36 protein-coding genes and 1 riboswitch are annotated in these 50,469 nt (G+C 66.8%); of the genes, 19 read left to right on the top strand and 17 right to left on the bottom strand.

The window, feature by feature from the left end; translation table 11 throughout:
- Positions 1 to 225, top strand: a 225-nt coding sequence (locus tag E1261_RS09415) for a response regulator transcription factor (RefSeq protein WP_132404862.1), incomplete at its 5' end; no start/stop codon positions are given.
- A gap of 24 nt (positions 226 to 249) precedes the next feature.
- Here the strand turns inward: E1261_RS09415 and E1261_RS09410 are convergent.
- Both E1261_RS09410 and E1261_RS09405 read right to left on the bottom strand, forming a co-directional pair.
- Positions 250 to 1,884 (bottom strand): alpha/beta hydrolase, encoded by a 1,635-nt coding sequence (locus E1261_RS09410; protein ID WP_202874530.1) that lies wholly within the window; start codon positions 1,882 to 1,884, stop codon positions 250 to 252.
- Between the two features lie 121 nt (positions 1,885 to 2,005).
- A complete protein-coding gene (locus E1261_RS09405; RefSeq protein WP_132404860.1) occupies positions 2,006 to 2,974 on the bottom strand; it encodes an amidohydrolase family protein in 969 nt (322 codons plus the stop codon).
- Between the two features lie 104 nt (positions 2,975 to 3,078).
- Here E1261_RS09405 and E1261_RS09400 point away from each other — a divergent pair, with 104 nt between their 5' ends.
- Together E1261_RS09400 and E1261_RS09395 are read left to right on the top strand one after the other, a co-directional pair.
- Positions 3,079 to 3,936: a helix-turn-helix domain-containing protein gene (locus tag E1261_RS09400; RefSeq protein ID WP_132404858.1), complete on the top strand. Its 858-nt coding sequence runs from the start codon at positions 3,079 to 3,081 to the stop codon at positions 3,934 to 3,936.
- The gene (locus tag E1261_RS09395) at positions 3,936 to 4,328 is read left to right on the top strand and encodes a nuclear transport factor 2 family protein (RefSeq protein ID WP_132404856.1); all 393 of its coding nucleotides are present in this window, start codon (positions 3,936 to 3,938) and stop codon (positions 4,326 to 4,328) included. The genes E1261_RS09400 and E1261_RS09395 overlap by 1 nt, the downstream gene beginning before the upstream one ends.
- A 54-nt stretch (positions 4,329 to 4,382) precedes the next feature.
- Here the strand turns inward: E1261_RS09395 and E1261_RS45195 are convergent, their stop codons facing one another.
- The gene (locus E1261_RS45195) at positions 4,383 to 4,568 is read right to left on the bottom strand and encodes a hypothetical protein (protein WP_165952435.1); all 186 of its coding nucleotides are present in this window, start codon (positions 4,566 to 4,568) and stop codon (positions 4,383 to 4,385) included.
- A gap of 45 nt (positions 4,569 to 4,613) precedes the next feature.
- Here E1261_RS45195 and E1261_RS09385 point away from each other — a divergent pair, with 45 nt between their 5' ends.
- Genes E1261_RS09385 through E1261_RS09375 form a run of 3 tightly spaced genes read left to right on the top strand, consistent with a single transcriptional unit; the run spans position 4,614 to position 7,552 of the window.
- Complete coding sequence (locus E1261_RS09385) at positions 4,614 to 5,483, top strand: helix-turn-helix transcriptional regulator (protein ID WP_132404854.1); 870 nt, start codon at positions 4,614 to 4,616, stop codon at positions 5,481 to 5,483.
- 5 nt (positions 5,484 to 5,488) lie between these two features.
- The gene (locus tag E1261_RS09380; protein ID WP_165952434.1) at positions 5,489 to 6,574 is read left to right on the top strand and encodes a low temperature requirement protein A; all 1,086 of its coding nucleotides are present in this window, start codon (positions 5,489 to 5,491) and stop codon (positions 6,572 to 6,574) included.
- A gap of 9 nt (positions 6,575 to 6,583) precedes the next feature.
- The gene (locus E1261_RS09375) at positions 6,584 to 7,552 is read left to right on the top strand and encodes an aldo/keto reductase (RefSeq protein WP_132404850.1); all 969 of its coding nucleotides are present in this window, start codon (positions 6,584 to 6,586) and stop codon (positions 7,550 to 7,552) included.
- Between the two features lies 1 nt (position 7,553).
- Here E1261_RS09375 and E1261_RS09370 read toward each other — a convergent pair whose 3' ends face one another.
- The 4 genes from E1261_RS09370 to E1261_RS09355 form a co-directional block, all read right to left on the bottom strand.
- Entirely contained in the window at positions 7,554 to 9,122 is a 1,569-nt protein-coding gene (locus tag E1261_RS09370) for an OmpL47-type beta-barrel domain-containing protein (protein ID WP_165952433.1), read from the bottom strand.
- Positions 9,122 to 13,078, bottom strand: coding sequence for a ThuA domain-containing protein (locus tag E1261_RS09365; protein WP_132404848.1), 3,957 nt, complete (start codon positions 13,076 to 13,078; stop codon positions 9,122 to 9,124). The genes E1261_RS09370 and E1261_RS09365 overlap by 1 nt, the downstream gene beginning before the upstream one ends.
- Positions 13,079 to 13,087: 9 nt before the next feature.
- Positions 13,088 to 14,086 carry a multicopper oxidase domain-containing protein gene (locus E1261_RS09360; RefSeq protein WP_132404846.1) on the bottom strand — a complete coding sequence of 333 codons (999 nt, stop codon included), beginning with the start codon at positions 14,084 to 14,086 and terminating at the stop codon, positions 13,088 to 13,090.
- 346 nt (positions 14,087 to 14,432) lie between these two features.
- Positions 14,433 to 15,302 carry a metallophosphoesterase family protein gene (locus tag E1261_RS09355; protein ID WP_132404844.1) on the bottom strand — a complete coding sequence of 290 codons (870 nt, stop codon included), beginning with the start codon at positions 15,300 to 15,302 and terminating at the stop codon, positions 14,433 to 14,435.
- Between the two features lie 23 nt (positions 15,303 to 15,325).
- A riboswitch (ZMP/ZTP riboswitch) is annotated at positions 15,326 to 15,404 on the bottom strand.
- Positions 15,405 to 15,483: 79 nt separating this feature from the next.
- Between E1261_RS09355 and E1261_RS09350 the strand changes: the two genes are divergently transcribed.
- Positions 15,484 to 16,131, top strand: a complete 648-nt coding sequence (locus E1261_RS09350; RefSeq protein WP_132404842.1) for a helix-turn-helix transcriptional regulator — start codon at positions 15,484 to 15,486, stop codon at positions 16,129 to 16,131.
- Between the two features lie 17 nt (positions 16,132 to 16,148).
- On the opposite strand, the gene E1261_RS09345 is transcribed toward E1261_RS09350, so the two are convergent.
- The 4 genes from E1261_RS09345 to E1261_RS09330 are packed head-to-tail and all read right to left on the bottom strand — an operon-like array spanning position 16,149 to position 24,490.
- Positions 16,149 to 16,967, bottom strand: a complete 819-nt coding sequence (locus E1261_RS09345; protein WP_202874528.1) for an FHA domain-containing protein — start codon at positions 16,965 to 16,967, stop codon at positions 16,149 to 16,151.
- The gene (locus E1261_RS09340; protein WP_132404840.1) at positions 16,967 to 18,766 is read right to left on the bottom strand and encodes a serine/threonine-protein kinase; all 1,800 of its coding nucleotides are present in this window, start codon (positions 18,764 to 18,766) and stop codon (positions 16,967 to 16,969) included. The genes E1261_RS09345 and E1261_RS09340 overlap by 1 nt, the downstream gene beginning before the upstream one ends.
- Before the next feature lie 57 nt (positions 18,767 to 18,823).
- A complete protein-coding gene (locus E1261_RS09335) occupies positions 18,824 to 21,016 on the bottom strand; it encodes a right-handed parallel beta-helix repeat-containing protein (protein WP_132404838.1) in 2,193 nt (730 codons plus the stop codon).
- Between the two features lie 18 nt (positions 21,017 to 21,034).
- The gene (locus E1261_RS09330) at positions 21,035 to 24,490 is read right to left on the bottom strand and encodes a discoidin domain-containing protein (protein WP_165952432.1); all 3,456 of its coding nucleotides are present in this window, start codon (positions 24,488 to 24,490) and stop codon (positions 21,035 to 21,037) included.
- Positions 24,491 to 24,639: 149 nt separating this feature from the next.
- Between E1261_RS09330 and E1261_RS09325 the strand changes: the two genes are divergently transcribed.
- The 4 genes from E1261_RS09325 (at position 24,640) to E1261_RS09310 (ending at position 36,355) form a co-directional block, all read left to right on the top strand.
- Positions 24,640 to 30,801: an RHS repeat domain-containing protein gene (locus tag E1261_RS09325; RefSeq protein ID WP_132404834.1), complete on the top strand. Its 6,162-nt coding sequence runs from the start codon at positions 24,640 to 24,642 to the stop codon at positions 30,799 to 30,801.
- The gene (locus E1261_RS09320; RefSeq protein WP_420813982.1) at positions 30,777 to 31,199 is read left to right on the top strand and encodes an SCO4402 family protein; all 423 of its coding nucleotides are present in this window, start codon (positions 30,777 to 30,779) and stop codon (positions 31,197 to 31,199) included. The genes E1261_RS09325 and E1261_RS09320 overlap by 25 nt, the downstream gene beginning before the upstream one ends.
- 110 nt (positions 31,200 to 31,309) lie before the next feature.
- Positions 31,310 to 32,314 (top strand): ArsR/SmtB family transcription factor, encoded by a 1,005-nt coding sequence (locus tag E1261_RS09315; RefSeq protein ID WP_132404830.1) that lies wholly within the window; start codon positions 31,310 to 31,312, stop codon positions 32,312 to 32,314.
- Positions 32,315 to 32,815: 501 nt separating this feature from the next.
- Complete coding sequence (locus E1261_RS09310; protein ID WP_132404828.1) at positions 32,816 to 36,355, top strand: S8 family serine peptidase; 3,540 nt, start codon at positions 32,816 to 32,818, stop codon at positions 36,353 to 36,355.
- A gap of 42 nt (positions 36,356 to 36,397) precedes the next feature.
- Here the strand turns inward: E1261_RS09310 and E1261_RS09305 are convergent, their stop codons facing one another.
- A complete protein-coding gene (locus E1261_RS09305) occupies positions 36,398 to 36,637 on the bottom strand; it encodes a hypothetical protein (RefSeq protein WP_132404826.1) in 240 nt (79 codons plus the stop codon).
- Between the two features lie 27 nt (positions 36,638 to 36,664).
- Positions 36,665 to 37,330 (bottom strand): DUF4097 family beta strand repeat-containing protein, encoded by a 666-nt coding sequence (locus E1261_RS09300; protein ID WP_132404824.1) that lies wholly within the window; start codon positions 37,328 to 37,330, stop codon positions 36,665 to 36,667.
- A gap of 269 nt (positions 37,331 to 37,599) precedes the next feature.
- On the opposite strand from E1261_RS09300, the gene E1261_RS09295 reads away from it, so the two are divergent.
- Complete coding sequence (locus E1261_RS09295; protein WP_202874526.1) at positions 37,600 to 38,295, top strand: HNH endonuclease family protein; 696 nt, start codon at positions 37,600 to 37,602, stop codon at positions 38,293 to 38,295.
- A gap of 7 nt (positions 38,296 to 38,302) precedes the next feature.
- Here E1261_RS09295 and E1261_RS09290 read toward each other — a convergent pair whose 3' ends face one another.
- Together E1261_RS09290 and E1261_RS09285 are read right to left on the bottom strand one after the other, a co-directional pair.
- Positions 38,303 to 39,127: a hypothetical protein gene (locus tag E1261_RS09290; protein ID WP_132404822.1), complete on the bottom strand. Its 825-nt coding sequence runs from the start codon at positions 39,125 to 39,127 to the stop codon at positions 38,303 to 38,305.
- Entirely contained in the window at positions 39,124 to 39,735 is a 612-nt protein-coding gene (locus E1261_RS09285; protein WP_132404820.1) for a hypothetical protein, read from the bottom strand. The genes E1261_RS09290 and E1261_RS09285 overlap by 4 nt, the downstream gene beginning before the upstream one ends.
- A 191-nt stretch (positions 39,736 to 39,926) precedes the next feature.
- Here E1261_RS09285 and E1261_RS09280 point away from each other — a divergent pair, with 191 nt between their 5' ends.
- Together E1261_RS09280 and E1261_RS09275 are read left to right on the top strand one after the other, a co-directional pair.
- On the top strand, positions 39,927 to 40,739 hold the full coding sequence (locus tag E1261_RS09280) for an alpha/beta fold hydrolase (RefSeq protein WP_338033919.1): 813 nt from the start codon (positions 39,927 to 39,929) through the stop codon (positions 40,737 to 40,739).
- A 79-nt stretch (positions 40,740 to 40,818) separates the two neighbouring features.
- Positions 40,819 to 42,984 carry a discoidin domain-containing protein gene (locus E1261_RS09275; RefSeq protein WP_132404816.1) on the top strand — a complete coding sequence of 722 codons (2,166 nt, stop codon included), beginning with the start codon at positions 40,819 to 40,821 and terminating at the stop codon, positions 42,982 to 42,984.
- On the opposite strand, the gene E1261_RS09270 is transcribed toward E1261_RS09275, so the two are convergent.
- The gene (locus E1261_RS09270; RefSeq protein WP_132404814.1) at positions 42,956 to 43,873 is read right to left on the bottom strand and encodes a helix-turn-helix domain-containing protein; all 918 of its coding nucleotides are present in this window, start codon (positions 43,871 to 43,873) and stop codon (positions 42,956 to 42,958) included. The two genes, E1261_RS09275 and E1261_RS09270, sit on opposite strands and share 29 nt — an antisense overlap.
- 64 nt (positions 43,874 to 43,937) lie before the next feature.
- On the opposite strand from E1261_RS09270, the gene E1261_RS09265 reads away from it, so the two are divergent.
- Genes E1261_RS09265 through E1261_RS09250 form a run of 4 tightly spaced genes read left to right on the top strand, consistent with a single transcriptional unit; the run spans position 43,938 to position 48,285 of the window.
- Entirely contained in the window at positions 43,938 to 45,266 is a 1,329-nt protein-coding gene (locus tag E1261_RS09265; RefSeq protein ID WP_202874524.1) for a glycoside hydrolase family 36 protein, read from the top strand.
- Positions 45,259 to 46,170, top strand: a complete 912-nt coding sequence (locus E1261_RS09260) for a carbohydrate ABC transporter permease (RefSeq protein WP_238176089.1) — start codon at positions 45,259 to 45,261, stop codon at positions 46,168 to 46,170. The genes E1261_RS09265 and E1261_RS09260 overlap by 8 nt, the downstream gene beginning before the upstream one ends.
- Before the next feature lie 10 nt (positions 46,171 to 46,180).
- Positions 46,181 to 46,993, top strand: a complete 813-nt coding sequence (locus E1261_RS09255; protein ID WP_132404810.1) for a carbohydrate ABC transporter permease — start codon at positions 46,181 to 46,183, stop codon at positions 46,991 to 46,993.
- A 14-nt stretch (positions 46,994 to 47,007) separates the two neighbouring features.
- Positions 47,008 to 48,285, top strand: coding sequence for an ABC transporter substrate-binding protein (locus tag E1261_RS09250; RefSeq protein ID WP_132404808.1), 1,278 nt, complete (start codon positions 47,008 to 47,010; stop codon positions 48,283 to 48,285).
- A 38-nt stretch (positions 48,286 to 48,323) separates the two neighbouring features.
- On the opposite strand, the gene E1261_RS09245 is transcribed toward E1261_RS09250, so the two are convergent.
- Positions 48,324 to 49,520: an RNA-guided endonuclease InsQ/TnpB family protein gene (locus tag E1261_RS09245; protein ID WP_132404806.1), complete on the bottom strand. Its 1,197-nt coding sequence runs from the start codon at positions 49,518 to 49,520 to the stop codon at positions 48,324 to 48,326.
- 101 nt (positions 49,521 to 49,621) lie between these two features.
- On the opposite strand from E1261_RS09245, the gene E1261_RS09240 reads away from it, so the two are divergent.
- The coding region (locus tag E1261_RS09240; protein WP_132404804.1) for a phytanoyl-CoA dioxygenase family protein at positions 49,622 to 50,469 on the top strand (848 nt) is incomplete at its 3' end.

Genomic DNA, 50,469 nt, shown 5'->3' with positions numbered 1-50,469 from the left:
GCCCTCCACCGCGACCTGACCGCCCTGACTCCCCGCGAACTGGAAGTCCTCACCCTGATGGGCCACGGCCGCTCCAACGCCGAGATCGCGGCCCACCTCACCCTCAGCGAAGCAACAGTCAAGACCCACGCCGCCCGCATCTTCGCCAAACTGACCCTCCGAGACCGAGCCCAAGCAGTGGTCCTCGCCTACGAAACCGGCCTCATCACCCCAGGCGACCACTGAGGCGAGAGCCGTTTCATGTCCGTGTTACGGCGTCGGCAGGGGGGTGCCTGGGCACGTACGGTCCGCGGGCACCACGCCACCGACGAGGTAGTCCTCGACGACGTTGTTGGCGCAGGTGTTGTCGCTGGCGTAGATGCCGTGGTTTCCGTCGTTGGTGATGGTCACCATCCTGGATCCCTTGAACGCCTTGTGTGCGTTGCGGGCGCCTTCGATCGGGGTCGCGGGGTCGCGCTCCGACTGAACCATCAGCACCGGGGGCACGCCCTCGCCGTTGAGTTCCTGTTGTTCGGCTGGTCGGTTGTTCCAGAAGATGCAGGGCAGCGCCACCCAGCTCCAGCCGACCTTCGGGTACCGCGTGCCCTGCGTTGTCGAGCTCTCGATCTGCGACTGGCGGTCACCGGTGATCGGTCCGTCGTTGCACGAGTAGTGCCAGAAGCTGGCGTCGTACGCGTCGTCGTAGGCCGCCGTCGGGTAGTCGCCTGCCACCAGCGGACGCGGACCTCTTGGGCCGCCGTCGCGCTTCGCCACGACCTTCTCGGCAGTCGTGCGCGCGGCGGCCTTCTCCCCAGCTGTGGACCGTTGGTCAACGAGGATCTTGACAGCCGCCATGTAGTCCGCCGTGTCGGCGAAGTAGCCCTTCCAGTACAGCCCGCCGTCGATGTCCCAGTCATACTGACTTGGGCCCAGCGGCAGTCCATCGAGTACGACCGGCTCTTCGGCAAGGGCGGCACGAACTTTTTCGTAGGTCAGCCGTGCCGCTTCCGCAGTCCTGCCGTAGCCGTACTGGGTGTGGTACTTGGCCAACCACGGCAGGAAGTCCGTACGCCACCGCCGCTCGAATCCCAGCGGCTGCTGGTCCCACGACTCGTGGAGGCTCAGCGTGAGGTCGCCGACCGAGTCGAGCACGACCTTGTCGACGTGCTCGGGGAACCGCTGCGCGAAGTGCGCGCCGAGCCACGTGCCCGCCGAGAACCCCAGCCAGTCGATCTTGTCGCGGTGCAGGAGCACCCGCAGCAGGTTCAGGTCGTGAGTGGTCTGGAACTGGTTGACCAGCGGCCCGAAGTCACCGGAGAGCTGGTGACAGTCGTCGACGGTGCCCTCGACGTGATCGAGGATGGCGTCAAGGTTTCCCGCACTCCGGTCGCGCATGTCGAACTGGAATTCCGTACCGATGCCGCCAGCGCAGGTGACGTTGTCGCTCCCGCCGGTACCGCGCACGTCGAACCCGATGACCTCATGGTGCTCGCGCACCCGGTCGCGGTGGTACACCTTGGCGGCATAGGTCCGCCCGGGCGCGCCAGGGCCGCCGGGGTTGATCAGCAGGCTGTCCGTTGTCGCACCGGTCGACGGCAGCCTGCTCACGGCGATGGTGATGTCCAGCCGCGCGTCGGGGGTGCCCCAGTCGAGCGGCGTTCGGTAACTCGCGCACTCCAGCTCGTCGACGCCGTCGCGTGACGACGGAGGCAACTCGCCTTCGGCACACAGATGCCAGTCAAGGACCTGGGACGTATAACGAGCAGGAATATACGGCTCGGCGGCGCCTTCCTGGGTCTGCCCGCTTGCCGGGCCTGCGGTCGCGACGGCGGCCACCGTGACCGCCGCGAGCGTCGGGACCACCGCCCAACGCATCTTGCTGTGCAAAACCAATCGACGCAGCATGGTGCTGTCCTCTCTGCAAGTTTCGCCGAAAGGCTAAGGTGCCCCACCGGTACGGCGCTGCCCGTACTCCACCCGTACTCCCCCGCACCCGGTCCAAGCTGGACATAGGCTGGACTGGCGGCTAGTGCAAGGGCTGGTGGGCGAGGCCGGGGAACAGGCGCCGGGCGTTGGTGGTTGTCAGCGACCGCCAGGTGGCTCCTTCGGTCGGCGGGTCAGCGGCGTCGATGGCTGCGATGTGTGTGCCGGCGACCGGGAGTGGCGTCCAGCAGTAGTCGCTGCCGAACAGCAGACGATCCGGCGGGACGAGTTGCTGGAGCGCCGGCAGTTGGCGTGGCATGGCCGGGCCCGCGAGGTCGTAGTACAGGCGACGCAGTTGCTCCAGCGCGTTGGGTCCGGCTGACTGTGAGCCCAGGAACTGCGTCATGAACTCGTTGATGCGGTCGGCCAGAACGGGTAACGCACCACCGCAGTGCGGAACGATCACTGTCAGGTTCGGGTGGCGCGCGATCACCCCGGACATGAGCAGGTCGGTCACGGTCCGCGCGGTGTCGAAGATGTACTCGACCATGGGGCGCGGACGCCCGAGTGCCGACTGTTCCCAGCACACCGGTGAGGTGGGGTGCAGGAAGACGACGGCCCGGCGCCGGTCCAGTTCCGCGAAGACCGGCTCGAAGCTGCTGTCGCCCAGATACTTGCCGAGGGCATTGGTCATCAGTACGACGCCGTCCGCGCCGAGGTGATCGATGCCATAGGCAATCTCTTCGAGCGAGCCGTCGACGTCGGGCAGTGGGACCGACGCGAAGAACCCGAAGCGGCCCGGGTACTCAGCGGCCAGGCCGGCGGCGTCCTCGTTGACCTGCCGGGCGAGACGGCGGGCGGCGGCGTCATCGCCGAAGTGCACGCCGGGGGACGACATCGACAGCAATGCGGTGTCGATACCATGGCGATCCATCAACTCCAGGTGCGCCTCGGCTGACCAGACCGGCCATTGATCCATCCCATCGGGATGCACATGACCGGCGGCGGTCGCTTCGCGGATGTACGACGGCGTGACGAAGTGCGCGTGTACGTCGACGAACGGTGCTGTCATGGTGTCGGCTCCTTCCGAGCTTCATCTTTGGGTGCTTGGCCGGAGCGGAACAGGGAGAGAACTCTCCCTCTCACCAGAGACGCTACAGCTGTCATCGTGAAGCCATGTCGAACCTCCGTGAGCTGGGAGAGTTCCTCAAGGCTCGCCGGGCCGAGCTCACTCCCAGGGACGTCGGCCTGCCCGAGACCCGGCAGCGACGCCGGGTGCCCGGATTGCGCCGCGAGGAGGTAGCCCTGCTCGGGGCTATCAGCACCACGCACTACACCCGTCTCGAACAAGGCCGCGTAGCGGTGACGGGCCCGGTTCTCGGTACGCTCGCCCAGGTACTACGGCTGACCGTTGCCCAGCGCAACCAGCTGTTCGAACTCGCCGGCAACGAGGTGTTCCAACGCCGCTATCGGCGTGCCCGTCAGATCGTGCAGCCACACCTGCAACGTCTGCTGAACGAGCTGCCCGCGATCCCGGCCTTCGTGCTCGGCCGCCGTACCGACATCCTGGCGTGGAACGCGATGGCCGCAGCCCTGGTGACGGACTTCGGGTCGATCCCGCCCAAGCACCGAAGCTACGTCAGGCTGCTGTTCACCGACCCCGCGATGCGCACGCTCTACCCCGACTGGGAGAACGTCGCCCGAAGAGCGGTTGCCCAACTGCGAACCGAGGCAGCCGGCACCCCGGGTGATCCGCGGATGAGCACCCTGGTCGGTGAGCTGTCCACACGGGACGAGCAGTTCAGAACCTGGTGGGGCACAGACGCCGTACCGGGTCGCGGTGTTGGAGCCAAGAACCTGAACCACCCGCTGGTCGGCGCCCTCACGCTCGAGTGGGACACCCTCACCAGCGCGGCCGATCCCGAACAACACCTGATCGTCTGGACCGCCGAACCCGGCAGCCCTTCCGACGACTCACTCCGCGTCCTCGCGTCCTGGACAGCAGGCGCGTTCACCCCTGAAGGAGATCCCTGATGTCCGAATCACCGAACACCGTCCTCGTCCGCCGGCTGTACGACTCCGGCATGGCCCCTGAGGTCACTGCCGAGGTCATCGCACCCGATCTGGTCTGGGACATCACCCCCGGCTTCCCGTACAGCGGGATCTACCACGGCTGGGAGAGCGTCAGCCGCGACTTCTTCGGCAACCTCATTCCGGCCTTCGCCTCCTTCGCCGGCCACGGCGAACGGTTCTTCGCCACCGACGACGACCATGTCGTTGTCCTCGGCCACTATCACGCCGTCGGCAAGAACGGGGCCGAGGCCGACGCCCGCTTCATCCACCTGTGGACGATCCGCGACGGCAAGCTCACCCACCTACGCCAGGCCGCCGACAGCCACGTAGTACGCGAAGTCCTGAACGGCTGAGACCACCTCACTGAGCAAGGAGCACTCCATGCCAAGTGGCTGCTGCAGGACCGCCTAGTGGCCGATCTGGGCGCGGATTACCAGGAATTCGCGCCGTTCACAGCGCACGTCGAGGTGGATCGCACTCTGCTCACCGGCCAGAATCCAGGCTCGGCCGTCCCACTGGCCCGGGAACTGCTCACGGCTCTTGGCTGACGCCGCGCCGTGTCCTTGCTGCGGGCAAGCACGTGCCAGGGACAAAACTCTCCCTATGACAACCCCGGCCGGTAATGCGACGCTGAAGGTATGAACCGCGATCTCCACCGCACCGATCTCGGCGCGTTCCTCAAGGCGCGCCGAGCTGAGCTCGATCCGGCCGCTGTCGGGTTGCCCGCCACGGGTCCGCGGCGGGTCGCGGGCCTGCGGCGGGAGGAGGTCGCCGTACTGGCTGCCATCAGCACCGACTACTACTCCCGCCTCGAGCAGGGGCGGATCCAGGCGTCGCCGCCGGTGCTGGAGTCGCTGGCCCGGGTGCTGCGGTTGGACGACGATCAGCGGAGCTATATGTACGAGCTCGCGGCGAAGGACGACTACCGCCCGGTACGGCGTCGCCCGCGCCCGAAGGTTCAGCCGCAGCTGCAGCGGATGCTCGACGGGATGGTGCTGACCCCCGCCTTCGTGATCGGCCCGCGCACCGAGATCGTTGCGTGGAACGCCTTGGGCGCGGCCATGATCACCGACTTCGGGAAGATCCCCGAGCAGCAGCGCTACTACATCCGGCTGCTCATGACCGATCCCGCCATGCGCGAGCTCTACGCGGACTGGGAGGGAGTCACCCGGCTCGCCATCGCCCAGATGCGGATGCACAACGCGAACAACCCGGGCGACGAGAAGCTGGCCGAGCTCGTCGGCGAACTCTCGGTCCAGGACGCCGAGTTCCGGCAGTGGTGGGCCGCCCACGACGTGGCGACCCGCGACACCGGCACCAAACACCTCCGCCACCCCGTCGTCGGAGACCTGCACCTCGACTGGAACGCCGTCACCTGGGCCGCCGACCCCGACCTGCAGATCATCGTCTGGACAGCCGAGCCCGGCACGCCGTCGTACGAGGGTCTGCGCCTGCTGGCTTCCTGGGCCGCCGAGCCCACTCACGCAGGAAGCGGGAACCAACCGTGAAGCGCGTGACCTGGCTGGAACTGTTCTTCGATCTGGTCTTCGTCTTCGCCGTCACGTCAGCGTCGGAGCTGGTACATCACGATCATTCATGGCTCGGCGCCTTGCGCGCTCTGATCGTGTTCATCCCGGTCTTCTGGGTGTGGGTCGGCGGGACGATGCACGCCAACCTGCACGAGGTCGACACCGTACGGGGCCGGCTGGGCATGTTCGCGGTCGCCTTCTGCGGTCTGGTGCTCGGGCTGTCCTTGCCGATGACGTTCGAGAACGCGGCCCTCTGGTTCGGTGGAACGTACTGGGCGGCCAGGATCGTTCTGTTGCTCGCGATTCAAGGCCTGCCGCATCGTGCCGCTTTCACCACGTTCACCGTGGGAGCGTTCCTCACCGGGCCGCTCTTCGTGGTGGGAGCCCTGCTGCCTGCCGGGCCTCGTACGGCGGTCTGGGCCGGCGCCGCGTTGATCGATCTGAGCGTTCCGTTCCTGGCTCGCAAGCGACTCAGCTCCGCACCGTTCAACGCATCCCACGTCGCCGAGCGATTCGGGCTGTTCGTGATCATCGCCCTCGGCGAAACAGTGATCGAGACCGGATCCGCGGCCGGAGAACACGACCTCGACGCCCTCAGGCTCGGTGCACTGGCAGCAGCCTTCGCCGTCTGCTGCGGACTGTGGTGGGTGTACTTCGCCTTCTCCGCCCCAGCCATCCACGAGGCGATCGAGTCGGCCACCGCGCGGATCGAGATCATCCGGCCCGTGCTCTCGTACGGGCACCTGGTGCTCATCGCCGGGATCATCGGTATCGCGGTGGCCATGGGCGCCGCCGTACGGGAGCCTGCCGAAGCACTGCACCTCGACGAGGCTGCCCTGCTGTTCACCGGCACCTGCATCTACCTCGGCGCGTTCGCCTTCACCCGCTGGCACATGTTCCACACCCTGGCCACTCCCCGGCTGGTCGCCGCCGCGGTCTGCCTGGGCCTTATCGCCGTGGCACCCAGCATTCCGGCCATCGCCTCGGTCGCCCTACTGGCCGCACTCCTGATCATCCTCAACCTCGTCGAACACCACGTCGTCCCCCAAACCCTCCACCGAACCGCCTGAGGAGGCGCCATGCAGTACACCCGGCTCGGCAACTCAGGACTCAAGGTCAGCCGCATCGCACTGGGCTGCATGAGCTACGGCGACCCCAGTCAAGGCCTGCACAACTGGACCCTCGACGAGGACGCCGCGCAGCCGTTCTTCCGCCAGGCGATCGAACTCGGCGTGACGTTCTGGGACACCGCCAACACCTACCAGCTCGGGAGCTCCGAGGAGTACGTCGGCCGTGCCGTCAAACGGTATGCCCGCCGCGAGGACGTCGTACTGGCCACCAAGGTCTTCGGCCGCATGCACGACGGGCCCGGCGGCCAAGGCCTGTCCCGCAAGGCGATTCTCGAACAAGTCGATGCCTCCCTCACCCGGCTCGGCACCGACTACATCGACCTGTACCAGATTCACCGCTTCGATCCGGACACCTCCGTCGAGGAAACCATGGAGGCACTGCACGACGTGCTGAAGGCCGGCAAAGTCCGGTACCTCGGCGCCTCGTCGATGTGGGCGTGGCAGTTCGCCAAACTCCAGCACGCCGCCGCCCTGCACGGCTGGACGCCGTTCGTGTCGATGCAGGATCAGTACAACCTGCTCAAACGCGAGGAAGAACGCGAGATGCTCCCGCTGTGCAGCGACCTGGGCGTGAGCAGCATCCCCTACTCACCCCAGGCCAAGGGACGCCTCACCCGCCCTTGGGGGACCCGGACGGCGCGCTCCTCGACCGACGAGGTGGCCCGAACCTTCGACACCCCCGCGGACGAGCCCGTCGTGGACGCCGTACAGAAGGTCGCCGAAGCGCGCGGCGTCCCGATGGCCCAGGTCGCGATCGCCTGGCTCCTCACCAAGCCGGTCGTCGCAGCACCGATCGTCGGCGCTACCAAATCGCACCACCTCGACCAAGCGGTCGCCGCACTCGACCTCCAGCTCACCGAGCAAGAGGTCGAAGCGCTCGAGGCGCCGTACGTCGCGCAGAATCCCTACTGGTACTGAGCTAGTGCAAGGGCTGGTGGGCGGGGCGGAGTTGTTTTGCGGTGGTTTTGACGATGGTGAAGGTGCCGGATAGTTCGGGTGCGATGTTGCCGGCGTTGTCGGTGGCTCGGACTTTGACGGTGTGGGTGCCTGCTGCGGTGATCACGACCGGCGCGGTGTACGGCGTCCAGGGGCCGCCGTCCAACGCATACTCGATCGATCTGATGCCGCCGGCGTCGGTGGCGGTGGCGTTGAGGGTTGCTCGGTCGACGAATTCCCAGCGGGCGTTCTGGTTTCCGGTCAGCCAGCCCGACACCGTCGGCGGCGTGCTGTCGCCGTCGGAGGGTACGACGGTGAACGTTGCGGTGCCCACGGCGGAGACGTTGCCGGCGGCATCGGTTGCCCGGTACGCGACCGAGTGCGCGCCGTTCGTGGCCACCTCGATCGGCGCTGTGTACGCCGTCCAGGCGCCACCGTCGAGCTGGTACTCCACCGAGGCCACACCGGACCCGGCATCGGTGGCGGTCACCGCAACCGTCGCTTTGTCGACATAGTTGCCGTTGGCATCCTGCGTGCCGGACACAGCTGCGGTCACGACCGGTGGCACAGAGTCCTGTTCAACCACCGTGAAGTGCGCCATCCCTTCAGGGGAGACATTGCCGGCCTGGTCGGTGGCCCGGTAGTGCAGCATGTGCATGCCCGGGGTGTTCACGTCCACAGGCGCCTGGTACGGCGTCCAAGTGCCACCGTCGAGTTGATATTCGACCGTCTTCACGCCGGACTCGGCGTCGGTCGCGGTGACGGTCACCCGAGCGGTGTCAAGGTAGTTGCCGTCAGCATCCTGTTCGCCCGTGACGGCTGCGGTCACCGTTGGCGGAGTGGTGTCCTCCGGACGTTCGACCACCCGGAATCCCTTCGATCCGGTCGGCGACACGTTGCCGTCGTGGTCGGTGGCCCGGTACTGCACCGTGTGATCGCCGATTGCGCTGACCACCACGGGCGCGGTGTACGGCTTGAATCCGGTGTCGTCCAGCTCGTACTCCACCGACGCCACCCCGGACTGGGCGTCCGCAGCGGTCACCGTGACGGTGGCCTGGCCGAGGTAGTGACCGTCCGGGTTCTGCGGCCCGGAGACGGCAGCGGTGACGGTCGGCGGGGTGGTGTCGTCACCGTCGTCGGTGACGGTGAACTCACCGACCATCAGGGGATGCCCCGGAATGGCGCAGAAGTACCGATACTTCCCCGGTGTGAGCGTCACCTCGGCCGTATGCCGGCCGTTACTCCCGTCGTCCGGGTACGCGAGGATGTTCACGTCGACGTCGTGGTTGTAGCCCGGCGTCGAGCGGTCGAACGTCAGCGTGTGCGACATGTCGGTCGTGTTGCCAGTGGCCTCGCTGTTCTCGAACACGATCGTGGTCGGACCGGCGACCGCCTGGGCCGGCGCCGTGGTGTAGGCCTCGGTGCTGTTTCCCGCGGTCCAGGTCAGCACCTGGTCGGCGGCAGGCTCCGCCGGCACCGACGCCAGTGCAGGCATCGACTGAGGAACCAGCATCACCAGTACGGCGGTCAACCCAGCGAGTACGCGTCTCATCACAACCCCCGGATCCGGATATTGCGGAACTCGATCAGGTCGCTGTCCCCGTGGTTCTGCAGCCCGATGTAACCCTCGACGTACTGCCGCAGGTCGGTCGACGGATCGCTCGGCCGCGACGACTGCAGCCCCGGGACGTTGTCAAACTCGTTGATCACCACGCCATTGCGGATGATCGTGTAGTGCTGCCCAACCACCTTGACCTCGTACTCGTTCCACTGTCCCTTCGGGGTCGGCCGGGCCGCGGCCAGTCCGTTCGGGTCGAAGTTGTAGATCGACCCGGTCTTCTGCGGTTCGCCCGACTCACCGTCGTACAGCTGGACTTCGTGGCCGCAGTAGATCGCCACCCAGGCCTGTGAAGTGCGAGCCGAGCCAACAGTCCCGCAACTGCCGAGCGGCCGCTGCTCGAGCGGTGTGCGCGGATCCGGGAACCGGACGAACACGCCACTGTTCGCGCGAACAGCATCCGGCGCAACATCGCGGAACTGCAGTCTGAGCGAGAAGTCGCCGTACGGCTTCTTTGCGAACCAGAGCATGCCGAGCCCGCCGGACGGTTTCAGTGACCCATCCGGCTGTACGGCGAACTGTCCCGAAGGCGCCTGCGCCCAGTCGTAGAACGATTCGTTCGTACCGTCGAACAGCGGCTCGTAGCCCGTGACCCCGGGCTTGCCGACGTTCGACGCCCGCGCCACCGCGATCAGCTCGTCCCGTTCGGCGACGGTGATGATCCCGCGCTGCCGCAACTGCCGGGTGGCCTGCTGGACATGCGTGACGAACAGCGCATGGGTAGCCCAGGTGCTCTCGTCGTCGATCAGATCGTCCACCTTGCAGCCGCCGCCCGCGTTGCGGTTCGGCACCGTCGTGGCGGAGTCCCCGATCGTCACCTGAGCGCCCTGGTCCGCCATCACGCAGCCGGCGTTGACCGCGACCGTCGCGACCGCGGTGGTCCCGTCGGCGTAGGTGATGGTGACCTTGGCGGTCTGCAGGCCGGGACTCAGATAGGTGTGCCGCGGGTTGGCCTCGGTCGAGGTGGTGCCATCGCCGAACGTCCACGCGTACGACACCCCACCGGCCTTGGTGCCGTTGAACGCATACGTCAGCGGCTTGTTCTGCACCGCGACCGCGGCGGCCTTCGGCAGCGGCGTCGGCGGGCCGCCCTTGTAGCTGACCTTCACCAGCTTCTGGTTCGGGTGCAGGGTGAAGAATCCGCCGCCGTAGTCGAGCACGTAGAGCGCACCGTCCGGTCCGAACCGCGCGTCCATCCAGCTCTGCACCTGGTTACTACCGTTGCCCCCGGCAATGATGTGCTGGAACGTCTCGCCGAACGCCGGCGGTTGCGCCGTCGGAACTCCGGCCGGATCGACCGTCACCGCCGTCCGGCGGTTCGGGGTCGAGTTGTCGCCAATGAACCACTTGTCATCCCAGTACTTCGGCCAGGCCACACCGCTCTTGGTGTTCACCCGGTCGTAGTGGTAGGTCGGCCCGGACATCACGGCCTGCCCACCACCTTCTCGGAAGTACGGCTGGGTGTAGACCGCGTCCTCCGCCTGGTACGTCGGGATCGAGCTCCCCGGGCGCTTCGGGAACACGGGCCCGCCGCCGCCCGGTGAGTACCAGATCATGTTGTCCTTGACCGGCGGCAGTTCGACCAGGCCGGTGTTGCGCGGCGAGGTGTTCAGCGGGTTGTCGCAGTCGTACCAGCCGGTCAACACATCGGCGTCGGTGTTGCTGCGGTTCCGGTACGGCTGCCGGTTGCCCATGCAGTAGGGCCAGCCGTGGTTGCCGGCCTCGGTGATGATCGTCGCGGTCTCGTACTTCGCCGGCCCGAGCTCCGGGTCCGGCGAACCCGCATCCGGCCCGACCCAGGCCGCGGTCAGCCAGTCGGTTTCCGGGTCGATCGCGAGCCGGGAGATGTTCCGCACGCCCATCACATAGATCTCCGGCCGAGTCTTCGCCGTACCCGGCGCGAAGAGGTTGCCGGCCGGGATCGTGTAAGTGCCGTCCGGCTCCGGGTGGATCCGGATGATCTTGCCGTTCAGGTCGTTGGTGTTGCCGGAGGTACGGCGGGCGTCCTGGAACGACAGTCCGCCGAACTCCTCGGTCCAGTTGTTGCCGGAGTACCCCTTCGAGCCGCCGGAGGAGTTGCTGTCGCCGGAGCCGACGTACAGATTGCCCTTGGAGTCGAAGGCCATCCCGCCACCGGCGTGGCAGCAACTGTGTTGCTGGACCTCCCACTGCAGCAGGTCCTTGCGGCTCGCCAGGTCGACGGTTTCGCTGGTGGCGTTGTATGTCAGCCGCGAGACCGTCCGCTTGCCGGTGTGCCGGACGCGGTCGACGGTGTCATGCGGCATCCAGTAGACGTAGAACCAGCCGTTCTCGGCGAATTTCGGGTCCAGCACGATGCCGAGCAGACCCTCTTCGTTCTTGATCAGCTCGTCACCGGAGCCGCGATTGCCCATCACCGGGAGCGTGGTCAGCAGCTTCGCCTTCTTGGCAACCGGATCCCACTGGTGGATGGTGCCGCAGCCGAGGCCGACGTTCGGGTTCTCCCAGTCGACCACCGGGCCGGTCGGGCAGGCCGCCTTGCCGACGTAGAAGATCTTGCCGGTCGGCGCGATCGTCATACCGTGCGGCTCACCGATCTGGTCGAGCTGGCCGGTCTGGTTTGGCGGGGTCAGCCGCTCGACGGTGTAGTTGGCGGCGATCGTCGCCTGGCAGTCGGCCCGGACCATTCCAGTGGTCCACTTCAGCGCGCCGAGCAGGTGCTTGCGGAACGCGGCCTCGCCGTAGCTGCCGTCGGTGCCGCCCATACCGGTGTAGAACGACCGGCCGCCGCTGTAGTCGCGGCACCAGGAGATCGGGTGGAACGGGCCGTTGGAGCCAGGGCCCGGGTTGTAGTGCCGCTCCTCGACCTGCGCGACGGTGTGCACGGTGCCGATCGGGTTCGTCGCCCAGTTGCGCCACTTGTCGGTCCGGGTCAGGTTCAGCGGCAGACCGACGTTCGCCGGGTGCTGTCGATCCAGCAGGTTGACCACCGCACTCTGCGGAGTCGGCTCCGGCGGCGGCTGCGAGTCACCGATGTAGAAGAGCAGGTCGGCGAGCTGGATCAGCGGCTCACCGCCGTTCGCGGTGATGTTCAGGCGATAATGCGCGTACGGCGTCGTGTTCGCGACCTCGAATACCCGCCGCTGGTGCCGCTCGGCGAAGACCTCGTTGGTGCGGGTGTCCAGGTCGGTCCAGGTACTGCCGTCGTTCGAGCCCTGCAGGGTCCAGTTCTTGGGGTCCCGGCCAACGAAGTCGTTCGCGGAGGTGAGCGAGTACCTGGTCACCGCGGCCGGCTCGGTCAGCTGCATCGCGACCCAGCCGGTCGGCGTACGGGCCAGCCACTTGGTGTTCGGGTTCCCGTCGGTCAGCTTCTCCTTGGTCTCGTTCGGCGGGTTCTCGCCGCTGGCCGTCACCGCCGCCACCGGCCGTGGCGGCGGCAGCAGCGCGCCGACCGGGCGCGCGCCGATCAGGCCGGTGAACCACTCGGAGTCCGGCTGGAACTTCGACGCATCGGCGATGCCGAGGTAGCCGTTGCCGGCCTTGATGTAGTTCTGCAGCGCCGTCTCGCGCTCGCGACTGAGCACGATTCCCTGTGCGGACAAGAACACCACCGCGCGGTACGTCGCCAGCTTGGCCGGCGTGAAGACGGCCGGGTCCGAGCTGACGTGCACGGTCATCCCGTTGGCCTGCCCGATGCCGGCGATCGCGTCGGTCGCCCGCTCGACCGGATCCAGCTGACTTTCGGGTTCGCCACGGAACACCAGCACGTTCACGGCCACATCGGTGGCAGTGGTCGCTGCGACTGGCGCCGCCTGCGCGGTTGGTTGCGTGCTGCCCGGTTGCACCACCTGGGTGCCGAACGCCAATGCTGCGGTGACCAGAACGGCCGCCGTACGACGGTTGAGCCTCATCGTTCCCCCTCAGCCGTGATGGTTTGAGTGATCGGCCTGCGGCCCGGCCACGTGGTGCTGGTGGAACCGGTCGATCGCCGCCTGCGCGCCGGCCGGCATACTCCCGTCGGGGTTGCGGACCAGGAACAGCCCGACCATCCCCTGGTCGGAATGCATCTGCACGTGGCAGTGGTACATCCACACGCCCGGCCCGACGCCGTCGCCGGCAAGCACCTGGAATCCGAACGAACTGCCCGGGTCGAGGTTCTTGGTGTCGATCACCGGGCTCGGATCGTTCGCACCGGTGAGCATGCCGGTCCGGGTGTCGGCCCAGCGGTGCGCATGCAGGTGGAACGTGTGCGGCAGATTGCCGTGCCCGATACAGACGAACTCGACCCGCTCCCCCTGGCGGGCCTCGAACATCGGGCTGTCCGGCGCCTTCTTGTTGTTGATCAGCATCTCGTTGAACACGACCGTGAACTGCCGGTCCGGGATCAGATCGGCACGCCGGCGAACGATCAGACCGCCGTACAGGCCCTTCTGGATCCCTGGGGTGCCGTGGTCGTTGCCCATCGCGTGATCGTGGTAATGCCAGTAGCCGGCGCTGCCGGGCATGAACCGGTTGTTGCCGATGTCGACCTGCTTGCGGGTGCGCCAGACGTACGTGCGGGTCTCGCCGGGCGCGTTGAACGAGGCGTTCAACGGGCTCCCGTCGGAGTTCACGTCGTAGTCGACGCCGTGCGGATGGATCGACAGCCGCTGATCGGTGTTGTTGACCAACTCGATCTCGAGAGTGTCCCCCTCGTAGATCTCCAGCAGCGGCCCAGGAATAGTCGCCTCCCCGGGCGCCAGTCCGTAGCCGAACAACCCGCCTGCCAGCGGCTCGGCGTACAGAGTGATCTGCCGAACCGCGGCAACGCTGTCGGGGGCCATAGTCACCCCGGTCAACACCGCTCCCCCGGCAACCGCGGCCGGCGCAACCAGCACCGAGCGGCGGGACAACCGCGATTTTTGGGCATGCTCGACCATCGTGGGACTCCGTTCGGGCGGGAACGCGTGTCTCCAGCTGTAGTTCAGCCCGCACACTATGTAGTCACCGACAAAAAGTTAAGACCTGGGGTCCATGTTTTTGTCGTTCGTTGTCAGTTTCCCCACCGAGCACCCACCCAGCCAGTTCGCGGGGAGGATCCACCCCCCGAATCCGTCGCAGATCCACCCCAAACCGGTTCGGGCCGCACCGCAACCACGCCTTTGTGGATCCCCACTGCCACGGAGCGACCGCCATACTCCACAAAGATGGCTATCCAGGGGGCGGCGGTCAGGGCACCGGCCGTGAGGACGCCGGCCCACCTGCACGCGGACAGGAGAACCGAAATTACTCCTGGACGTGGGCGGCGGTCACGGCGTTGTAGACGTAGACCTCTTGGCCGGTGGCTGGGGTGCGGGCTTGGAGGGTGTGGAACATGGGGTCGGAGGGGCCGCCTAGGTCGATGACTGTGGCGCCGGCGCCGAGGACTCCGCGGGCGAGGGCAGGGGGTGCTGTGAGGTCTATTCGGGTGATGACACCAGGGGTGACCCAGACGGGCGTCTGGCCCAGCCGTCCGGTGAGTTGATGGTGCAGGTGGCCGCACAGGACTGCGTGTACGTCGGTGCCCGCCAGTGCACGACCCAGCTCCTCGGGTTGCTGCAGGACGACGGATCGCATGAAGGCGACGGCGTCCAGGGACACCGGCGGGTGGTGGAGTACGACGATCGATCCGGACGGGGCCGGGGTTGCCAGCTCGTTGGTGAGCCACTGCAGTTGGTCGCGGCCCAGCTCGCCGTGGCCGGAGCCGGGGACGAGGCTGTCCAGCGTGATCACGCGGAGGCCGTTGATCTCGCTGACCGCGGCGATGACATCGTCGAGGCCGGCGGATCGACCGATCGATGAGCCGTCCGGGCCGAGGTGGCCGGAGCCGAGGGCAGCGGTGAAGCCATCACGGCGGTCGTGGTTGCCGGTGCTGTAGATGTGCGGGATTCCGCGCTCGGCGGCGAACTCGCCGACCAGATCACGGACCGTCGCGCACCCCTCCTCGGATCCGTCGTCGGCGATGTCTCCGCTGACGACCACCACGTCCAACTGCGGGACCCGGCGAACGTCGTACAGGAGTCCGCGCAGCGCGGTGACGCCGTCGACGCCGTCCTCGTCCGGGCCGGTACGGCTGACATGGGTGTCGGACAGGTGCAGAACACGGTGACGGGGCATGGCAAGCTCCTAGACGTCGTTGCCCTGAGCACCCAGGCGGTCGATGCCCGTCGCGTCACTCCCCGGTGGTCGCGCCCACCCTCGCCAGTCGTGTCCTTCGAGCCTACCTGCGTTGGGGACCGGTCCCGGGGGCCTGGTTGTACAAAGGTCGAGACGCTCACCTCTTGGGGGTACGACGAACATGACTGTCCCGACGCTGACCCAGCGGACCGGCCCGCAGCAGGCGGCTGCGCGGGGCGGGGTTGCCGCGTTGCTGGCCGATGCCCGTGCGGATGTGATTGCGATCAGTACGTTGACGCCGACCGGAGCGGCGTTCGGGCCGCGTGACGTTTGCCCTGGCGTTCGGTACCGCGCGCTCTTCCCTGATAGCGCGCGGACTGCTCCGGCGTGGTCCCGGCATCTCGGCGCGCTGGCGATGGCCGGGGTTGCGGTGCGGACGACGCCGGTGGTGATGATGAACGCGCTCGTCATCGATGGCCGGACGGCTCTGCTCCCTGCAGACAATGCTGACGGCAGTGTGGCTGTGCTTCGGCTGAACAGCGTCGTTGCCGCCACGACTGGCTTCTTCGAGCGGGTTTGGCCCGATGCTGTGCCGTTCGGCGACACCGACGTCGTGATGGCGGGCGAGCTGTCCTGGCGGGAGCAGGAGGTACTGCGGTTGATGGCTCTCGGGTGCACGGACGAGCAGGCTGCGGCGCACTTGAGGGTCTCCGTGCGGACCATCCGCCGGATGGTGGCACAGTTGATGAGCCGGCTCGGCGCGCGCAGCCGGTTCCAGGCCGGGGTGAAGGCCGCCGACCGAGGCTGGTTGCTGGAATGGATGACCTGAGGTCCGTGCAGGACGGATCAGGCCGGGGGAAGCTCGGCGCCGGGATTGTCTCCGGCCAGCTCGAGCCACTCCAGGTCCATGGGCACGATGGTGGTGGACTGCACGAGTTCCCAGATCAGGTTGACCGTCAGTGTCAGGCCGACCGGTTCGCCGACCTCGTCGCGGCGCAGACCGGCCACGCCAGCGTCGGAGAGTCGTTGCCGCAGCCGCGAGACGATGTGTTCGACGCGCTTCGCGGTCCAGGTCTCGTTAGGCCGCAGCTCAGCCAGCTCCGCCGCGGCCTGTTGCCTGGTCAGCGGCAGAGGCTGCAGATCGTAGGCCAGGTAACGCTGGGCCAGAACTGTCAGCGTCAGGTGTTCTTCCGGGGTCAACCGCCAGCGCTTCGGCGGCACGGTCATCTGGCTCGGCCGAGGTTGTGCGGCCCGGCCGTCGCCGTCCGAGACCAGCACCTCCAGAAGATGTTCGCGGTGGCGGTTCCCACGCAGGAAGAGCGTCGTGTAGCCGACGGCCAGCGGAAGCGGATCGCTGCCGGTGTGGAGCAGTACGGCGTTCGACACCCGGATTGGAAGCCGGCCGTGATTGCGCAACCACCAACTCCCGTCCTGGTAAGTGATGGTGCCGTGCACCCGACTGATCCGTACGTCGTTCTCCCCGATGCACAAGTCGACCGCCAGCCGGTTCCGCCCGAAGCTGATCTCGGCGTTCGGCGCCGGCGGCACGACGAGATTCTCGGAAACCGTGAGGACGCTCAAGGTGCCCGGTTGCGATTCGTCCGGGGCGTGCCGAAGGCTTCGGAACTGGTTGAACTTCGCTCGGCTGGGGGTCGGCTCCATCATCAGCTGGCATCCGGAAGTCGCCGTACGACGGCCTCGGCAGCTGCCCGTGTTCTCGCACAGACAGTGGCCGAGTCCGGAGCGCTGGTATCGACCAGCTCGACGGAAACCACTTCTTGGCGCTTGTCCGGCGTACCCTTCAGGACCGCCAGCCTAGGCGTGTAGAGCCGGTGAACCACCACGGCTGTGCAGCTGGCCTTGTTCTCGGGGTCAGGGATCAGACGCGCGTTGCGGTTGCCGATCTTGATGACCTTGCCACCCCACTCCTCGTCACCTTCGATCGGCCACTCCCGAGTGAACTTCGCGCTGAGCTCGCTCGGCCCTGCATCCCAGGTACATCCCCAATGGCCGAAGTCCGGAGCTGGCGGATCGCTTGCCTTGCCGAGCACCTGGCCGGCCTCGGCGGCATCAACCAGCGTGCAGGCGTCGACCTTGTCCAGCGAGTTCGCCGGCAGTTCCGGTCGTCGCGGCGGCGGGCCTTTCGACAGGACCGCCAGCACATCCTGCATCAGCGATTCCGCGAACGGACAGAGCGACGCCTCCTTCGCCTCCCGGATGCGGAAGGTCGTGATGGTGATCCGGTTGGTGTCGGGCAGAGTGACGGCCCGCTCGCAGCTGTTCTCCTTCTCGTCCGGCCGTTCGATCTCGCCCAGCTGGCCGGGCACCACCGGACGCGACGGATACTCTTCCAGGCCGGTGAACTCGAGCGCCGACTGCACCTGGCCACTGCCGTCCTCGAGGGTGCTCGAGATCACGCAGCTGGCGTAGTTCCTGACCTCCGGGTCGACGAAAGCCTCCCCGAACTCACGCAGCGCGTCCGCGGGAATCACCGCGCAGGGATCAGCCGCCGCTGGATCGGACCCGAGCCCGACGGGATTCGGCGGGGCCGCCTGCGGTTCCGACCCGCGCGGCAGCAACCAGGCCAGGAGCACGGCACCCACCACCAGTACGGCGGCAACCGCGGTCAGGACCGACCCCCGTCGTACCGGCCGGAGCCGACGCTTCCAGGATCGGCGCGGGAGTTCGCGCCCCTGGATCAGCTCGGCCGCCTCCGCTGCCGAGGGGCGATGCACCGGATCCGGCTCCATCAGGGCATCGAGTAGCGGCGCGAGCTGCCGCGCGTGCTCGTGCGGGATCGGCGAACCCTTCGCCGCCCGCTGGATCTGGGAGAACGGCCCGTCGGCGCCATCGCCCCACGGCGACCGGCCTTCGACGGCCGCGTAGAGAGTGGCGCCGAGCGAGAACACGTCGGAGGCCGCAGTCGCCTCCGACCCGTTCGCGACCTCGGGTGCGACATAGCCCAGCGTGCCCGTCAGCTGAGCTCCGCCGGTCTGCGTGATCTCGGTCCAGCGAGCGATCCCGAGGTCGGTGAGCTTGACAACGTCGTCGTCGGTGACCAGGACGTTGGCCGGCTTGATATCGCGATGCACGATGCCACGCTCGTGAATCGCGACCAGAGCCGTCGCCAACTGGGCGCCGATCGTGAGCACCCGCGCCTCCGGCAGCGGACCGTCGGCTTCGATGATCCGATCCAGGCTCGTCGCCTGCACGTACTCCGTCACGAGCCACTGCTGATCAGCATCGACAACGGTGTCGAAAACCGCCACCACATTGGGGTGCAGCACCCCGGCACCGACTCTGGCCTCCCGGCGGATCTGCCCGGAGCTCCCCGCGATCGCCCGCTTCAGCGACACCTCGCGCCCGAGCTCCTGGTCCACCGCGCGCCAGACAGCACCCATCCCGCCTTGGCCGAGTTCTTCTTCCAGGCGGTACCGACCGGCGACGAGTGAGCCAGGTTCCATCGGCTCATCGTAGGAACCCACGCCGCCGGACGCCACTTCACCCGTCACGGTGGCGTATTACTGGCCGTTCCAGGAGGCCAGGACCCGGAGCTTGTTCCAGGGGATGTGGCTCAGGGCCGCCGTCGAACCGTCGAGACCCACTTTGTTGAGGATGCCGCCCGGACGCATGCCGTCGCCGGGCGTCTGCCAGGGAGCGCGGTTCGGATCGGTGAGGTCGTCGCCAGCCACGCCGATGCCGCTGATCGGGCCGGGACCGCCGCTGTCCAGGACATAGCCGCCGTACTTCTGCATGGCGACGCAGATCATCTTCTCGCCCGACGATGCACCGGCCAGCCCCGCGCAATCGACGGACGGATCGAGTTGGAGGCGGGCACCCATCGGGACGCAGGACGAACCCGAGGTCCCACCGTCGGACTTGCCGGCCGGCTTGCGGAAGTTGCTGCAGGTTGTGCGGGAGGTGAAGTACAGCGCGTGCTCAATGGCGCCGGTGCTGATTTCGCTGTTCAGGATGAAGCCAGCACCCGCCTGCACTTCGGCTCCCGTGCCAACCCCGGAGGTCTTCGACTCAGTACCGCCGCCACTGGCCGCCGGCCAGGTCCCGCCGCAGGAACCGTTCCACGAACCGCTGGCCTTGCTGGCGCCCCAGATCGACTTCACAGTCTTGTCGTCCTTGTTGTAAACGACGATCCATTCGTCACCTGGCGATGGGAGCTCGCGAGTCGCGTAGTCGGGGATGTGGATGCCGTCGCCGACCGAGCAACCCCAGTCCTCACTGAATTCCGGGTGATACACAGGATCCGAGTTGCTCGAGGTGAAGACGGTGATCTGCCACTCCGGACCGTTCAGCCGCGGGGTGTTGCTGCCCATGCTGTTGACGATCGCCGCCGAGTTGGCGTCGAGCCGCGGGTTGGCGCCGATCGCGGAGCGGAAGTAGTTCACCGATCCGTCGGTCGCCGTGAACAAGTCGTTCGGGCCGGGCTGCCGCGGGTCCCAGTCGCCGGTCGGCGGCGGGTCGGTGGGTCCGCCGCCGCCAACCCCCTCGTAGGCACCGACGTCGTACCCGTTGCCCTGCGGTCGCGCGACGCCGTCCCGGTCTACCGCCGGGACGCCAGTGGCACTGCCGGCATCGATCGCCGCCGAGCCGTCGCGCAGGTGGTAGTCACCGTTGCCTGGGTCAACGAATCCCGGATCACTGGTCAGGTTGTGGTCGGACGTGAACGGCCCGCCGATCCCCGACGAGTTCCCGGCGAAGATCGTGTTCCGTACGACGTTCCCCGATCCGCTGACCTCGGAGGCGCCGACGATCCCGGGCTTCGGGTTGTTCGCGATCGTGTTGTTGATGATCGAGATCCCGGAGATCGTGCCGCTGCTCTCCTTCCAGAACGAGATCCCGCCACCCGCGTTCTGGTACGACACGTTGTTGACGATCCTGATGTTCTGCGCCTTCCGCGACGACGAGTAGTCCTCGACCGCGATCGCGATCCCGGCCTTCGTCGACTCCTTCGCGCCGTACGTCGTATTGCCGCTGACCTCGACCCCCGACGACGAGTCGACGTAGATGTTCGGGCCGCGGTTGTCGTGCACGAGGTTGTTCCGGATCACACCCGCCGCGTTGTCGTCGTACTTGGCGTCGATCCCTTCCTCACCGTTGTCATGCACATGGTTGTTCCGGATGTCGAACCGCGTACTGCCCTCGCCGAGCGTGATCGCTTCGTGTGAAGCGCTGGTGCCCTTGTCGTTGTTGTGGTGCACGTCGCAACCGTCGACGACGATGTCACTGCCGCCGAGGATGACGAGACCGCCGTTCGAGGACGACGACACCTCGCACCTGGTGAACGTGATGTGCGAGACCTGGTAGCCGTAGACACCATGCGTCGGCGACTTCGTCACCGCGATCCCGTCGAACTTCAGCCACGACTTACCGTCGAGATTGAGCAGCCCATTGCCGGACTTGAGCGTCTTGTTGCCATCCAGTACGACGCGCGCACCGGGCGCGGCCTGGTAGACGATCTCCTGCCCGTACCCTCCGCTCTTCGGCGTCAGCGCCTCCTGATACGTGCCAGCTGAAATCACGATCGTGTCGCCGGGCAGCGACGCATTGGCCGCCGCCTGGATAGTGCTGTACTGCGCTCCCGCCTTCCCCACCGTCAAGATCCGGCCGGCCGCATCCGCCGTACCGGCCAAGGTGGGCGGCAAACCAAGAATCATCAGCCCGGCGATCGCAACGCCGGCCGCTTGTCGTCTCTTCATCGGATTCCTTCGCAGTTGTCAGGTGACTTCGAGTTCGTAGAGCGAGTAGCCGTAGCCGGTCGCGCGTTCAGTGCCTTGGAGACGCACGTGCCGTGCGTTGGTCGGAGCAAGGCGGACGATCTCGGTGCCGCCGTCGCCGTCGGTGCGGGTGTGGACGGTCTGCCAGGTTGTGCCGTTGTCAGAGACCTGCACCTGGTAGGCGCGGGCATACGCGAACTCCCAGACCAGCGTGATCTTGCTGATCGAGCGGACAGAGCCCAGGTCGACCGAGATCCATTCCGGGTCGTGTTCGAGCGCGCTGGCCCAGCGGGTCGCGACACTGCCGTCGACCGCGTTGGCCGGACCGAGTTCCGACGTCTCCCGCGAACTCGACTGGGTCGGCTTGTTCAGGGCGAGATTCGGATCCGGCGCGAAGACCTCGAACTCGTACAGGGAATACCCGTACTCCGTTGCCCGCTCGGTGCCGTGCATCCGGACATGCCGCGCGGTCGTCGGGGTGAGGTCGATGTTGTCGGTGCCGCCGTCGCCGTCAGTACGGGTGTGAACAGTCCGCCACGTCACACCGTCGTCGGAAAGCTGGATCGTGTATCTCCGGGCGTGGGCGACCTCCCACACCAGCGACACCTTGTTGATCGTGCGAATGGAGCCGAGGTCGACCGAGATCCATTCGGGATCATGTTCCAGTTGACTGGCCCAGCGGCTTCCATAGTTGCCATCGGCCACCTTCGGAGCGGCGTACTGGACGTCTTCCTGGGAGCTGGTGGTGATGGTTCGGCCGAAGGCGAGGTTCTCCGGTACTTTGTCGATGCGCCAGCGCTGGCAGGGCCCGTTCCAGTAGGGCCAGACGATCAGGTCGGCGCCGGACTCGGGCCGGCATCCGGCGACGTCGAGGGACTTGCCGCTCAGCGTCTGCGTGATGCTCCACGATCCGTCGGCTGCCGGTTCGATCCGCCACCGCTGGCAGTCGTTGGGTGTGCTGGTCCAGAGATGGATGACGGCGAGGTTGTCGGTCGAGCAGCCCTGGACGTCGAGCGCCTTGCCGCTGGCTGCTCCGAGGACCTGATAGGCGTCCTCGCCGAGCGGGTGGATCATCCACTGCTGGCAGGCGCTCCCGCCGCGAGGGTCCCACACCCGCAGATCAGAACCATCCGCCGTACCGCAGTCGGCTGCTTCCATGAAACGGCCGCCCTTGACAGCGCTCAGGCGGTACCGGCCATCAAGCTGGACGGAGTTTCTGGACGGCCGGAGAATCCACTGCTGGTCGGCACCGTTGCCGCACGTCTGTTGGACCGCGGCCGCGCCAATCGCCTGTCCGGCATTCTCGACGCCGACACAGAAGCCGCTGTGCGCGTTGCGCAGCCGGACCACCGCGTCCTTGGTGAAGCCATCCAGGTACTCAATCGCAAACTGCTGGCTGCTGGTCGCATCGCAAGCCTGTTGCAGCACTGGGCTTCCGGGCGACTCCTGCGTACCGCCAAGGTCCACGCAGGTGCTCTTCCCATCATCCTTCACGCCATCGAGGTGAGCCGGGTGGAACTGATACTGCTCGACGCCAGGAAGCTGATCGAGCTGGAACCGCTGATGCAAAGCCCCCGTGCACTCCCCCTGATCCAGTACGGCGTCCAGCGACCTGCTCCGGCCCCGGACCTGCAGACACTGTCGACTGTGCCGAGCCACCAACTCGTAACTACGGAACTCGAGATCCGCCTTCGGCCCGGTCTCCGCGTGCACCGAAGCACCCGTCCAAACCTGCTGAGGCGCAGCGAACGCCGTACCGGTCGACGCCAGCACCTTGAGCTCCCGTCCCCCGTCGGGACGCGCGGCCACCAGCACCAGGTCGTCACGGCCGTCACCAGTCGTATCGACGATCTCGTAATCGGCCTTGGCGGGTTCCAGCAGCCCCGGTGTGCGCCACCACGTCTCGACGGTCGGCCCGCCGGATCGCAGCACCAGTACGCCGAGATCGGTGTCCGCGTGTTCGTACGGGATCACCAGGTCGTCCTGGCCGTCGCCAGTCACGTCTCCTGCTGTTGCTCGAGCTCGATCCGCGCAGTACGTCCCGGGCGTGAAGTCGTACTTCGTCGTTCCCGCGTCGAAGGCGGTTCCGGTCGATCGGAAGAAGGTCGCCCGCAGCCGGCAGCCGCCTCGATCGTCGAGCGAGACCAAGTCCTTCCGGCCGTCGCCGTCGAGATCGGCGATCACCGGGCTGCTCTTGGCCCATTGCCCCGAACTCGGTGGTGTCCGGATCCAGCTCGCCAACTGCCCAGTGCCTGACAGTACGTACGCCTGCCAGCCCCCGTCGAAGGTGTCGCGTTGCAGCACGATCTCATCGCGTCCGTCACCGTTGAGATCGCCCGCGAGCATCCGGGTCGTACCGAGCGACCAGCCCTCGCCGCTACTCCGCCAGACCGCCTGACCGCGCGGCTCGTAGGCACCACCCGTGGCTTTCAGCAGGTAGAGACCGAGCCGTTGCCCGGTCTCGGTGCGCATCAGCATCACGTCGGTCTTGCCGTCACCGTCGAAATCGCCGGCCGCCGACCGGGTCCGGCTCAGCCCGTAACCACCGTTGATACCGCTGTCCCAGCCGATCACACCGTCGTACTGGCCGTCGTTTCCCTGGACCAGATTCCAGACCGTGGTCTGATCAAAACCCTTGTCGAACACAGCAATCGCGTCGGACCGCCCGTCCCCGTCAACGTCTTGGTTGGCCTTGGCAGGTGCGGGCGCGGGGTTGGCCTGCAGACTCCAGGCGTCTGACACCGGCCCGGGATTCCCGGCACGATCGACGGCTGCGACGTACAGGCGTTTCCTGATGATGCCGGTCGACGGATCAGGCGAGAGCGTGACCGGTACGACGGCGCTGCCGTCCGAGCCGACCGGTACGGCGCCCGTCAGTCGATCCTGCTGGAATCCGTACCGGAACTGGACCACGTCGCTGTCGGCCGGGCGCAGTATCACCCGGCCGCTGGTCCAGGCGTTGATCGCAGGTTCGCCGTCGGGGTAGTCGGAGGATTCGATCGTCGGCAGACCCGGCGGCGTCTCGTCGATCGTGAAGTGGCACTTGGCCGTCGAGGGACCGTCGGTCGTACCGTCGTTGCTGCGCGCGCTGTAGGCGTACGTGACATCGGGGACGAGCTTGCCCGCGGGGATAGCTGGCCAGCTGAACGCGACGCTCGACGCGGTGATGGCCGAGTTGATCTCATAGGTCGGCGTCGTGGCACCGACTCGCTGAATCGTGAGCCGGGTCGTCAGCACGCTGTTCTCCGGATCGCTGGCCACGGCAGTGAAAACGGGCTGCGCGGTGCCGATCGTGGCCGGCGCGGTCGCCGTACCGCAAGGCACCGGCGGCCGCAGGTTCAGCTTCGCCGGTGTGCGGGGTGCGAGATTCGGGACAGTACCCGCGGCCGGGACCTCGACGGCGACCAGCAGACCGACCGTCAGCGTCGCGACCAGAGCGCCGTACACGATCTTCATGGGACCCCCTCCGGTTCGAGGTCGCGAGTCTGCCATCGGCCGGGCAGTCGGTCGATCCTCTTCAAACCTGCTCGAAAGGCCTTGTCAGCCTGCATAACCGACTCGACTCTTACTGCACCTCGTCCCCCTGCCCGTCCGCTGGAGGAACCATGTCCCCGTTACCGGTAAGACGTCTGCGCCGATCTCGCCGTACGGCGCGGATCGGTATCGCGATCGTCACCGCCGCCACCCTCATCGCCACCGTGACCGGTCAGGCGACCGAAGCCGCCACCCTCCGGATCAGCCAGGCCAACGCCGACGGCGACTGGACGCCTGCGAAGGAAAAGTCGGTCAACGGATCGAACGCTCAGGTCGTGCCGCGGAAGGCCGACCCGGCGCAGGCCCGAGCGATCACCAAGGCCCCGGAGGTGCGCTGGCCCAGCGCAGGCAAGGCCGCGGTCACCCTGCCGGCCCCGGCGACCGACTGGCAGCGCATGGTGACCGGCCAACCCGCCAAGCCAACGTTGGCGAAGGCAGGCACACTGCCGATCGAGGTCGGCCCGGCAACCGCCGCAAGCCGTGCACCGGAGACAGTGGAGGTTGAGCTACTTGGCCGCCAGTCCAACTCGGTGCAGTTCAGCCTCCGCCGCACGGACGGCGTACGCGCAGCCGGTCCAGTGTCGGTCCGCGTCGACTACAGCGCCTTCAAGAGCGCCTTCGGATCCGACTGGAACAGCCGCCTGCGAGTCGTAGATGTTGCCTCCGGCCAATCAGTTGCCACCCGCAACGACGGCACCGGCACGCTCACCGCCGAAGTCGCTCCAGGATCCGAGCGCACCGTGTACGCCGTACAGGCTGCAGCTGACGGTCCGGCCGGCGACCACAAGGCCTCGGCTCTCGCGCCCTCGGCCACGTGGCAGGTCGGTGGATCATCCGGCGACTTCGGCTGGTCGTACCCGATGGAGGTGCCGCCCGGTGTCGGCGGCCCCGAGATCGAGATGTCCCTGGACTACTCGTCCGGCTCGGTGGACGGCCGCACTTCGGCGACCAACAACCAGCCGTCCTGGGCAGGTGAGGGCTTCGAGTTCGCGCCGGGTGGCTCCATCGAACGACGCTACGCCGGCTGCAGCTCCAAATCCGAGCAGAACGGCAACAACGGCACCCGAACCGTCGGCGACCTGTGCTGGGCCACGGACAACGCCACCTTCAGCCTCAGCGGCAAAGGCGGCGAGCTGATCCGTGACGACGCAACCGGCAAGTGGCGCCCCGCCGCCGACGACGGCTCCACCGTCGAACGCTTCACCGGCGCTTCGAACGGCGACAACGACGGTGAGTACTGGGTGATCACCAGCGAGGACGGCACGAAGTACTACTTCGGCCTGAACCGCCTCACCGGCTGGACCACGGGCCAGCCCGAGACCCAGTCCACCTGGACGGTCCCCGTCTTCGGCAACAACTCCGGCGAGCCCTGCAACAAGAGTTCTTTCGGGGATTCGCACTGCCAGCAGGCGTACAAGTGGAACCTCGACTACGTCGTCGACCGCCACGGCAACGCCATGAGCTTCTTCTACGACGTCGAGACCAACTACTACGCCCGCAACTTCTCGGCCTCGTCGGTCAGCAAGTACGTCCGCGCCGGCAACCTCAAGCGCATCGAGTACGGCCAGCGCGACGGCTCGGTGTTCACCAAGCCGGCGAACGCCCGCGTCGTGATGACCACGGCCGACCGCTGCCTGCCGGGTACGGCTTGTACGACGAACTTCCCGCACATCTACCCGGACACCCCGCTCGACCAGCAGTGCACCAGCAGCTCGAACTGCGACAACAAGTTCAGCCCGACCTTCTGGACCCAGAAACGCCTCGCGAAGATCAGCACCGAGATCCGCCGCGGCGAAGAGTTCACCCCGGTCGACTCGTGGACCTTGCGGCACAGTTTCCCCGACCCGGGTGACGGAACCCGCGCGGGCATGTGGCTCGAAGGCCTGACGAACGCCGGACACGTGAACGGCACTGTCACCGCGCCCGAACTCAACTTCGACGGTGTCCAACTGCCCAACCGGGTTAAGAACAACGACACCCTCCCAGTAATGAACTGGTGGCGAATCAGCGCCATCCACTACGGCACCGGCGGCGAACTCGCCGTCGCCTACTCCGCCCAAGACTGCGGACCGGGTAACTTCCCCGCCCCCGACACCAACGGGAAACGCTGCCACCCCGCCAAATGGACGCCTGACAAGCAAGAAGAACGCCAGGACTGGTTCAACAAGTTCGTCGTCACCGAGGTCTCCGAAGCCGATCGAGTCAGCGGCCTGGAGCCGGTCGTCACCAAGGTCGAGTACCTGACCCCACCGGCCTGGCGGCACGACGACGAAGACGGCCTGGTCGAGATCGGCAAGAAGACCTGGTCCCAATGGCGAGGCTACGAACGCGTCCGGGTCACGAAAGGACACCCCACCGGTGTCCAGTCGATCACCGAGAACCGCTTCCACCGCGGCATGGACGGCGACAAACTTGCCAACGGCACCAAAAAGGACGTCCACCTCACCGACTCCACCGGCGGCCGCGTCGAGGACGTGAATCCGCTCGCCGGCCAACTCCGCGAGCAGCTCAAGTACGACGGTACGACGCTCGTCGACCGCAACATCAACGACCAGTGGATCTCCGCCGCGCGGGCTACCCGGGTCAAGCCGTGGGGCACCAGCCAGTCCTTCCAGGTCGAGGACGCGGGGATCAAGCAGGAGGAGATCGCCGGTACGCAGACCAGGCGCCGTACCCAGCTGAACACCTACAACGCGGCCGGTGTGGTCACCCAGAAGAGCGACCTCAACGATGTCGCCGTCGCCTCCGACGACACCTGCACCCGCTACACCTACACCGAGAACGCGCCCGCCGGGATGCGCGAGCTGCCGGTCCGCGAACACACCGTCGCGAAGGCCTGCGACCAGCCCTGGACGAACGCCGACGTCATCTCCGACAACAAGACGGAGTACGACGGCGGCGGCACTCCGACCAAGGGTGATGTGACCAAGGTCGAGGAACTGAGCGCGTTCGACAGCACCGGTGCACCGATCTACAAGGTCGCCCAGACCGCGACGTACGACGTCCTCGGCCGTCAGGTGGAACTGACCGACGCGGACGGCAAGAGCACGACCCGCGAGTTCACCCCGGCGACCGACGGTGCCGTCACCAAGACCGTCGTGACTGCGGCCAACGGGCACACAGCCACGACCGAGTGGGAGCCCGCCTGGGGCGAGGAACTCACGGTCACCGGGCCGGACGGCCGCAAGACCGAGACCGCCTACGACCCGATGGGCCGGACCGAGAAGGTTTGGCTGCCCGGCCGGTCGCGATCGGATGCCGCGAATTTCAGCTACGAGTACCTGATGCGCGCGGACGGCGCGAACGCCGTCAAGACCGTGAGCCTGCAAGCGAACGGCACCAACGAGACCACGATCGAGCTCACCGACGGTCTGCTCCGCCCGCGACAGAAGCAGGAGGCAGCACCCGGCGGCGGCCGCACGATCACCGATTACGTGTACGACTCGCGCGGCGAACTGGTCAAGGAGAACGGCCCGTACTTCAACAACGCGCCGCCCGGTGACCAGGTGCTGATCCCGGTCGAGTCGGAACTGCCGCTGCAGAAGGTCACCGTGTTCGACGGTGCCGAACGGCCGACGGCCGAGATCGTCAAGTCGCGGAACACCGAGAAGTGGCGGACCACGCACACGCACGGTCTCGGAACGCATGTGGTCCAGCCGCCGACCGGCGAGCAGCCCGTCATGCGGATCACCGACATCGAGGGCCGGCTCACCGAGCTGCGTCAGTACACCGGCGGGGCGCCCACCGGCGACTACGACAGCACGACGTACACGTATCACCAGGACGGACAACTCGCCTCGGTGAAGGACCCGGCCGGCAACCGCTGGACGTTCGACTACGACCTCCGCGGCCGGAAGATCCGGGAGACCGACCCCGACAAGGGGACCTCCACCTACACCTATGACGATCTGGACCGGCTCCTCACCAGCACAGACGCGAGCGGCCGGACTTTGGCCCATGGGTACGACGTCGTCGGCCGCCGCACCTCCCTGCACGAGGGCAGCCTGCAAGGGCCGAAACGTGCCGAGTGGACGTTCGACACGTTGGCGAAGGGCTCACCGAGCTCCGCGAGCCGGTTCGTCGACGGCCAGGCGTACACGTCCAAGGTCAAGGAGTACGACGCCGGTGGGCGTCCTCTGGGCATCGAGGTGGTGCTGCCACAGCGTGAAGGTGCGCTGGCCGGTACCTACTCCGTGGCAAGCACCTACAACGCAGACGGCGAGTTGGCGACGTCCCAACTGCCTGGAGTCGGCGGTCTGCCAGCGGAGACCTTGAGCTACGGCTACAACGACCAGGACCTGCCGACGACGCTGACCGGGGCGACGTCGTACGTGACGGGAACCGGGTACACGCCGTACGGGGAGGTGGAGACGCTCACTCTTGCGCAGGACAACGGGAAGTGGGTGCAGCAGCTCTACGAGTACGAGTCGGGCACGCGGCGGTTGTCGCGGGTGGTGACCGAGCGGGAGACGCTACCGCGGCGGATCTCCAGCCTCGCCTACAGCTACGACCAGGCAGGCAACGTCAAGCAGATCAGCAACACGCCATCTGCCAGCAGCGGTGAAGCCACCGACACCCAATGCTTCGCCTACGACCACCTGCGGCGATTGACTGACGCTTGGACGCCTTCCAGCAACAACTGCGCCGCCGCGCCGGTTGAGACTGCCCTCGGCGGACCCGCGCCGTACTGGCAGTCGTGGACCTTCGACAAGGTCGGCAACCGGCTCTCGGAGACCAAACACGCTGCAGGCGGTTCGACGACCAGCAACTACGAGTACCCGGCCGCGGGTCAGCCACGGCCGCACGCCGTACAGAAGGTCACGACGACCGGGCCGGGTGGGACGAAGGTCAACACCTACGGGTACGACGAGACAGGCAACCTGACCGAGCGCAACCTCGCCGGAACCGGCGAGACCTTCAGGTGGGACGTCGAGGGTGAACTCGAGAGTGTCACCAAGGCCGGCAAGACCACGTCGTTCGTGTACGACGCCGACGGCAACCGCCTGCTCCGCCGCGACGGTACGGGTACGACGTTCTACTTCGGCCAGACCGAACTCCTGCTGAAACCGACCGGCGAGATCAGCGGCACGCGCTACTACGAACACGCGAAAAAGACCGTAGCCGTCCGCGTCGGCAACGACGTCACCTGGCTAGGCAACGACCACCACGGCACACCCGAACTCGCCATCAACGCAGCCGACCAGTCCTTCGAACGCCGCCGTACGACGCCCTTCGGCGAACTCCGCGGTCCGGCGCCGGCGAACTGGCCCGGCCAGAAGGGCTTCGTCGGCGGCGTCAACGACCCGAGCACAGGCCTCGTCCACCTCCAAGCCCGCGAGTACGACCCCACCATCGGCAAGTTCATCTCGGTCGACCCAGTAGCCGACTACGAAGACGCCCAACAACTCAACGGCTACGCCTACGCCAACAACAGCCCCATCACCTACTCCGACCCCGACGGCAAACTCTTCTTCATCCCCCTCATCATGCTCGCCATCCGGCTGATCCCCCTCGTGATCCGAGTGGTCCAAGCCATTCCGCACATCGTCCGGGTGGTCACCCCGATCGTCCGCACAGTCGTCAACGCGGTCAAGATCGGCAACAAGCTGGTCCAACAGGTCAAACGCATCACCAGCTACGTCAACAAGGCCAAGACCGTCATCAAGAAGGTCACCAAGATCACCAAGTCGGTCAAACGCGTCGTAACGAAGACGGTAAAACGCGTCCAGTCCGGCGCGAAGAACGCCGCGAAGAACGCGGCCGCGGCGGTGAAGAAGGCCGCATCCGCCGCCAAGGACAAGGTCAAGGACTTGGCCCGGAACGCCCAGTCCGTCTTCAAACGCCGAGGCGGCGACCCGCCACCAGCATCTGGGACCGGCGGTGCCGGTGGCAGAAGCGTGGGGCCACGCGCTCTGCCGATCGGCCAATGGGGTCAGAAGGTCGTGGACGCGCGAGCGAAACTGCCGAATTCCTGGGGCCCCGGCAACCCGAACAAGAAGGGCGTCGGCACCCGTTGGTTCGACCCGAACAACAAGGGCAACGGAGTCCGGATCGACCAAGGAAACCCGGCGAATACCCTCCCTTCCCAACAGGTCGATCACGTGGTTGTGCGGAGCGGCGGACGAATCCTCGGACCTGAGGGTAAGCCGATCGTCGGAAATCTCCAGCAGAATCCCCAGGCGCACATTCCGTTGTCCGATTGGCTAAAATGGTCGCTGTGGAGCGCGCCGTGAGCCCAGTGGTCAGGTACCCCCATATGCGCTTGGAGGTAATCGCCGCCATGCGGTCGTTGAGCGATCGCCGGCACGGGGAAGTCCAGTGGGGGCGAGTTGAGGAAGGTGTGAGCTACTACGACGATCTGACGCTTAACGTGCACACCCTCTACGACGACAGCATGGTCCTTCCCGAGCCCTCCGAGGCAGTTCCGGACGTCTTGCATCAGGAAGAGGTACCGGCCTTTCGTGATCTTGGACGCGTGCTCGGGCCGATGCTTCAGGACCTTGGGGATCGCCCGGACGCCGACTACCTGTCAGATCCACGCTGGTCGGATGTCGTCCGAGCTGCACAGGCCGCCCTAGAGGTGATGCGAGCTCGTGACGAGATGGATTCGAATATGAGCTCGCCGAGCTGAGAGCGGATCGAGTGCTCGGACAGCGCCGCGTGGCAAGTTGAGGACATTGTGGCTTCGGGGTGGTGGAGGGCTGATAGAAAGAAGGCCTTCCGCCGCCCCGGAGGTGTTTTGTGCTACGGATTCACTTCAGCTTCTCCGACCTCACCAAGGTGACTGTTGCGCGTCATGCTTCGGCGGTTTGGGAGGTGCTGCTCAGTCTTCACATGTTGCAGCAGAGTGATGGCCGGGCGATTTTCGGGGACTGGCGGCGGCGGACGCAGGTGGCGGTTCGGCCGGAGGTGCTGGATCGGTTGCGGCGGTTGGCGCCGCCTCGGGGGTATTCGGCGGACTTCTTGACGCCCAGTGGCGAGGACGAGGACTTCAACACCGGGCTGGAGCGGATCCTCAGTACGCCGAAGCGGCAGTTCGATGCGCAGTTGGCGATGGTCGCGAAGTACCGCGCGCCGAACGCCTGGGCCACGGCGCTCGGTTCGGGGCATCCGCGTGTGGTCGAGGAGCTGGGCGAGGCGCTGAGGGAATACCACGCCGCCGCGATCACACCGCACTGGCAGGCGATCAACGCCAGGGTTGCCGGGGGCAACGGCCGCGTCGGGGACGAGATCGGGCGGATCGGGCTCGACCAGGTCTTGTCCACGTTGGGTCCCGGCATCCGCTGGAAATCACCTGTCCTCGAGATCGACTCCATGATCGGGCCGGACCTACACCTCCAAGGGCGCGGGTTACGCCTGCAGTACTCGGCGTTCTGCTGGCGCGCTCCGACCAAACTCCTGGAGCCCGACGCCACACCAATCCTCGTGCTTCCGTTCCCGGCTCACGCCGGCCCCTTCATCGGGCAGGCCGCGACGCGGTCAGGGCAGGACCGGGTGAGCGCATTGATCGGCGGCACGCGATCCGCCGTACTGGAAGCCACGATCAACGCCTGTACGACGACCGCCGTAGCGCGGGTGTGTGCGGTGTCGCTGGGGACCGCGAGCTACCAGCTGAGCATCCTGCGCGAGGGCGGCCTGGTCCGCAGCCACCGCCGCGGCCCCTCCGTCGAACACCGCATCACACCCCTCGGTCTGCGCATCCTCTCCGCCACCGGCGAATACACCGCCCCCACCCTCACCGCCTAGGCCCCATCACAACGTCCGAAAGATCGGAGGGCCCTCCTCCGGATGCTCGGACGTTATCCACGGCTCCCAGCTAACGTCCGAAAGAACGGAGGGCCCTCCTCCGGATATTCGGACGTTAGGAGAACCTGCAGCCAACGAGTCACTTAGTCGGTAATTTTTGGGTGCTATCTGACCATTTCTTTCCGACTAACGCACCCCCGACTGCCCCGGGACCCGAGATTGCGGAACGAGTCTCACCTTGAGGCTCCACCAACCATCTGACACCCACCTCAACGGTCGAACCGTGCTCAAGGTCAACCGGCCGGCTCACCTTGAGCACTCCTCAACCACTTGCCGGTCGCGCTCATGGTTGAACCGTGCTCAACGTCGTACCCGGCTCGCGCAGAAGCCAGCGGCATCGATGCAGCACCCAACCGCATTCGACCGGTGTCGAAAGGTCAACGTTCGCGTTCAACTCTTCGTCCTGTGGCGCATGGATTTCCACAGTGATGGAGCAAGGCGATGACGGTACGACGACGAGTGGTGGCTGGGCCTTTGGTGGCGCTGCTGGGGATCGGCCTGCTGGCGCTCGGGCTGCAGGGGACGCCAGCGGACGCCGCGCAGAAAGAGGCGATCGGGCCGGAGCAGGTGGTGACCCTGGTGACCGGGGACAAGGTGACGGTCCGGCCGGATGGCACGACGTGGCAGGTGCGCGTCGAGCCACGCGCCGGGCGACGGACCGGGTTCTTGCAGAACGTCGGGCCGAAGGGTGTGGCGGTGATTCCGGCCGATGTGGCGCCACTGGTCCGCGACGGCAAGCTGGATCGCGCTCTCTTCGATGTGACCGGGCTGATCGCCCAGGGCCTCGCTGACGGGAGGAGTACGTCGCTTCCGTTGCTGGTGCAGACCGACGGGCGCCGGTCGGCCGGGACACTCGGGCGGCTGACCCGGCAGCTGGCGAAGGGGAACCTCGCGGCCGTTTCAGCACCGAAGGGGACGGCACTCGATCAGTTGCCGGCCGGGATCAAACGCGTTTGGCTGAACCGACGTGCCAAGCCCACGCTGGACGTCAGCGTTCCGCAGGTCGGCGTACCGGACGCGTGGCAGGCCGGGCATACCGGCAAGGGCGCCAAGATCGCCGTACTGGACACCGGATACGACGCCGAGCACCCGGACCTGAAGGTTGCCGCAAGCAAGGACTTCACCGGCGAGGGGATCCAGGACGACGTCGGTCACGGGACGCATGTCGCGTCGATCGCGGCCGGGCGCGGTACGGCGTCGAAGGGCAAGTTCACCGGGGTCGCCAAGGACGCCGGGCTGCTGATCGGCAAGGTCTGCACCTGGGATGGCTGCTCCTGGGACGCGATCATCGCCGGCATGCAGTGGGCGGCCGACAGCGGCGCCAAGGTGGTCAACCTAAGCCTCGGCGGCGACCCCTCTGACGGAACCGACCTGCTCTCCCAAGAACTCAACCGCATCTCGGCCGCGTCCGGCATCCTGTTCGTGGTCGCTGCCGGAAACTCAGGTCCTGCCGGTCTGGTCTCGAGTCCGGCGTCCGCCGACCGCGCGCTCGCGGTCGGAAGTGTCACCAAACAGGACGAACTGAGTGAGTTCTCATCGGTCGGACCGCGCTTCGGCGACTACGGACTCAAGCCAGACCTCGCGGCACCGGGATCGGACATCGTCGCCGCTCGCGCCAAGGGCACACTGGGCGATGAGGCCGTCGACGAGCACTACGCACGGCTGTCCGGTACGTCGATGGCCGCGCCGCACGTCGCCGGGGCGGCCGCAATCCTCGCCGGCCAGCACGCTGACTGGACCGGAGACCGTCTCAAGGCGGCGCTGATGAGCAGCGCCCAACCGCTCGACGGCATCTCGGCCTTCGCCCAGGGAGCCGGTCGGCTCGACGTCGCCCGCGCCGTCCGCCAGCAAGTCAGCACCGAGCCGGCCGCGCTGCAGTTCGGCCGCCTCGTCTGGCCGCATTCGGATCGCCAGCCGATTGCCCGCAAGGTGACCTTCCGGAACACCGGTACGACGGCGGTCACGCTGGCCACCAAGTTCGACGTACTGGACGCGGCCGGTCAACCCGCACCCGCCGGGTTCGCCCAGGTCGATGCCGCGACCTTGACGGTGCCCGCCGGTGGTCAGGCCGTGGCGACCGTGACCGTCGACCCAAAGCTGGGCCCGCTGGGCACTTTCCAGGGCCGGCTCATCGCGCGTTCGGCCGATGGTGGCGTGGTCGTCCAGACGCCGTTCGGCGTACACAAGGAAGAAGAGTCCTTCGACTTCCACCTGAAGGCCGTCGATCGGAACGGCGCGGTGCTGCCGGCTGCCGGCTCGGACGCCAAGGTACACATCGTCAACCTGGACCGCCCGGACATCGTTTTGTTTCCGGTCGAGCCCGGTGCGAAGGTGCGCCTGCCCAAGGGGCGCTACCAGGTGACTGCCTACATCTACACCGCGGACGCCGGCTATGTGATCCCATCAGTGACCGCGTACGCCCAACCGGACTTCGTCCTCGCCGGGGATCGCGAACTCACCATCGATGCCCGGGAAGGCGTGCCGGTACGTCATCGCGTCGACCGACCGGGCCGGACAGCCGGCACCTTCGCGATGGCCGCCGAGACCGCCGCCGGGCGGAGTACCTACTCGTCCTGGTTCGCGGACCGCAGTTTCGCCGTACCGACGTCCGCATCGACGGCGACGTTCGCCTTCCTGGACGGATCGTCGATCGAGGCAGACGAAGCACTGCTCACTGACCGGCGAGGCAAGGCGATCTCGGTGGACTGGGCAGGGAACAACGCACGGTTCACCGGCAGCCGCCGGCTCCGGACGGTGAACGTCGGTCATGCCACCGACGCCGACCTGGCCACGGCCGATGTCAAAGGCAAGCTCGCCATGTTCACGCTGGATTCGAGCGAGGTCAGTGACTACGCGGCCCGGGTCCAACGGCTCGCCGACCTCGGCGCGGCAGCCACGCTCAACTACCTCACCGATCTGAACGCCTGGCCGGGTGACGACCCGGTTCTGCCCAGTGTCATCGCCGACGGTCCCGAGGTACGCAAACTCGTGGCTGACGCCGGATCATGGACAACGCTCATCGGGCGGCCGCAGAGCCCCTATCGGTACGACGTTCTGTTCGGACACCGAGGCGGGATCCCGGCGGCGCTCGATCGGCGGATCCGCGATCGCGATCTGATCACCGAGCAGACGGCCTACCACGGCACTTCGGGTCAGACCGCGGCCCTGCTACCCGTCGGCTCCACGGGCGACCTCGGGCAGCTCGGAATCGTTTGGGCCGAGCACATCACCCTTCCGTTGCAGCGCACCGTGCTGAGGTCAGCGGCCCCGACGACGTGGACGGACGAGCTGTTCACCGACAGCGGCCACTACCGGAGCAGGCCACTGAACCGAGGGCCGGGCCGGATCAAGACTCACTGGCTCGCGCCCGTCACCGGCCCCGCGCCGGCCGACCAGGCGACCCGCGACGGTGACGGGATGTCGATCCGGCTGCCGCTCGTGTCCGACGGCGCCGGTCACGCGGCCTTCGCCGCCAGCGAGGGATACGAAGGGTCAACCACCCTCTGGCGAGACGACCAGCAGCTCGCCCATTCCGACAAACCTGGGGGCCCCTTGACGATCGACGTCCCGGCGGACGAGGCGACGTACCGGCTGACCGCTACCGCCCAGAGATCCGGTACGCCGACAAAGGTCAGCGCTGAGTGGACGTTCCGCTCCGGCCGTACGGCGGATGTCCAGCCGCTGCCGCTGGTCACGGTCGGCCTGCAACCGCCCGTCCGTCTCGACAACACCGCGCCGGGTGAGGTCTCGTTCCGGATCCCCGTCGCGGCACGTCCGAGTGCTGGCGGACTGTTGGTCACGGTCCAGTCGGTCGAGTACTCGACCGACAACGGTAATACCTGGACCGGCGCCACACTCGCGAACGGCACGGCTACCGTCAAGCACCCGGCCGCCGGCTGGATCTCTTTGCGGGCCACCGCGAAAGATGCCTCCGGCAACCAAGTCGTCCAGACAACACTCAGCGCCTACCAGCTGAGGTAAGACCAGGGCAGCCCCGAACCCCTTTCGCGGGTTCGGGGCAGCCTAGTCAACGAACCGAGTGGTGAACACGGAGTCCGGGACGATGAGTACGACGTTCTGACCCGTCGGCGTGGAATGCAGTTGCTGGAGCGCCACCTCGGTGTGCGGCGAGCCGAGCGCGACGATGTAGCGGGCGAGCTCAACTCTGGCCTCCGCCTCGGTGGCGTAGACCTCGCCCGTGCCCAGCGGCGAGGAGAACGGGTTGTCGTAGCTGTAGTGCGCCCAACTCCATTGGGTGTCCATACCCGACAACCTATCCAGGCCATGCGGTCAGAGACTGCGGGCGCTGATGTCGCCGTGGGCGGTGGTCGCGTGGATGGTGAGTTCCGGCGTACCGTCGGCGTTCTTGAGTGAGTTCTCGATCCGGCCGTAGGTCGTACCGGCGTCGAGGGAGGCAGAGACGCCGTGGGCAGCCTGCACCGACAGGTTGCCGGATTGCGTCCGTACGACGACGTTGCCGCGGACGGCCTCGCCGATCCGGATGTCGCCCTTGCTGGTGGTGATTTCCGCGTCACCGCTGAGACGGCCGACCGAGATGTCACCGGCGAGTGCCGTGAGGCGCACCCCGGCCGCCTCATCGACGACGACCTCGCCGTACGCGCCGTCGAAGGTGACGTCGCCAAGCCGCCCGTCGGTCCGGAAACCGGCGGCAGCCGCCTTCGCCTCGACCGTCGAATCAACCGGAAGCTGAACGGTGACCTCGATGGATCCCGAGCTGCCGAAGATCCGGTTCATCGTAACGGCCTCGATCCGTACGACGCCGTCGGCGTACTCGACCGTGGTCTGCTCGGCGACCTCGACGTCGCGACCCTTCGACGCGTTCGCGGGCCGAACGTCGACGACGGTGTCGCCCCGCTCCGTGGCAACGAACCGCACCCGACCAGCCGGGATGTCGGCAACGACGGTGATCGGCGCAGGGGTGTCGAACTGGTACATGGTGTTCTCCTGAAGGTTCATGAGTGCTGATGGATTCGATCGGCAAGCGATCACAAGAACCACGATGACCCGCCCCCCTGACACCACCCAGACACCGCCCTGACACCCCCTGACACGCCCCACTACGCCCGGATCCGACGTCCGACGGGGCGGCCACGCCTGCGGATCCGTCGGACGTTGGGGCGGCAGGTCGGCTGGCGGGTCTCAGCCGTCCTCTTGTACGGCGATCCTCGGACGCGCGATCGGGGTGAGCAGGTACTGTCCGGCCGGTGACTCGCCGTCTGTTTGTTGTCGCCTGCCTGGTTTCCGCAGTACTCACGGGGTGCACGTTTCCCTCGGCTGGGGCCGATCCGGGTCCGACGGCACCAACGTCGAGTGCTTCGCCGGGGACGGGTAATGCGATCGCGGCCGCGCTGCGCCAAGTGCGTGTGCTCGGGGAGCGGCCCGAGGTGCGCGGGTATCGGCGCGATCAGTTCGGCCGCGCGTGGTCCGACGACCATTCGGGGCTCGGGGGTCACAACGGCTGCGACACCCGCAACGACGTGCTCGCAGCGCAGTTGCAGGCGCCCGAGTATCGCGGCAAGTCGCGTTGTGTCGTGATCGCCGGCACACTGCTGACCGATCCGTACACCGGAAAGCGCCTCGAATTCCGGAAGGCGAAGGCCTCGGAGATTCAGATCGACCACATCTATCCGCTGTCGCGCGCCTGGGACATGGGCGCCTCCCGCTGGCCGCAGCAACGTCGCGTCGACTTCGCCAACGACGAGGCGATGAACCTGATCGCCGTCGACGGGCCGGCCAACGCATCGAAGGGCGACTCCGGCCCCGGCGAGTGGCTACCGATCAACCGCAACTACCGCTGCACCTACGCCCTGCGCTACCTACAGGTGGCCCACAAATGGTCCCTACCCATCACCACCGCCGACCGCAACTCCGTACAAGCGATCACCCGCCTCTGCCCCTAGGGCCCGGCTACTGCGAGTGGATCGGCACTGGCCGGGTCCCAAGGTTCCGGACCGAGGTAGTCAGCAGGTGGTTGCCTCGGGCATCAATGATGCAGCGGGCCAGGTCCTTGGTCCCGCTCTCGACGGCGAAGACCCTGACCTCGAGATCCTCGACCAGCGCTCCCGGCACCTGGTCGAGGTACCGGGCGGCCGCCAGTTGGCACTCGGCGTCGGAGGCGCGGCGCGTGCTGCCGGTGGCGACGTACTCTCCACTGTGCAAGGCCGAACAGGCCACGTTCTTGGTGACCCGCCGATCGACACAACGTCGCCACGCCGCGCCGCTCGAACCCTGCAGAGCGTCGCGCGCCGATCCGCTGACCTCCCGGCCGGCATCGACCGCGCACCGTCCGGCGGGCGACTGCGCGACCTTGGCGACCGTCACGTCCAGGCCGGTCTGACCGCCGAGGAAACCGATGACGGCGGCGTGATCGCAGGATGCACTCTGCGGAATCTCCTCGTACCGGTGCGGCTCACGGCAGTCGACCGCTGTACGGCGAGAAGTCCAGCAACCGTGCTCGGGAGCAGTCGAGGGCACCGGCGTGCTGGATGGCGATGACGGCCGCGGGGTGCTCGACGTACCACTGGTCACTGTCGGGAGCTCGGCTTCGTCTGCCCCGTCGGGGACGATCCACTTGATCCCGCCGGCGATCAGCCCAATCAGTGCCGCGATCTCACTGATCATGATCAGAGTCTTGAGCACCGGATGATCGTTGAGACGATCGAGATGCCGGAACACCGTGGCGCGCCGGTTGCCCGGAGGCGGCTGCACCTCCGGGCTGTCCGGATCGGTCAAGACAGCACCATGTTCATCAGCACCGCCTCGACGGCGCCGCTGCCGCTGCACTCCGCGGTCTCCTTCAGCGAAACAATGATCTTCAGCGCGTTGACCTTCGGCACCGGCAGGTCGAAGGCAGCGATCTGGTTGAGCTTCACGCTCTTCTGATCCCGGTACTGACCGTTGGTGTCGACCCGAACCACCAGCACCAGATCGGAACTCTCCGACGAGTTGCTCTGGCCGAACTCCAGCTTCAACCGGCCGAAGTTGTTCGCCAGCCGCAGCTCCAGCGTCTGCTCGTACCCGCAACCGCTCAGGATCCCGCCGATGCCGGTCGACTGTTTGCGGTCGGCAACGTCGTACCGGCCGTCCTTCCAGCCGTCGGGATACTTGAAGATGTTGCCCAGCACCAACGGCCGCCCGGCAACATCCGCGGCGAGCGCAACCGGCGTCGCCGAGTCGGTCGGCTCGGTCGGGTCGTCGACCACCACCGGCGTCGACGAAGTCGCGCTCGGCGCCGGCGCGGACGCCTGGACCGTCTCCGTCACCGTGACAGTCGCCGCCGGCTGACCACCACCTTCAGCTGCTCCCCCACATCCCGCGGCCGAGAGCAGCGCTCCAGCCAACAGACCCACCACAACAGTTCGGTTCCCACCCCTGGTTCCCCACATCTGCGGGATGCTACGCAGCTACTCTGCGTGAGTCCATGGATCAATCATTTGAACCGAGAGTAGTCACCAATCCGTGATCCGAGCCTGATCAGGAATAGTGGGCCGGGTGGACTCGACACTTCCCTCGGATCGACGGCCGCTGGTCAGTGGCTCCCTTCGATCGAGCAGGCGGACTTCCTGTGCTGCTGCTGCATGGATGGCCAGTGACTGAGCATCATTGGCGGTATCTCGAAAGTGCCTTGCGCGCCACGGGCATGCAACCTCTGAGCATCACGGTCCGAGGACTTGGCGATGGCGTGGTGACCGGAGACTTCGCCAAGGAAACGTTGGCGGACGAGGTCGCGGACGTCGTGGCCGAGCTCAACCTGGGCCCTGTCGCGGTCGTCGGCCACGACTGGGGCGGCACCGTCGCGTATGTGCTTGCCGCCAAGCATCGGCAGCAGGTGATCGCGTTGGTCGAGGAAGAGGAGATTCCGCCTGGGGTGGATGCTCCGATCCCCGAGGAGGGACAGTCCCACTACCCCGATTGGCACGCTCCACTCCTGCGCGCCGACGGAGTGGCGCGACGGCTGCTGGCCGGACGCCTGGACGACTTCCACCGAGAGTTCCTGGATGCGAGCGGAGGTCCCGCGGGACTCGATCCGACAGCCGTGGCCGCTTACCTCCAGGCGTACCCCGCGGAACGACAGATCGACGCCGACATCGCCCTGTACGCCTCCCGGCCGGCTGACCTGGCGACGATGGAACGACTTCGACGCACACCGTTGACGATCCCGGTCCTGACCGTCGGCGGCCGGTACGCGATGGGTACCGCAGTCAACGAAGCCTTCCGGCAGCTCGCCACCAACGTCACCCATGTTCAGTCAGAGAAGTCGGGACACTACCCACTCGAACAGGACCCCGACACCGTGCTCCGCCCTCTTGTCGACTTCCTGACGACGTCAAGGCCCTCGTCCTGATCCGCCGTAGCCGGATGATGCAGGGATTCAGCAACCCTGGTGATGTCGGGTGTCCAAGTTGCGTCGTTAGGTTGCGGCCATGTTCAGACTCAGCGCTGTCATCGCCCTGGCGACCACCGTCGCGGCCGGCTGGATCGCAGTACCCACCGAGGCGGCCGCCGCGCCTATTCCGGTGCAGGTGCTCAGCCTCACCGACTTGCATGGCTATCTGTCCGAGACCGAGAACCTGACCATCGCCGGCCCCGCGGGCAGCCTTCCCGTCGGTGGTGCGGCGTACCTGAAGGCGCATCTCGACAAGCTGCGCGCCGGGAAGCCGAACAGTTTTCTGATCGGGTCCGGCGACCAGTTCAGCGGGTGGCCCGACTACACCCAGGGGTTCGCGAACGAGCCGACGATCGAGGTGCTGAACGAGTTCGGGCTCGACTTCGACGTGGCCGGCAATCATGAGTTCGACCGCGAACTGCCGTTCCTGCGGCGGATGATGTCGGGGGCCTGCTACGGCAAGCCGGGCTTCGACACGTGCTTCACCGATTCCCGGGGCAGGGCGTTCCAGGGCACCGATTACTCGTACCACGCAGCCAACGTCGTCGCCGCCAAAACGCAGCGGCCGGTGCTTCCGCCGTACTGGATTGCGCAGGCGGGCACAGCGCGCGTTGGGTTCATCGGACTCGGCTTCCCTGGTACGCCGAACGAGACGTTGTCGATCGAGCAGTCGGGGCTGGAGTTCCAGGGGCTGGTCGACGCGGCGAACCGGGCTGCGGCCGAGCTCAAGGCGCAAGGCGTGAACGCGATCGTGGTCAGCATGCACGAGGGCGGGCAGCAGGGCGGGCTGTTCAACGACTGCAAGAACCCGGTCGGCCCGATCTTCGACGCCGCCCGGGCGATGTCGCCCGAGATCGACGTGATCCTCGGTGGGCACTGGCACACCGCGTTCAACTGCATGATTCCTGACCCGTACGGCGTTCCGCGGCCGGTGCTCGAGGCGTCGAATCACGGGCGGGTGCTCGGCGAGGTCAACCTGGCGCTCGATCCTGCGACCGGCGAGGTGATCCGCTCGGCGACGACCGCCACGAACCACGCTGTCACCAAGGACCTCACGCCCGACCCGGCGGTCCAGAAGATCGTGAAGTACTGGATGGACAAGTGGGCGGTCCGGCAGCGGCAGCCGCTGGCCAAGCTCGATCGCGATCTCGACTTCGCCAAGACGGCCGAGAGCCGCACCGGCAATCTGGTCGCGGATCTCTACCGATCGGAGGCTGCTCACCCAGCGGACGGTGGCGCGGACTTCGCCTTGGTACCGGCCGATCTGGGCATCGATGTGATCGCGGCCGGGCTCAAGGCCGGGACGGTCTCCTTCGGCGACGCCTGGCCGGTGGCCGGGATCTCGCCGATCACCACGCTCGAACTCAAGGGTTCGGTCGTGGAGCAGATCCTCGAGCAGCAATGGATTCCGCCGGCGTACGGGTGCTCGCGGTTGTCGTCGCTCGCCGTCTCGAACGAGGTCCGGTACACCTACGATCTCGGCAAGCCGGTGGGCGATCGGGTGGATCCGGCCAAGGTGCTGATCCGCGGCAAGCGACTGAAACTCGACAAGACCTACCGGGTGGCGACCAGCGCGGCGATGCCGTTGCACGGCGCGCAGTACGGGTATCCGGGGTTCCAGCAGTTCACAGGGCTGGATCGGGCGCCGCGGATGGGCCAGGAAGTGTTCCTGAACCACTTGCGGAGGCAGCAGTCGATCACGGCGCCTGCGCTCGGCCGCGTGACGGCAATCCCGGGTACGCCGCCGCCCGTGGACGGGCCGTTCGGACCGCTGAATCTGCTGCCCCAGAAGGAGATGACGGCCACGGCGACCAGCCAGGGGTCAGCGACCAACAATCCCGCGGCGGCGCTCGACGGCAGTTGTACGACGATGTGGCACTCGAACTGGAGCCCGCACGCGCCACTGCCGCAGCACATCACGCTCGATCTCGGCCGGAGCCGTTCGATCGAGGCACTCGTCTACACCCCGCGCCAGGACGCGTCACCGAACGGCCGGATCTTCAAGTACGACGTCCAAGTCAGTGCCGACGGCATCAACTTCCAATCAGTTGCCACCGGCAACTGGGACGACACCAAGCCGGCCAAGATCGCCCGCTTCACCGCCGGTACGACGGGGCGCTACGTCCGGCTGATCGGCCTCGAGGGTGGTGCGAACTACGCGGCGGCGACCGAGCTCAATATTGCTCTAGCTCCGGGCTCCTGACCTTCTCGCGGTACTTCGTCGGCGGCAGGCCGAAGCGCTGACCGAACTGCCGGCTGAAGTAGTGCGGTGACTCGAAACCCACCGCACGAGCAATCTGTACGACGGACATGTCGGTCGCGCCGAGCAGTTCGGAGGCGCGCTGCAGCCGGAGCCCGACGACGACGTTCATGATCGAGTCGCCCACCTGCTCCTTGAACAGGTGGGCGAGTCTCGAAACCGACACCTGCGCGAGGCCGGCGAGGCTGGTCAGCGTGTACGGGCGGGCCGGGTCGGAGGTGACCGCGTCCAGCACCAACTGCACTCGTGGGTCGAGGTGGCGAGTGTCTCTGCGGAGGCTGCTGGTGGCGACCAGCAAGACCTCCTCGATGCCGTTCATCGTCAACTGGACGGCGAGGTTCTTCTCCAGCAGGTGCAACTCGGTGTCGCCGGTGGGTGACAGGCCAGCGAGCTGGGCGTCGCGATGGAGACGGGCGAACGCGGACACGAGCCGGTCGGTCTCCGATGGCCGAGTCAGCCGGACGTAGGACAGGCCGGGCATTGCCTGCGGCAACGACCACCAGGCATGCCACTCGCGGCGCGGCTGGAAATGCGCCCACCAGGTCTCCCAGTAGGTGCCGACGGTCCCGTAGTCGTGCTCGGTGCCAGGGCTGACGAGAACGAGGTCGCCGTGGCGGAGCGTCAGCTTGTCCCCGCCGATCTGGAAATGACCAGTGCCGCCGGCGGTGTAGAGCAGGTACCAACTGCCGACGCCGTCCGGGCGAAGCACCCGATAATCGCCGCCACTGTGGAAGTGGCCGGTCACCAGTTTGCTCGGCGGCGGGATCTCGCTGTACAGCTCGATCAGCACCTGGGTAGCAAGATCGTGCTCTAAATCAGCAGGCTCTGTCATGGTGCACCCTTCACGCGGATCCCTAGATTACTCACACAGCAGCAAGATCCTGTACCCCACAGAAGTGAGGATCCCCGTGGGTTTCGTCCCCGTCACCGAGCTCGCCCACGACGCCACGACCCGTGTCTTCGAACACGGCTGGCAGTCCTGGAGCCCCAGCGGCTGGTACCCGCTGGACGCGCGACCGCCGCGGCCAACCGCCCCCAATCACCACGTGATGGCCTACCGGCCGGGCGTAACAGCGCAGGGTTTCCAAGGTGAGGGCCTGCTGGCCGTTGCGACCGGCAACGAGGTGGTTGTGTTCAGCGCCAGCTCACCGGATCACGTGCCGTCGATCCGCTGTGAGGTGCGGGGAGATGTCATCGTGGTGTCCGCCGACGGTGAGGTGCAGGTCAGCTCCGGCGAGTACGCGAACGCGAATCAGGCATTGGCTGACTGGGCCGACGGATTCGCGTCCGTCGAGCACGCCGTACGGGTGTTCGGGCCGTCGTGGTGCAGCTGGTACGCGTACTGGGGCAAGGTCACCGAGCGCGATGTGATGTCCGAGGTCCGGCAGTTCGACGGACACGATCTCAGCGTCGACCTCGTGCTGCTCGACGAGGGCTACCAAGCGGAGATCGGCGACTGGCTGACCCCGCGGGAGGACTTCGGCTCGACCGTCCGGCTGGCCGCTGACATCCGCTCCGGCGGTCGACGCGCCGGCATCTGGGTCGCTCCCTTCCTCGTCGGCAGCAAGAGCGAGACCGCCCGCCGGCATCCCGAATGGCTCGTCCCGGGCATCACCGCCGGCACCAATTGGGGCCAAGAGCAACTAGTACTCGACGTCACCCACCCCGGCGCCGCCCGCCACCTCCAGGACGTCTTCACCGAACTGTGCCGCCAGGGCTACGACCACTTCAAACTCGACTTCCTGTACGCCGGTGCCATCGAGGGCGACCGTCATGAGCAACTCGACGGGATCGCCGCCTACCGCCACGGCCTGCGCCTGCTCCGGGAAGCGGTCGGCCCCAACCGTATCCTGCACGGTTGCGGCGCCCCGATTCTCCCCAGCCTCGGTTTGGTTGACTGCATGCGGATCTCCCCTGACACCGACCCGCTGGTCGACCCGCCGTCGGGCGACATCTCCCAACCCGGCCAGCGTGGCGCCCGCTCCACCTCGGTCGCCCGCGAGTTCCTGCACGGCCGCTGGTGGGCCAACGATTCGGACTGCCTGATCGTGCGACCCGACGTACAGGCTCGTGAGGAGTGGGCCGCGCACATCGAGAACGCTCCCGGGCTGCGGATGTCCAGCGACCCGATCGGCGATCTCGACCAGTGGGGTCTCGCCCGCACCCGGGAGTTGCTCACGCCGAGCTCGCCCCGGCCGCATCCGTTGCGGGATCCCGATGCTTAGGCCTGCGCCCCGGCGTACCCGCCGCGTCCAACGACGGCAGCAGACCCTGGCCGGCTATGCGCTGCTCGCGCCGAGCATGATCGGCGTCCTCGGCTTCCTGCTCGCGCCGGTGCTGATCGTGATCGTGCTCAGCCTCTTCGACTGGAAGTTGCTCTCCACCCCCGAGTTCATCGGGCTCGCCAACTACCGCGAGCTGCTCAACGATGATGACGTCTGGCATTCGTTCCTTGTCACCCTGTACTACGTCCTGATCTGCGTGCCCGGCACAACCATCCTGTCACTGCTGCTCGCGCTGCTGGTCAACCGCAAACTCCGCGGCATGAAGTACTTCCGCGCACTCCTGGTCATCCCGTGGATGGCGACCCCGGTCGCGATGGGCCTGGTCTGGACCTGGATCTTCGACCCGGGCCGCGGTGCGCTGAACCAGTTCCTCGGTCTCTTCGGCCTCGACGGCCCGGCCTGGCTGTCGTCCCCGCTGCTGGCGATGCCGAGCGTCGCGGCCGTGCACATCTGGCAGTTCGCCGGCTACAACATGCTGTTCTTCCTGGCCGGGCTGCAGAACATCCCCGCATCGTTGCGTGAGGCATCGTCCCTGGACGGTGCTTCGCCCGTCGCGCACTTCTTCGCCGTCACCCTGCCGTTGCTCCGGCCAACCATGCTGTTCGTGCTGATCACCAACGTGATCGGCTCGTTCCAGGCCTTCGACACGATCTTCGTGATGACCGAGGGCGGCCCGGGCGACAGCACCGAGGTGGCGACGTACCTGATCTACGACGAGGCGTTCCGCAAGTTCGACTTCGGCTACGCCTCCACGATCTCCGTGCTGCTATTCGCGGTGATCCTGGTCGTCACGATCTCCCAGTTCGTCTACTTCGAGCGTCGCACGACGTACGACTTCTCCTGAGGTGGTGCCGATGTCGAGATACCGGATCCTGCCGTACGGCGTACTGGTGGCCGGCTGCCTGTTCGCGATCTTTCCCTACTACCTGACCCTGCTGACCGCATTCAAGGGCCCTGGGCAACTATTCGGTACGGCGCCGTGGGAGCCCGGGCTGCCACCCAGTACGGCGGCCTTCGACCGGCTGTTCGGATCGGGGTTCGGTGGGTATCTGGTCAACACCGTCGCGGTCACCGTGGGCATCACGGTCGGGCAGCTCGTGTTCGCCGTACTGGCTGCGTATGCCTTCGCACGCTTGTCGTTCCCTGGCCGGGACGTCCTGTTCTGGGTCTACCTGTCGACGTTGATGGTGCCGCCGGTGGTGACGATGATCCCGCTCTACCTGATGATGCAGAAGCTCGGGCTGGTGGATACGTGGGCCGGGCTGATCCTGCCGACCGTGCTCGGTACGCCGTACGCGATCTTCCTGTTACGCCAGTTCTTCCGGACGATCCCGGCGGATCTGGAGGATGCCGCCCGGATCGACGGCGCCGGGCGGGTGCGGACGCTGCTCTCGATCGTGCTGCCGCTGTCCAAGCCGATCCTGGTCACCGTCACCACGCTGGCCGTGGTCGCTAACTGGAACAGCTTCCTCTGGCCGCTCATCATCACCAGCAGCGAGGACAAGCGACTGCTCTCGGTCGGTATCGCCTTGTTCAAAAGCGAGATCGGCGTCGACTACAACGCGGTGATGGCCGGCAGTCTGATCGCGCTGGCGCCGCTGCTGGTGCTGTTCATCTTCTTCCAGCGCTTCATCGTCCGCTCGGTCGCCGTCACCGGGCTCAAGTAACTCCGGAGGTCATCATGTCCCATCCCCTGTCACGACGGACACTTCTGCTGGGCGCTGCCGGTCTCGCCGGTCTGACCGCTTGCGGCTCGTCCACCGACAAGACAAGCAGCGGCGGCAAGACCGAGCTCGTCTATCGCCTCTGGGACGAGCAGCAGGAGGTCGGCTACAAAGCGGTCTTCGCTGCCTTCACCGCCGAAAATCCGGACATCACCGTCCGGATGGAGGTGCTGCCGTGGGACCAGTACTGGACCAAGCTCACCACTGAACTGGCCGGCGGCAAGGCACCCGATGTCTTCTGGCTGACGGTCGAGAACTTCCCCGACCTGGCCGGCAAGGGCGTGCTCGCACCACTCGACGACGTGATCGCCAGGGCCGGGATCAAGCTCGACTCGTACCACCCGAACGTCGTTCAGTCGTACAAGTTCGAGGACAAGCAGCTCGGTCTGCCGAAGGACCTCGGCGTGGTGGGCCTGCTCTACAACAAGTCACTGGTGGCCAAAGCCGGGATCACCATGCCCTCTGAACTCACCTGGGCCCCCGACGGCTCGGGTAACTTCCTGGAGATCGCCCGCAAGCTGACCGCCGGCGACAAGCAGTGGGGGTTCTGCTCCTGGAACCACAGCCAGACCCAGTGGCTGAACTGGATCGCGTCCAACGGCGGTAGGGCAATGGACAAGCCGTACGGCACCTTCGACTTCGCCGGGCCGAAGTCGGTCGAGGCCCTGCAGTGGGCCCGCGACCTGATCTTCAAGTGGCGGGTCTCGCCCGACGGCACGCGGACCAACCCACCGACCGGTCAGGCCACCGAGATGTTCTACCGCGGCGAGGTCGCGATGTTCCCGGCCAATAATGCGCTGCTGCCGTTCGCGTTGCCCGAGGTGAAGTTCCCGATCGGCGTCGCCGCGCTGCCTGCCGGACCGTCCGGACGCACGGTGGTGATCAACGGGCTGGCCGAGGTGATGTTCGCGAGGACCAAGCACCCCGAGGAGGCGGGGAAACTGATCGCGTTCCTCGGTTCGGAGAAGGCGCAGAAGCTGATGGGTGACGCCGGGTACGTCATCCCGGCCCTGAACGACGCGGGCGCGGGCTATGCGGCGTACTGGAAGCAGAAGGGTATCGACGTGCAGCCGTTCATCGACTCCGCCGCCGGCAGCACGGTGAACATGCCGATCGCCGAAGGCTGGACCGCGAAGGTTGCCGAGATCAACAAAGCGATGAACGACGTCTACCTGGACAAGACTTCGGTGTCCGGCATCGCCGGCACCCTGGACAAGATCGGAAACGAACGTTGACGTCCTCCCCGTCTATGAAGGACAGGGATTCCAAAACACTACCCAGACGTAGAGTGTTGAGGTTCACGCTTCGGCGAGACCTGTCCTGGCGTCTCTCGGCGTGCGCTGACGGCCCGTCCGGCCGCGATGTTGATAGCGGCGTTCACGTCCGCGTTCGCCTGATGCCCGCAGGCTACGCACCGAAACACCGCTTGACTCTTGCGGTTCTCCGGTACGCAATGCCCACAAACACTGCAGGTCTGCGACGTGTACGCAGGGTTCACCTTCTCGACCCGACCCGGCGCCTTGTGCTCCAGACGCCGCACCAGGGCACCCCAACCGTTGGCCAAGATGCCGCGGTTGAGACCCGCCTTCGCGCGACGACGGTTCGGCAAGTGCCTGCCGGGCCTTGCCGGATCGGGTTTCGGCTTGGGTCGCCCGATCATCTTGACGATGCGCAGGTCTTCCACGCGGATGATGGCGAACCGCCGTGCCAGGTCGGTGCTGGTCTTCTCCACCCAATCCTTGCGACGGTCACCGGAGCGGGCGTACAGCTTGGCGATCGCGGTCTTCACCCGTTGACGGCGCTGAGATGCGCGACGGCAGCGGCCAAGCCTGCGTTGCAGGTACTTCAACCGTTTCTGCTCATGGTCCGACAGGCCAGGGCAAGACAGCCGTTCACCCGTAGAAAGGGCCGCCGACACGGTGACTCCGCGATCCACGCCGACGACCTCCCCCGGACCGGATACGGGGATGGGCGGCGGGATAACGGCGAACGCGAGGTGCCAACGGCCCGACGGGTCGACGGTGATGCGGTACGACTTCGCCTCGGGAACGGCGCGGGACAGCCGGAACCGCACCCAGCCGACCTTCGGCACGTTCACCGCGGCCCACTTCCGGTTCAGCCTGACGATCCGGGATGCCTGGGATCCGACGATGCGGAACCCTTCGCAGCGCCCGGCTTTACGCCAGGTCGGCCGCCGGTGGGTACCTGCATAGAAGTTCCTGCATGCCTGGTCGAAGTCTCGCAGCGCCTGCTGCTGCACCATTTGCGACCCAGACCGCAGCCAGTCGAACGCGGATCGTGCCTCGGTCAGTTGCCGGCACTGTGCGACGTACCCCGGCGTCGGTCCCTTCTCGCGGGTCCACATCGCCCACTGCTCAAGCGCAAGATTCCACACGTACCGGGCATGCCCACATTGCTGCAGCAATGCTAGACGCTGCGCGGTGGTCGGGTACATCCGGAACCGGGACATGCCACCTATCCAATCAGCCGGGACCGACAATCCCCGATCAACGAACGGAGGCAGTCGCGATTCGTCCCGGCCCTGAAGGGCGGACTCCCGCGACCAATCAAATGAAGGACCTAACAGATTCGTCTGACCTGCTGCACAACGCCGCCACCTTGCGGTCACGCCTGTCCGAGGACGGGTTCCTCTTCTTCCGCGGTCTGTTGCCGGCGGCGGTGATCGATGACGTGCGTGGGCAGATCGCTCAGATTCTTGCTGATAGCCACTGGTTGGTGCCCGGGTCTGCGCCCGACGAACTGCGCGCTTCGGGTCGAGCCGTGGAGGAGGGGTCGGCGGGATTCTTCGGTGCGTACACGGCGATCCAGAGCACAGAGGCGTTTCATGCGTTGGCCGTGCGGCCGGAGTTGCTGGCGCTGGCGGAACGGTTGCTCGGGGAGCCCGCCTTTGCTCATCCGGCACACATCTGCCGGATCGCACCGCCGTCGCCGGGAGCCAATCCGACTCCGATCCATCAGGACTACCGGTTCATCCAGGGTTGCATCGACACGTTGACGACGTGGTTGCCGTTGAGCGCCGCTCCCCCGGAGATCGGTGGGCTTCGGGTGTTCGCGGGTTCGCCGCGGCTCGGCGTACTGCCGGTGAAGGCATCCGACGGCCCGGGGATGATGCGGGCCGAGGCCGATGAGAATCACCCCGAGTGGCGGACGACGACGTACCGGCCAGGGGATGTGCTGCTGTTCAGCAGCCTGACCGTGCACGGCGCAATGCCGAACAAGACCAACCAGCTACGCCTGTCGGCCGACTTCAGATACCAGGCAATCAGCTCGCCAATGGCAGTCGACGCCCTAGGCACGGGAAAGCCCCACTACCACCCAGACGTCCCCGACTTCCCGACCCTCACCCGGGGCTGGACCTCCACCGCAAGCATCGAAGTCCCACCCGAAGTCACCTACGT

The organism is Kribbella albertanoniae, assembly GCF_004348455.1.
GTDB classification, from domain to species: Bacteria; Actinomycetota; Actinomycetes; order Propionibacteriales; family Kribbellaceae; genus Kribbella; species Kribbella albertanoniae.
The sequence above is the reverse complement of the archived record's forward strand: the minus strand, read 5'-3'. Positions and strand labels throughout refer to the sequence as shown.

Coding starts and splice junctions, on each gene's coding strand:
- E1261_RS09370 (WP_165952433.1), bottom strand. CDS start 9,122: ATGAGACGCGTACTCGCTGGGTTGACCGCCGTACTGGTGATGCTGGTT.
- E1261_RS09385 (WP_132404854.1), top strand. CDS start 4,614: ATGAACCGCGATCTCCACCGCACCGATCTCGGCGCGTTCCTCAAGGCG.
- E1261_RS09325 (WP_132404834.1), top strand. CDS start 24,640: ATGTCCCCGTTACCGGTAAGACGTCTGCGCCGATCTCGCCGTACGGCG.
- E1261_RS09340 (WP_132404840.1), bottom strand. CDS start 18,766: ATGGAACCTGGCTCACTCGTCGCCGGTCGGTACCGCCTGGAAGAAGAA.
- E1261_RS09400 (WP_132404858.1), top strand. CDS start 3,079: ATGTCGAACCTCCGTGAGCTGGGAGAGTTCCTCAAGGCTCGCCGGGCC.
- E1261_RS09330 (WP_165952432.1), bottom strand. CDS start 24,490: ATGAAGATCGTGTACGGCGCTCTGGTCGCGACGCTGACGGTCGGTCTG.
- E1261_RS09365 (WP_132404848.1), bottom strand. CDS start 13,078: ATGAGGCTCAACCGTCGTACGGCGGCCGTTCTGGTCACCGCAGCATTG.
- E1261_RS09305 (WP_132404826.1), bottom strand. CDS start 36,637: ATGGACACCCAATGGAGTTGGGCGCACTACAGCTACGACAACCCGTTC.
- E1261_RS09405 (WP_132404860.1), bottom strand. CDS start 2,974: ATGACAGCACCGTTCGTCGACGTACACGCGCACTTCGTCACGCCGTCG.
- E1261_RS09255 (WP_132404810.1), top strand. CDS start 46,181: ATGTCGAGATACCGGATCCTGCCGTACGGCGTACTGGTGGCCGGCTGC.
- E1261_RS09355 (WP_132404844.1), bottom strand. CDS start 15,302: ATGCCCCGTCACCGTGTTCTGCACCTGTCCGACACCCATGTCAGCCGT.
- E1261_RS09410 (WP_202874530.1), bottom strand. CDS start 1,884: ATGCTGCGTCGATTGGTTTTGCACAGCAAGATGCGTTGGGCGGTGGTC.
- E1261_RS09335 (WP_132404838.1), bottom strand. CDS start 21,016: ATGAAGAGACGACAAGCGGCCGGCGTTGCGATCGCCGGGCTGATGATT.
- E1261_RS09350 (WP_132404842.1), top strand. CDS start 15,484: ATGACTGTCCCGACGCTGACCCAGCGGACCGGCCCGCAGCAGGCGGCT.
- E1261_RS09375 (WP_132404850.1), top strand. CDS start 6,584: ATGCAGTACACCCGGCTCGGCAACTCAGGACTCAAGGTCAGCCGCATC.
- E1261_RS09270 (WP_132404814.1), bottom strand. CDS start 43,873: ATGACAGAGCCTGCTGATTTAGAGCACGATCTTGCTACCCAGGTGCTG.
- E1261_RS09250 (WP_132404808.1), top strand. CDS start 47,008: ATGTCCCATCCCCTGTCACGACGGACACTTCTGCTGGGCGCTGCCGGT.
- E1261_RS09260 (WP_238176089.1), top strand. CDS start 45,259: ATGCTTAGGCCTGCGCCCCGGCGTACCCGCCGCGTCCAACGACGGCAG.
- E1261_RS09320 (WP_420813982.1), top strand. CDS start 30,777: ATGGTCGCTGTGGAGCGCGCCGTGAGCCCAGTGGTCAGGTACCCCCAT.
- E1261_RS09300 (WP_132404824.1), bottom strand. CDS start 37,330: ATGTACCAGTTCGACACCCCTGCGCCGATCACCGTCGTTGCCGACATC.
- E1261_RS09345 (WP_202874528.1), bottom strand. CDS start 16,967: ATGATGGAGCCGACCCCCAGCCGAGCGAAGTTCAACCAGTTCCGAAGC.
- E1261_RS09245 (WP_132404806.1), bottom strand. CDS start 49,520: ATGTCCCGGTTCCGGATGTACCCGACCACCGCGCAGCGTCTAGCATTG.
- E1261_RS09360 (WP_132404846.1), bottom strand. CDS start 14,086: ATGGTCGAGCATGCCCAAAAATCGCGGTTGTCCCGCCGCTCGGTGCTG.
- E1261_RS09275 (WP_132404816.1), top strand. CDS start 40,819: ATGTTCAGACTCAGCGCTGTCATCGCCCTGGCGACCACCGTCGCGGCC.
- E1261_RS09310 (WP_132404828.1), top strand. CDS start 32,816: ATGACGGTACGACGACGAGTGGTGGCTGGGCCTTTGGTGGCGCTGCTG.
- E1261_RS09395 (WP_132404856.1), top strand. CDS start 3,936: ATGTCCGAATCACCGAACACCGTCCTCGTCCGCCGGCTGTACGACTCC.